The 57,671-nt window shown below is 62.4% G+C and carries 49 protein-coding genes and 1 tRNA gene (2 of these 50 running past the window's edge); 26 read left to right on the top strand and 24 right to left on the bottom strand.

What is annotated here, in order from left to right; all coding sequences use genetic code 11:
- The 4 genes from B7H23_RS01605 to B7H23_RS01620 form a co-directional block, all read right to left on the bottom strand.
- Window positions 1-736, bottom strand: the 5' portion of a protein-coding gene (locus tag B7H23_RS01605; protein ID WP_094075654.1) for an acetyl-CoA C-acetyltransferase. It extends 473 nt beyond the left edge of the window; only the first 736 of its 1,209 coding nucleotides appear in the window; the start codon lies at window positions 734-736; the stop codon falls past the left edge of the window.
- Between the two features lie 104 nt (window positions 737-840).
- Window positions 841-1,482 carry a glutathione S-transferase family protein gene (locus B7H23_RS01610; RefSeq protein WP_094075655.1) on the bottom strand — a complete coding sequence of 214 codons (642 nt, stop codon included), beginning with the start codon at window positions 1,480-1,482 and terminating at the stop codon, window positions 841-843.
- 29 nt (window positions 1,483-1,511) lie between these two features.
- Window positions 1,512-3,305 carry an acyl-CoA dehydrogenase C-terminal domain-containing protein gene (locus B7H23_RS01615; RefSeq protein WP_094076805.1) on the bottom strand — a complete coding sequence of 598 codons (1,794 nt, stop codon included), beginning with the start codon at window positions 3,303-3,305 and terminating at the stop codon, window positions 1,512-1,514.
- Window positions 3,306-3,508: 203 nt separating this feature from the next.
- Entirely contained in the window at window positions 3,509-3,967 is a 459-nt protein-coding gene (locus B7H23_RS01620) for a MerR family transcriptional regulator (protein WP_094075656.1), read from the bottom strand.
- A 445-nt stretch (window positions 3,968-4,412) separates the two neighbouring features.
- Here B7H23_RS01620 and B7H23_RS01625 point away from each other — a divergent pair, with 445 nt between their 5' ends.
- From B7H23_RS01625 to B7H23_RS01650, 6 genes are all read left to right on the top strand, one after another.
- Window positions 4,413-7,994, top strand: coding sequence for a peptidoglycan-binding protein (locus tag B7H23_RS01625; protein ID WP_158215738.1), 3,582 nt, complete (start codon window positions 4,413-4,415; stop codon window positions 7,992-7,994).
- Window positions 7,995-8,053: 59 nt separating this feature from the next.
- The gene (gene arsC, locus B7H23_RS01630; RefSeq protein ID WP_094075658.1) at window positions 8,054-8,464 is read left to right on the top strand and encodes an arsenate reductase (glutaredoxin); all 411 of its coding nucleotides are present in this window, start codon (window positions 8,054-8,056) and stop codon (window positions 8,462-8,464) included.
- A gap of 51 nt (window positions 8,465-8,515) precedes the next feature.
- The gene (gene arsH, locus B7H23_RS01635) at window positions 8,516-9,235 is read left to right on the top strand and encodes an arsenical resistance protein ArsH (RefSeq protein WP_094075659.1); all 720 of its coding nucleotides are present in this window, start codon (window positions 8,516-8,518) and stop codon (window positions 9,233-9,235) included.
- Window positions 9,236-9,332: 97 nt separating this feature from the next.
- Window positions 9,333-10,253 carry a sulfite exporter TauE/SafE family protein gene (locus B7H23_RS01640; protein ID WP_094075660.1) on the top strand — a complete coding sequence of 307 codons (921 nt, stop codon included), beginning with the start codon at window positions 9,333-9,335 and terminating at the stop codon, window positions 10,251-10,253.
- Between the two features lie 3 nt (window positions 10,254-10,256).
- Window positions 10,257-11,045 (top strand): TIGR02186 family protein, encoded by a 789-nt coding sequence (locus B7H23_RS01645; protein ID WP_094075661.1) that lies wholly within the window; start codon window positions 10,257-10,259, stop codon window positions 11,043-11,045.
- A 47-nt stretch (window positions 11,046-11,092) separates the two neighbouring features.
- Window positions 11,093-11,554: a DUF3429 domain-containing protein gene (locus tag B7H23_RS01650; RefSeq protein WP_158215739.1), complete on the top strand. Its 462-nt coding sequence runs from the start codon at window positions 11,093-11,095 to the stop codon at window positions 11,552-11,554.
- Window positions 11,555-11,576: 22 nt separating this feature from the next.
- Here the strand turns inward: B7H23_RS01650 and pdeM are convergent, their stop codons facing one another.
- From pdeM to B7H23_RS01675, 5 genes are all read right to left on the bottom strand, one after another.
- On the bottom strand, window positions 11,577-12,263 hold the full coding sequence (pdeM, locus tag B7H23_RS01655) for a ligase-associated DNA damage response endonuclease PdeM (RefSeq protein WP_094075663.1): 687 nt from the start codon (window positions 12,261-12,263) through the stop codon (window positions 11,577-11,579).
- A 1-nt stretch (window position 12,264) separates the two neighbouring features.
- Entirely contained in the window at window positions 12,265-14,805 is a 2,541-nt protein-coding gene (locus tag B7H23_RS01660) for a ligase-associated DNA damage response DEXH box helicase (RefSeq protein WP_094076806.1), read from the bottom strand.
- A 67-nt stretch (window positions 14,806-14,872) separates the two neighbouring features.
- Window positions 14,873-15,688 carry a bestrophin-like domain gene (locus tag B7H23_RS01665; protein WP_094075664.1) on the bottom strand — a complete coding sequence of 272 codons (816 nt, stop codon included), beginning with the start codon at window positions 15,686-15,688 and terminating at the stop codon, window positions 14,873-14,875.
- Between the two features lie 105 nt (window positions 15,689-15,793).
- Complete coding sequence (locus B7H23_RS01670; protein WP_094075665.1) at window positions 15,794-16,552, bottom strand: sterol desaturase family protein; 759 nt, start codon at window positions 16,550-16,552, stop codon at window positions 15,794-15,796.
- Between the two features lie 124 nt (window positions 16,553-16,676).
- Complete coding sequence (locus B7H23_RS01675; RefSeq protein WP_094075666.1) at window positions 16,677-17,303, bottom strand: YitT family protein; 627 nt, start codon at window positions 17,301-17,303, stop codon at window positions 16,677-16,679.
- Between the two features lie 99 nt (window positions 17,304-17,402).
- Between B7H23_RS01675 and B7H23_RS01680 the strand changes: the two genes are divergently transcribed.
- Genes B7H23_RS01680 through B7H23_RS01690 form a run of 3 tightly spaced genes read left to right on the top strand, consistent with a single transcriptional unit; the run spans window position 17,403 to window position 21,027 of the window.
- The gene (locus B7H23_RS01680; protein ID WP_094075667.1) at window positions 17,403-18,413 is read left to right on the top strand and encodes a ligase-associated DNA damage response exonuclease; all 1,011 of its coding nucleotides are present in this window, start codon (window positions 17,403-17,405) and stop codon (window positions 18,411-18,413) included.
- A complete protein-coding gene (locus tag B7H23_RS01685; protein ID WP_094075668.1) occupies window positions 18,410-19,354 on the top strand; it encodes a hypothetical protein in 945 nt (314 codons plus the stop codon). Before B7H23_RS01680 ends, B7H23_RS01685 begins: the two co-directional genes overlap by 4 nt.
- 17 nt (window positions 19,355-19,371) lie before the next feature.
- Entirely contained in the window at window positions 19,372-21,027 is a 1,656-nt protein-coding gene (locus B7H23_RS01690; protein ID WP_094075669.1) for a cisplatin damage response ATP-dependent DNA ligase, read from the top strand.
- 9 nt (window positions 21,028-21,036) lie between these two features.
- Here B7H23_RS01690 and B7H23_RS01695 read toward each other — a convergent pair whose 3' ends face one another.
- The 3 genes from B7H23_RS01695 to B7H23_RS01705 form a co-directional block, all read right to left on the bottom strand.
- On the bottom strand, window positions 21,037-22,194 hold the full coding sequence (locus tag B7H23_RS01695) for a hypothetical protein (protein ID WP_094075670.1): 1,158 nt from the start codon (window positions 22,192-22,194) through the stop codon (window positions 21,037-21,039).
- A gap of 103 nt (window positions 22,195-22,297) precedes the next feature.
- Complete coding sequence (locus B7H23_RS01700; protein ID WP_094075671.1) at window positions 22,298-23,818, bottom strand: TolC family protein; 1,521 nt, start codon at window positions 23,816-23,818, stop codon at window positions 22,298-22,300.
- A 60-nt stretch (window positions 23,819-23,878) separates the two neighbouring features.
- Entirely contained in the window at window positions 23,879-27,640 is a 3,762-nt protein-coding gene (locus B7H23_RS01705) for an Ig-like domain-containing protein (protein WP_094075672.1), read from the bottom strand.
- Window positions 27,641-27,884: 244 nt separating this feature from the next.
- Here B7H23_RS01705 and B7H23_RS01710 point away from each other — a divergent pair.
- Window positions 27,885-27,960: transfer RNA gene (locus B7H23_RS01710), tRNA-Thr, on the top strand.
- Between the two features lie 62 nt (window positions 27,961-28,022).
- Here B7H23_RS01710 and B7H23_RS01715 read toward each other — a convergent pair.
- From B7H23_RS01715 to hutI, 7 genes are all read right to left on the bottom strand, one after another.
- Window positions 28,023-29,573, bottom strand: a complete 1,551-nt coding sequence (locus tag B7H23_RS01715; protein WP_094075673.1) for a TRAP transporter large permease — start codon at window positions 29,571-29,573, stop codon at window positions 28,023-28,025.
- Window positions 29,570-30,067 carry a TRAP transporter small permease subunit gene (locus tag B7H23_RS01720; RefSeq protein ID WP_094075674.1) on the bottom strand — a complete coding sequence of 166 codons (498 nt, stop codon included), beginning with the start codon at window positions 30,065-30,067 and terminating at the stop codon, window positions 29,570-29,572. The genes B7H23_RS01715 and B7H23_RS01720 overlap by 4 nt, the downstream gene beginning before the upstream one ends.
- A gap of 61 nt (window positions 30,068-30,128) precedes the next feature.
- Window positions 30,129-31,211, bottom strand: a complete 1,083-nt coding sequence (locus B7H23_RS01725; RefSeq protein WP_094075675.1) for a TRAP transporter substrate-binding protein — start codon at window positions 31,209-31,211, stop codon at window positions 30,129-30,131.
- 26 nt (window positions 31,212-31,237) lie between these two features.
- Entirely contained in the window at window positions 31,238-32,911 is a 1,674-nt protein-coding gene (gene hutU / locus B7H23_RS01730; protein ID WP_094075676.1) for a urocanate hydratase, read from the bottom strand.
- Window positions 32,908-33,696: an N-formylglutamate deformylase gene (gene hutG / locus B7H23_RS01735; RefSeq protein ID WP_206608838.1), complete on the bottom strand. Its 789-nt coding sequence runs from the start codon at window positions 33,694-33,696 to the stop codon at window positions 32,908-32,910. Before hutG ends, hutU begins: the two co-directional genes overlap by 4 nt.
- Window positions 33,693-35,210 (bottom strand): histidine ammonia-lyase, encoded by a 1,518-nt coding sequence (hutH, locus tag B7H23_RS01740; RefSeq protein ID WP_094075677.1) that lies wholly within the window; start codon window positions 35,208-35,210, stop codon window positions 33,693-33,695. The genes hutG and hutH overlap by 4 nt, the downstream gene beginning before the upstream one ends.
- The gene (gene hutI / locus B7H23_RS01745; protein WP_094075678.1) at window positions 35,207-36,403 is read right to left on the bottom strand and encodes an imidazolonepropionase; all 1,197 of its coding nucleotides are present in this window, start codon (window positions 36,401-36,403) and stop codon (window positions 35,207-35,209) included. The genes hutH and hutI overlap by 4 nt, the downstream gene beginning before the upstream one ends.
- Window positions 36,404-36,474: 71 nt before the next feature.
- Between hutI and B7H23_RS01750 the strand changes: the two genes are divergently transcribed.
- Window positions 36,475-37,836, top strand: a complete 1,362-nt coding sequence (locus tag B7H23_RS01750; RefSeq protein WP_094075679.1) for a formimidoylglutamate deiminase — start codon at window positions 36,475-36,477, stop codon at window positions 37,834-37,836.
- The gene (locus tag B7H23_RS01755; protein ID WP_094075680.1) at window positions 37,836-38,534 is read left to right on the top strand and encodes a GntR family transcriptional regulator; all 699 of its coding nucleotides are present in this window, start codon (window positions 37,836-37,838) and stop codon (window positions 38,532-38,534) included. The genes B7H23_RS01750 and B7H23_RS01755 overlap by 1 nt, the downstream gene beginning before the upstream one ends.
- Window positions 38,535-38,586: 52 nt before the next feature.
- Here the strand turns inward: B7H23_RS01755 and B7H23_RS01760 are convergent, their stop codons facing one another.
- Window positions 38,587-39,441, bottom strand: a complete 855-nt coding sequence (locus B7H23_RS01760) for a D-amino-acid transaminase (RefSeq protein ID WP_094075681.1) — start codon at window positions 39,439-39,441, stop codon at window positions 38,587-38,589.
- A 288-nt stretch (window positions 39,442-39,729) separates the two neighbouring features.
- On the opposite strand from B7H23_RS01760, the gene B7H23_RS01765 reads away from it, so the two are divergent.
- On the top strand, window positions 39,730-40,470 hold the full coding sequence (locus tag B7H23_RS01765) for a Crp/Fnr family transcriptional regulator (RefSeq protein WP_094075682.1): 741 nt from the start codon (window positions 39,730-39,732) through the stop codon (window positions 40,468-40,470).
- A 10-nt stretch (window positions 40,471-40,480) separates the two neighbouring features.
- Here the strand turns inward: B7H23_RS01765 and hemN are convergent, their stop codons facing one another.
- Together hemN and B7H23_RS01775 are read right to left on the bottom strand one after the other, a co-directional pair.
- A complete protein-coding gene (gene hemN, locus B7H23_RS01770) occupies window positions 40,481-41,839 on the bottom strand; it encodes an oxygen-independent coproporphyrinogen III oxidase (protein WP_094075683.1) in 1,359 nt (452 codons plus the stop codon).
- Window positions 41,836-42,354, bottom strand: coding sequence for a hemerythrin domain-containing protein (locus tag B7H23_RS01775; RefSeq protein WP_158215740.1), 519 nt, complete (start codon window positions 42,352-42,354; stop codon window positions 41,836-41,838). Before B7H23_RS01775 ends, hemN begins: the two co-directional genes overlap by 4 nt.
- A 165-nt stretch (window positions 42,355-42,519) precedes the next feature.
- Between B7H23_RS01775 and ccoN the strand changes: the two genes are divergently transcribed.
- The 4 genes from ccoN to ccoP are packed head-to-tail and all read left to right on the top strand — an operon-like array spanning window position 42,520 to window position 46,051.
- A complete protein-coding gene (gene ccoN, locus B7H23_RS01780; protein WP_094075685.1) occupies window positions 42,520-44,160 on the top strand; it encodes a cytochrome-c oxidase, cbb3-type subunit I in 1,641 nt (546 codons plus the stop codon).
- 14 nt (window positions 44,161-44,174) lie between these two features.
- On the top strand, window positions 44,175-45,005 hold the full coding sequence (ccoO, locus tag B7H23_RS01785; RefSeq protein ID WP_094075686.1) for a cytochrome-c oxidase, cbb3-type subunit II: 831 nt from the start codon (window positions 44,175-44,177) through the stop codon (window positions 45,003-45,005).
- On the top strand, window positions 45,005-45,160 hold the full coding sequence (locus tag B7H23_RS01790) for a cbb3-type cytochrome c oxidase subunit 3 (protein WP_094075687.1): 156 nt from the start codon (window positions 45,005-45,007) through the stop codon (window positions 45,158-45,160). The genes ccoO and B7H23_RS01790 overlap by 1 nt, the downstream gene beginning before the upstream one ends.
- Window positions 45,161-45,163: 3 nt before the next feature.
- Window positions 45,164-46,051, top strand: a complete 888-nt coding sequence (gene ccoP / locus B7H23_RS01795) for a cytochrome-c oxidase, cbb3-type subunit III (RefSeq protein WP_094075688.1) — start codon at window positions 45,164-45,166, stop codon at window positions 46,049-46,051.
- A 121-nt stretch (window positions 46,052-46,172) separates the two neighbouring features.
- Here ccoP and B7H23_RS01800 read toward each other — a convergent pair whose 3' ends face one another.
- Complete coding sequence (locus tag B7H23_RS01800; protein ID WP_094075689.1) at window positions 46,173-47,639, bottom strand: alanine/glycine:cation symporter family protein; 1,467 nt, start codon at window positions 47,637-47,639, stop codon at window positions 46,173-46,175.
- A 296-nt stretch (window positions 47,640-47,935) separates the two neighbouring features.
- Here B7H23_RS01800 and ccoG point away from each other — a divergent pair, with 296 nt between their 5' ends.
- The 9 genes from ccoG to B7H23_RS01845 all read left to right on the top strand — a co-directional run bounded on the left by ccoG (window position 47,936) and on the right by B7H23_RS01845 (window position 57,447).
- Window positions 47,936-49,510 (top strand): cytochrome c oxidase accessory protein CcoG, encoded by a 1,575-nt coding sequence (gene ccoG / locus B7H23_RS01805; RefSeq protein ID WP_094075690.1) that lies wholly within the window; start codon window positions 47,936-47,938, stop codon window positions 49,508-49,510.
- A 1-nt stretch (window position 49,511) separates the two neighbouring features.
- On the top strand, window positions 49,512-50,015 hold the full coding sequence (locus tag B7H23_RS01810; protein WP_094075691.1) for a FixH family protein: 504 nt from the start codon (window positions 49,512-49,514) through the stop codon (window positions 50,013-50,015).
- Complete coding sequence (locus B7H23_RS01815; protein WP_158215741.1) at window positions 50,015-52,330, top strand: heavy metal translocating P-type ATPase; 2,316 nt, start codon at window positions 50,015-50,017, stop codon at window positions 52,328-52,330. The genes B7H23_RS01810 and B7H23_RS01815 overlap by 1 nt, the downstream gene beginning before the upstream one ends.
- Window positions 52,327-52,479 (top strand): cbb3-type cytochrome oxidase assembly protein CcoS, encoded by a 153-nt coding sequence (gene ccoS, locus B7H23_RS01820; protein ID WP_094075693.1) that lies wholly within the window; start codon window positions 52,327-52,329, stop codon window positions 52,477-52,479. The genes B7H23_RS01815 and ccoS overlap by 4 nt, the downstream gene beginning before the upstream one ends.
- A 249-nt stretch (window positions 52,480-52,728) precedes the next feature.
- Entirely contained in the window at window positions 52,729-53,484 is a 756-nt protein-coding gene (locus tag B7H23_RS01825) for an ABC transporter ATP-binding protein (protein WP_094075694.1), read from the top strand.
- Window positions 53,477-54,181, top strand: a complete 705-nt coding sequence (locus B7H23_RS01830) for an ABC transporter ATP-binding protein (protein ID WP_094075695.1) — start codon at window positions 53,477-53,479, stop codon at window positions 54,179-54,181. Before B7H23_RS01825 ends, B7H23_RS01830 begins: the two co-directional genes overlap by 8 nt.
- A 29-nt stretch (window positions 54,182-54,210) precedes the next feature.
- On the top strand, window positions 54,211-55,434 hold the full coding sequence (locus tag B7H23_RS01835; protein WP_094075696.1) for an ABC transporter substrate-binding protein: 1,224 nt from the start codon (window positions 54,211-54,213) through the stop codon (window positions 55,432-55,434).
- Window positions 55,435-55,508: 74 nt separating this feature from the next.
- On the top strand, window positions 55,509-56,393 hold the full coding sequence (locus tag B7H23_RS01840) for a branched-chain amino acid ABC transporter permease (RefSeq protein WP_094075697.1): 885 nt from the start codon (window positions 55,509-55,511) through the stop codon (window positions 56,391-56,393).
- A gap of 4 nt (window positions 56,394-56,397) precedes the next feature.
- Entirely contained in the window at window positions 56,398-57,447 is a 1,050-nt protein-coding gene (locus B7H23_RS01845; RefSeq protein WP_094075698.1) for a branched-chain amino acid ABC transporter permease, read from the top strand.
- Here the strand turns inward: B7H23_RS01845 and B7H23_RS01850 are convergent.
- Window positions 57,444-57,671, bottom strand: the 3' end of a protein-coding gene (locus tag B7H23_RS01850) for a glucokinase (RefSeq protein ID WP_240534941.1). The gene runs 852 nt beyond the window's last position; the window shows 228 of its 1,080 coding nt (coding positions 853-1,080); its start codon lies off the right edge, out of view — the gene reads right to left on this strand; its stop codon occupies window positions 57,444-57,446. The genes B7H23_RS01845 and B7H23_RS01850 overlap by 4 nt on opposite strands.

A 57,671-nucleotide genomic window follows, 5' to 3' on the forward strand; every position in this document is an offset into this window, starting at 1 on the left:
CCTCGATTTCCGGGTGCGCCTGAATGCCGACGGCATCGAAGCCGCCCATTTCGCCCGGCATCACGAAGGACGGGTTGAGGGAGGCAAGCGACTGCATGTCGGTGCTCGGACGCATATGTTCGTCATGGTCGAGAATCGTCAGGCCGTTCTGGTCCTTGACGGCAACAACGGATTTGTCGAAACGGCCATCCTTCCAGGCCGCTTCGGCGCGCTTCTGGCTCTCGACGGCGTAAGCGTCGACATCGTCGCGGGAAAAACCGTACTTCGTGGCGATCAGATCGGCCGATACGCCCTGCGGCATGAAATAGGCCGGCAGGCCGACCGACGGATCGAAGATCCACGCGCCGCCGCTCATGCCCATGCCGACGCGGCTCATGCTTTCCACGCCGCCGGCAACGACGATGTCGTCCGAGCCCGCGGCGATCTTGCCCGCACCGAGATTGACGGCATCAAGGCCAGACGCGCAGAAACGCGAAATCTGGACGCCAGGGGCAGCGAAATCGTAACCCGCTTCGAACGCTGCGGCGCGGGGAATGACACCGCCAGCTTCACCGACCGGATCGACGCAACCGAAAATGATGTCGTCGACCTTGGACGTGTCCAGACCGTTGCGGTCTCGGACCTCTTCGAGCACATGGCTGGCAAGCCGAACGGAGGGCACTTCGTGCAGCGATCCATCCTTCTTGCCGCGTCCGCGCGGGGTTCGCACAGCGTCGTAAATATAGGCGTCAGCCATTCGTTCTCTCCCTGTCTACGCCTCGGCTATACAGGCCTGTCGGCGCGTTCCCTTCGCGACGATCCGGCTCAGGACCGCCGAATTTCGTTTGCCGTCGGCCGCGTTTACGGCTCCAAAGCGCGCGGCATGAGCGCTTCGGGCGGCCGGAACCCATCCAGCTTCTTGATGCGATCGACCCAAGCGACGACGTTCGGATAATCGCCGAGATCGACGCCGATCTCGTCCGGCCAGTTGAAGTAGCCGAAGCAGGCAAGGTCGGCGATGGTCGGCCGGTCGGCGGCCAGCCAGTCGCGACCTTCGAGCCGGTGGTTCAGAATATCCAATGCCGCAACAAACCGGCCATGGAGGAACTGGACCACTTCGGTCTCGCCCGTTTTCTTCAGATGTCGCAGAAAGCGCAGCGGTCCGCCCTGTCCCGAGACCTTCTGGCTATCGAAGAGCAGCCAGCGCATCACTTCGTATTCCTCGGCTTCGGTTTCGTGGCCGAAGGTGCCGAAGTGACGGGATAGATAGGCCAGGATCGCGCCGGACTGCGTCAGGGTGAGATCGCCATCGCCCCGATGGTGGATCAGAACGGGTACCTCACCCATGACGTTGGTGTCTTCGCGCCAATCGGCCTGGCGCGTTTCGCCATCGAAAAACGCGACCTTGAGCGGCTCCCAGTCCGCCTTGTTCAGCGCCAGCATCAGCGCTGCCTTATAGGCGTTCCCGCTCTCGTAAAAGCAGTGGAGTGTGAATTCGCTCATAGGCCGGCTCCCGGCTCTTACTGCCTGGATCAGAACGCTTCGACCGGCACCGCCATCATGGTTTCCGATCCGGTCTGGATGCGGGCGAGACGCGTCGCCGTCTCCGGCATCAGCCGTTCCATATAGAAGCGGGCGAACTGCATCTTGGCTTCGTAGAAGGCCTTATCGCCCTCGCCAGAGTCCAGCTTTTCCTTGGCGGCCTTGGCCATGAGACCCCACATGTAGCCGATAGCGACGAGGCCGAAGAGATGCATGAAGTCAGTCGAGGCCGCACCGGCATCGTTCGGGTTCTTCATGCCGTTCTGCATCAGCCACATGGACGCGGCCTGCATGTCGTTCATGCCCTTCTTGATGTGCTTGGTGAAGAGCGCGAGGTCCTCGTCGCCGCGATTGGCCTCGCAGAACTCACCGACCTCCTCGAAGAAGGCCATAACTGGCTTGCCGTTTTTCATGCCGAGCTTGCGGCCGACCAGATCGAGCGCCTGGATGCCGTTCGCGCCCTCATAGATCATGGCGATGCGCGCATCGCGCACATACTGGCTCATGCCCCATTCTTCGATATAGCCATGGCCGCCGTAAATCTGCTGGGCGTTGGTGGCGTTCTCATAACCTTTGTCCGTGAAGACGCCCTTCAGAACCGGCGTCATCAGCGACAGAATGTCATCGGCGCTTTCGGCCTGCGGCGCGTCGCCCGAACGGTGGTGAAGATCGGCTTTCAGCGCGCTCCACAACATCAGGGCGCGCGCACCCTCGTTGAAGGAACGCATGGTCAGCAGTGCACGGCGCACATCCGGATGCACGATGATCGGATCGGCCTTCTGGTCGGGCGCCTCGGCACCGGTCAGAGCACGGCCCTGCAGGCGTTCCTTGGCGTAGTTCGCCGCGTTCTGATAGGCGATTTCCGAAATGGAAAGCCCCTGCAGGGCGACGCCGAGCCGCGCCTCGTTCATCATCGTGAACATGGCCTTGAGGCCCTTGTTCTCCTCGCCGACCAGCCAGCCAGTCGCCTCGTCGTAATTCATGACGCAGGTCGAGTTGCCGTGAATGCCCATCTTCTCTTCGAGCGAGCCGCAGGCCACGCCATTGCGCTCGCCAAGGCTGCCGTCCTCGCCGATGAAATATTTCGGCACCACGAAGAGCGAGATGCCCTTCACGCCCTCCGGCGCGCCCTCGATCCGGGCGATAACCAGGTGGATGATGTTGTCAGCCAGATCGTGTTCGCCGGCGGAGATGAAGATCTTCTGGCCGCTGATCTTGTAGCTGCCGTCGCCCTGTGGCACCGCCTTGGTGCGCAGCAGACCCAGATCAGTGCCGCAATGCGGCTCGGTCAGGTTCATGGTGCCGGTCCATTCGCCGGACGTCATCTTCGGCAGATAAGTCTGCTTCTGCTCTTCGGTGCCGTGAGCCAGCAGGGCCGCGATCGCACCCTGGGTCAGGCCCGGATACATCAGCAGCGCCATATTGGCCGAGGAGAAATATTCGCCGACAGCGCTATGGAGCGTGTAGGGCAGGTTCTGGCCGCCATATTCTTCCGGCACGGACAGGCCCATCCAGCCGGATTCGCGATATGCGTTAAAGGCACCCTTGAAAGCATCCGGCGTGGTCACGGACGAATCCTCATGGCGCACGCAGCCTTCCTGGTCGCCGATCTGGTTGGTCGGCAGGATCACCTCTTCGGCCATGCGGCCAGCCTCGCCGAGGATCGCTTCGACCATATCGGGGTCGGCATCGGCGAAGCCCGGCAAATTGTTGTATTGGTGGAATTTCAAGACATCGTTGAGAACGAAAAGCGTATCTTTCACAGGGGCCTGATAGACCGGCATCAACATCTCCTCCGAAACGAGACCCGCGGCCCCGTCGGCCGCAATGAGTGTGGCGCTCAATATCGTATTTTGACGTTTCCGTAAACGTCAAAATTTCTGCAGACAGATTTTTTGCTATTGGCAGAAGTGGAGCATCGACAAGCAAAGAAAAGCCCGCCCCTACAAAGAGGAGCGGGCCTTAGCCGGATTGCCGACCGGTCCGGTCAGGAGCGGCTGACCGCCCCATCCAGAGATGTACGGACGGAAGTGAGGGTTTGCTGCAATTCGCCGATCGCGTTATCCAGATCGAGACGCTGCTTTTCGAGCCGCGCCAACTGGCGGGTGCCCTTTTCCAACAGAACCTTCAACTGACGATAATTTGAGCCGTTCGGCTCATAAAGATCCATGATCTGTTTGACCTCACGCAGGGAAAAGCCGACCCGGCGTCCCAGCATGATAAGTTTCAGGCGGGTGATTGCCCGCCGGTCGTAAAGGCGCGTCGTTCCAATGCGACGCGGCGCCACCAAGCCCTTATCTTCGTAGAAACGGAGAGCGCGCAGGGTCACCCCGAGCTGGCTGGCGACCTCCCCAATGCGCATGTACTGGCCGCCATTTTCGTCGGCATCGGCGGTCTCGTTGGCGCTCTGCTGTTCGGTGAACGCCGAGTTCGATAGTGTATTCATGTCCCTAGCTGCGACCTTTGTCTATTCCTGTATCTTGTCAATTGGCTTTCTTCCGCAACGCAGAAGCGCCTTTGAGGCCGGTGCCTTGACCGGACTGCAGTCGTCGCTCTCGATCTGGAGGCTACAAAAGAAAATAGAACCGAACGGCGCCGGGCCGTTTCGCGTGCTCTTACGTAAACGTCCTATAAGGCATTTCTAAGATGATTCAACTCACCTCGAACGCCATTCACCAAGCTTCTGCTGAATGATCTTCCCTCATAAATTGACAGTGGCGTTCGGAACCGCCCGTCAACGGGAAATTAAGACATCTTAACCTCATGTTTACCATAGAAGCTGAATGGTTGCCCTGCGTTGGGCCAACCCCGCTGCGGCAACACGGATTCGGTTTTGTCAATCGGCGATCATCCTCACACTGGTCCGACACCCGCAGGGAGTTGACGCGCCGATGGAGACCAGACGTGACCCATTCGACCCGGTGAACGCCGGTCGCACCCGGCGGAATCCTTCTGCGCTCGGCCATCTCAGCGACAAGCTCTCGGCAATCGAAGATCGGCTCGGCATGCGGGAGGTCCGCCCAGCCAACCCGCCCTTCGGCAGAAGCCGCACCGCAAGCGATCTGGACGAGTTGCGCGAGCAGCTTCGCGACGAACTGCGCAAGACCATCGCGGAGGAATTTCACGGCCTGCGCCAGCGGCTGGGCTCGGTCGTGGACGATGTCCATGCCGGCCGAACCCAGGATGTATCGCAGGAACTGTCGCGCCTGAACGAGGCAGTGGCTGATCTTTCCTCGCTTGGCGAAACGCAAGGGGTGGACACGCTTCGTCAAGAAATGACCGAGATGAAACTTCGGCTCGACGAACTGGCGCGCGAGGAGACCCTTCGCGAGGCGTCCACCCAGTGGAATCATATGGACAAGCGCTGGTCGAATTTCGAACGTCAAATGAACCGGGACGCCGAATCGCGCAGTGCCAATGACAGGGCCCTGTCGCGCCTTCAAAAGCGGATCGAAACCATCGGCGACAGCGTCTCCAACCTTCCGCAGTCCCACTCGATCGGAGCGCTTCAGGACGATATCCGCTCTCTGATCGATACCGTCCACAAACGAGCCGGAAGCGGGCTGTCACAGGACGCAGTCGAAACCATCGATGCGCGCCTCGACGAATTGTCACGTGCGCTGGTGTCCGCGCAATCCAAACCGGCGCAGGTCGATACCGGACCGCTGGAGCGGATCGAGGCGCGCCTCGCTTCGCTGGCCAAGACTGTCACGCCATCGCGGACCATCAGTTCGGAAGCCACTGAAATCACGAAGCGTATGGAAGCGCTGACCGAGCGCGTCGAAACGCTGGCAGGACGATCCGAAGCAGCCGATAGCGCGATCGAACGTATCGCTCATCAGCTCGGTACGCTGACGACGCATTTGGAAAAGGCGCCGCCGCCAATCGATCTGTCACCGATTCTGTCGGCTGTCGAATCTCGGATTGAGGGCGTCGTCGCCTCGATGGAGCGCACCCATCGCGACGCGAGGGACCATTCCGAGGCCATGTTCCGCGAACTCGATGCGAAATTCGAGAATGCTAGCCGCGCCACGTCAAACGGCTTTGCCAATGAAACCACCGAGCGCGCTCTTGGCGAGATCGAGGAGCGGTTGTCACGCATCACCGAACGGATGAATTCGGAGGCCGAGCAGAGCGAAACCGAACGGCAAGCCCTACTACAGACGCTGGACGAACGGTTCAATGCACTGTCCGACCGGATGCATGAATCGATCAGCGATGTCAGTTCGACGGGCCGTGAGAGCTTCGACGCTCTGCAAAGCCGCCTGTCCGCCCTGAGCGAGCAGGTCGAAAGCGGCGGAAGCGGCGGGACCGACACGGCGCATTCGGAAGCCATCACCAATCTGGAGCATCAGATCGCCGAGCTTTCGGCCTATCTCTCCGGAGCGGAAGGCCGCAACAACGCCGTTGCTGAACTGGCGCCGCGGTTGAACGAGATCGAAGAGGGTCTTCAGCGCAGCCAGGACGATATGATGGATGCGGCGCGGCGGGCGGTGGAGAACACGCTGCGCACGATGCAGACCGGAAACCCTGCATCCAGCGAAGCGATGAGCAGCCTTAGCGCCGATCTGCGGACGCTGGAAGAACTCTCCCGGCGCACGGAAAACCGCAATGCGCGGACCTTCGAAGCCATTCACGAGACGATGCTGAAGATCGTCGATCGACTTGCGGTGATCGAGGAAGGCAGTCTCGGTGCAAGCGTCGCCCGTCAAGACGAAGACGCACCATTGGCTGCGTCTGACAACCGGGCCGAGACGCAGTCGGAACGGATCAAATTCGACGGGACAGCGACCCCTGCGCTCAGCGAAACGGCGCTTGGGACCATCGAAGCACTGAAGCCCGATCCGGAAACCGTAAGCGATGGGCCCGACGACGCCGCGTTTCTACGAGAATTCGTCCAGGCGGATGGCGACAGTTTCAATTTGCCAGCGGCCATGGACAGACCGCTTCAGCCGGAACCGGAGCCGGAGCCCGAGCTTCCGGACGAACCCATGGAGCCCGGTTCGGGCGCGCCCGATCTTGACGTCGTGATCGGCAAGATCCACGCCGAGCGCAACGAGGCGGTTGTTGAAGACGATTACCCCAACCACGCCAGAAACGCCAAGGCGGACTTCGTCGCGGCTGCGCGCCGGGCGGCCCAGGCAGCCGCAGCGGATACCGACAGCGACATCGGTGGCGACAACATCAAATCTGGTGGTCGCGGCGGCCTTCTGGGTCGGCTTAGAATGCCGCTCATACTCATTGCGCTGCTGACGATCCTTCTCTTCGGCGGGTGGCAGCTTTTCAACATCTTCTATGCAGCGCCGCCCTCTTCCCCCCCGGTCCAACCCGCCGCAACCGCAGTGGAACCGGCCGTCGACGAAACGATGCCAGCCGATGCTTCCGCCGAAGCGGAAGACGCGCTCCTCAATGAGGCTAATGCGCCGGCCGTTCCCGAAGCGGAAGCACCGGTTGCGGCCGATCAGCCCGCCGGCGAAGTCAATAGCGCCGAACAGCCCCCGACCGAAACCACGCCCGACATGCCGGACGAGGCGGCTCTTACGACACCTGCGGCCAATGACGGGGTGCCGGCATCGAGCGAACGTTCCATCGCCTTCGGCAATGCCGCGCTTCAGGCGACTGTTGCGGAGGGTAATCCCGCGGCTTGGTACGAGGTCGGCGTCCGCTACGCGGAAGGGCGTGGTGTCGAAGCCGATATGGCCAAGGCGGCCGAGTGGTTCGCGGCGAGCGCGGAAGCCGGCTACGTTCCGGCGCAGTACCGAACGGCTCTGTCTTACGAAAAAGCGATGGGCGTCGAACGGGACGCTCAGAGCGCATTGGCCTGGTATACGAAAGCTGCCGATGCCGGAAACGCCAGCGCCATGCACAATCTTGGCGTTCTCTTCGCCCAGGGCGCTGTTGGCGCACCGGATAATCAGCAGGCGCGCAAATGGTTCATGGATGCGGCAGAATACGGCGTTCGCGATAGCCAGTTCAATCTGGGTATTCTGAACGCACGTGGCGTCGGCGCACCGCAGGATCTCGTGCAAAGTTACAAATGGTTCGCGCTGGCCGCCAAAAATGGCGATACCGATGCGGGCGAAAAGCGCGACGAAGTCGCTCAGGCCCTGCGGCCGGAGCAGCTGGAGCGTGCACGCGGCACGGTGGAGCTTTGGAAGCCAAAGGCGCTGGATCCGGCGGTTAACGATCACCTTCCCGACCCTGCCTGGGTCGACGCCAAGACAGACGACACCACGGCCAGCGTCGATATGAAGAAGGCCATTCTGAATATTCAGGGCATTCTGAACAATCAGGGCTACGACGCCGGACGCCCCGACGGCATCATGGGCGGGAAAACCACGGCGGCGATCCGTGCGTTTCAGGCCGACAAGGGCCTGCCGGTCAACGGCCTTGTCGATGAAAACCTCGTCAAGGCTCTGCTGACCGCCAATATGACCGGGCAGGTTGACGCGGCTGCCAAGACGATCAATTAGGCGGCATAAGAGCGGGCCAAAGCATCGAAGCCCGCATCCATAACGATTGGAGCCGCGCCGTGCAGATCGTCATTCATCACAATCCGTCCTGTGGCACGTCACGCAATGTGGTGGCCATGGTGCGCGAGGCCGGCTTCGAGCCGGTTATCGTCGAATATCTGAAGACCGGCTGGTCCAAACCGCAGCTTCAGGCACTCTTCGCGGCGGCCGGAATCAAGCCGCATGAAGCTTTGCGCGTGAAGGGAACCGACGCCGAAGAACGCGGCCTCGACGATGCAGGTGTCGACGACGATACGCTGCTCGACGCGATGGTGGACAATCCGATTCTCGTCAACCGGCCGATCGTCTGCTCGTCGCGCGGCGTACGGCTGTGCCGACCCAGCGAGACAGTGCTTGATCTTCTGCCGTCCGGGGCGCTGGAACGCTTCGTCAAGGAAGATGGCGAAGAAGTCCAACAGACGGGTGGCTGACGGAATGCCACGTCCCATCGACCGATCCGGCGAGCGACAGAGGGGCGTTTCATGCCTGATCTGAGCGATCTGCCCAATATCGATCCTGCGCATTTTCCGGTGATCGATTTCTCGCACTACGCTTCGGCCAATGATGACAGGCACCCGCCCCGCATTCTCATTCTCTACGGCTCGCTGCGCGACCGCTCCTATTCGCGCTTCTCGGCGGAGGAGGCCGAACGGCTGCTTACCGCCATGGGCGCCGATGTGCGCATCTTCGATCCGACAGGTCTGCCGGCGCCGGATTCCGTCGAGCCCGATCACCCGAAGGTTGCCGAACTTCGTGATCTCGCCTTCTGGAGTGAGGGCATGGTGTGGAGTACGCCGGAACGACATGGCGCGATGACGGGTATCATGAAGACCCAGATCGACTGGCTGCCGCTTTCGCTCGGGGGCGTTCGTCCCACACAGGGACGCGCCCTTGCCCTGATGCAGGTCTGCGGGGGCAGCCAAAGCTTTAACGCCGTCAATCAGTTGCGTATTCTCGGCCGATGGATGCGCATGGTGACCATCCCAAACCAGTCTTCTGTCGCGAAGGCGTGGGACGAATTCGACGATAACGGACGGATGAAGCCGTCACCCTATTACAACCGCATCGTCGATGTGATGGAAGAGCTCGTCAAATTCACGCTCATGGTCCGCGGCCGCGACGCCATCCTGACGAACCGCTATTCCGAGCGGGTCGAAAGCGCAGCGGCGCTATCGGCGCGCGTCAATCAACCAAAACTATAAGTCGTGGGCCAGAGCGTTTGACACCGGTCGTCTGGGAGCGCATCAAGATGGCCGGTGGGGCGGGTAAACCGTTGTTTTTCGATCTGGCCGAGGTGGCGTGAGCATCTACCTTCCCATTGCGGAGATTTCCGTCAACATCCTCGTTCTGGTCCTGATGGGCGGCGCGGTCGGTTTTCTGTCGGGTCTTTTCGGGGTGGGCGGCGGCTTCCTGATCACCCCGCTTCTGATCTTCTACAACATTCCGCCGAGCGTCGCCGTGGCCACCGGCGCCAACCAGGTCATCGCTTCCTCCTTTTCCGGAATGCTCGCCCATCTGAAGCGCGGCACAGTGGATGTGAAGCTCGGCCTGTTTCTTCTGGCGGGCGGTGTCATCGGGGCGTTTATCGGCACGCAGGTCTTCCGCATTCTACGAGAGCAGGGTCAGCTCGATCTAGTCGTTTCGCTCCTCTACGTCGTCTTTCTGGGCATTATCGGCGGGCTGATGCTGACCGAAAGCCTGAAGGCGTTGCGCCGCTCTCGCGGTGGCAAGAAGGTGCCGATGCGTCGGGCCGGCGAGCACAATTGGGTTCACGGTCTGCCGCTGAAGATGCGCTTTCGCCAGAGCCGTATCTTCGTGTCGATCATCCCCGTTATCGGGCTGGGCCTCTTCGTCGGGTTCCTGTCCGCCATCATGGGCGTCGGTGGCGGTTTCATCATGGTGCCGGCCATGATCTATCTGCTGAAGGTGCCGACCAATGTCGTCATCGGCACGTCGCTCTTCCAGATCGTTTTTACGTCCGCCTTCACCACGGTCAGCCATGCCGTGACAAACCAGACGGTCGATATCGTGCTTGCTGTGACGCTGATGGCCGGTGGCGTTGCCGGCGCGCAGTATGGCGCGCTCGTCGGGCAGAAGCTGCGTGGCGAACAGTTGCGGGCGCTTCTGGCGCTGCTGGTTCTGCTGGTCGGGCTGCGACTCGGCTTCGATCTCGTGGTCACGCCGGACGATCTCTTCTCCGTCGCTACGGGAGGCGCTTGATCGATGATCCGCCTCGTCGCATTGCTGATCTGGCTGCTTGCGCCCGGCATCGCCCTTGCCCAGTCGAATGTCCCGGACGTCATTGGTCCGCAACCGAAGATCCAGATCGGACTTTCCACCGATACGATCTTCATCACATCAGACTTCACCGGCGCCGTGCTGACCGTCTTCGGAGCGGTGACGAACACTTCGGGCAGCCCGGAGGCCACCGACAGCGCCTATACGATCGCCGTAACGCTGGAAGGGCCGCGCGAGAAGGCGGTTGTCCGCAAGAAAAGCCGCGTCTTCGGCATCTGGGTCAACACACATTCCGAAGAGTTGAAGAATGTCCCGCTCTCCTATTCCATCGCGACGTCCAGTCGGATCGGCGGGCCGGCAGGCAACACTGTTCTCACCGATCTCGGCATCGGCGTGGAGGCCATAGCCGCCGGAACCCTGCAGAAGGAAGCCGAGCTGGCCGATTTCGTCGAAGCGCTGCGCCGACAGCGTATCGAAAGCGGTCTTTATACGCAGAATGACGATGCCGTTCAGTTTCTCTCCGGACCGCTTTTCCGCGCCAGCCTCAGCCTGCCAGCCGAGATCCCCGTGGGCCTTCACGTAGTCGAAGCCTTCATGTTCGCCAATGGCAAGCTGATCGACCAGGTGTCGCTGCCGCTGCGTATCGCCAAGAGCGACTGGGAGCAGACTATCAGCCGGGCGGCGCGGAACAATTCGCTGATCTATGGGCTTCTGGCGGTCATTCTGGCCGTCGTGACCGGATGGCTCGGACGGATCGTCTTCAAACGGGACTGATACGCACTATGTTGCCGCCGGGGGCGAGCCGGCGCGGAGACCGATCCATGGATAAGACCGAACTCGACGAACAGAACGCCGCGACCGCCCATCTGCTGGTGTTCGGCGGCTATCTGCCGTTTCTTGTTCTCACACTCTTCTTCCTGTTCCCCGACATCGCGCCACTGACCCGTTCGGGCAGCCTGATCATGTTGATCGGTTACGGCGCGGTCATCCTGTCCTTTCTCGGCGGCATAAGATGGGGCTTTGCCACGGCGCGAAACGACCAAGCCTCGGCGCGGGAACTTCTGACCTCGGTCGTGCCCTCGCTGATCGCCTGGATGTGCCTGACGCTACCGAGCGCGCCGGCGCTTTTTCTGTTGGCCGTAACTTTCGTCTGGCACTTTTTCTGGGATCGCCGCCACGCGGAACGGCACGATCTGCCGGCATGGTTTTTGCCGCTTCGCCTACGTGTGACCGTCGCCGTCGCGCCGACGCTGTTGATCGCGGCGATCGCGGTTCTGCTCTAGGCAGCCCAAATGTCAGAGATCATCAGTCCGTGACGAGGTGCTGGCCGCGCACACAGAAGACGCGCTCCTCGCCGAGCATGAAGGCGCAGAAGCGCGACCAGTCGAAGAGACCCGCATAGGCCGTGTGGCGAACATTGAGGCTGCCGGCATAGGCGCCGAAGGCCGGCAGGATCATGCGACTGCCATCGGAGGCGAAGCACGGCGCGCGAACCGCCCTGCCCCGCTGCACGATACGCGCGCCCGGATGCAGATGGCCGGCGACCTCGCCTTCCGCGGCACCGGCTAGCGGCTCGTGTCGGAACAGCAGATTGCCGGCTGCCAGCGACGCCATCGACCGGCCGGGCAGCCCTTCCGGCGGGGCCGGATCGTGATTGCCGGCGATCCAGATCCAGTCGCGGCCTTCCATCAGACCGTGAAGCGTCTGCCGGTCATCGGTACTCATGCGGCCCGCGCCGCCATCGTCGTGAAAGCTGTCGCCGAGCGCGACCACCCGGCCCGGCCGCCAGTAATCGATCGCCGCGTCGAGACGCTTCAAAGTCTCTCCCGTATCGTAGGGCGGCAGCATCATGCCGCGCCGGGCGAAGCTCGATCCCTTCTCCAGATGAAGGTCGGCAACAACGAGCGTATCCATTTCCGGCAGCATCATCACGCCGGAACGATCGAGCAGCACGAGATGGCCCGCCAGCCGGTGCGGCGCGACGCCCGTCATCTCAAGTTCGTCCTTCCGAAGGGGCCTGCCCAATGCCGAACGCCTCCATCTCCAGTTCTTCGGCTAGCTCGGAAAGAAGAGGATCCGTGCCACCGGCGACATGCTCGCGGCCGATCTCCATCATGATGGGTACGGCCAGCGGCGATATCCGATCCAGCGGTTTATGCATGATTCGCCCCCTGATGCGGGAGAGCATTTCAGCGACGCGCCGCACATCGAGGAGGCCGGTCGCGGCATCCTGCCGCGTCGCCTTCAGGACGATGTGGTCCGGCTCGTGGGTGCGCAGCACGTCATAGATGAGATCGGTCGAGACCGTGACCTGGCGCCCGCTCTTTTCCTGTCCGGGGTGACGCTTGTCGATCAGCCCGGCGATCAGGGCGCAGTTGCGGAAAGTGCGCTTGAGCATGAAACTCTCGTCGAGCCAGGCTTCCAGATCGTCGCCCAGCATGTCCTCGTCGAACAGCGCGGCGAGATCGAGTTCGCCACTTTCGATCATCGCCGTCAGATCGCCATGCGCCCAGATGCAGAGCGTGTAGTCGGACGCGACGAATCCCAACGGGCGGGCACCGGCGCGCGCCATGCGGCGGGTCAGCAACATGCCGAGCGTCTGGTGCGCCAGACGGCCCTCGAAGGCGTAGGCGACGAGATAATGACGCTTGCCGCGCGGAAATGTCTCGATCAGAAGCCGGTCCGGCGGCGGAATGACACTGCGCTCCTCCTGCAGGCGCAGCCAGTCTGAGACCTGATCGGGCAGGTCCGCCCAGCGCTCGGGATCGGCCAGCATGGCGCGCACCACCTCGGCCAGATAGGTCGTTAGCGGAAACTTGCTGCCGCCATAGGCCGGAATGCGCGGGTCTTCCGATTCGGCGTCGGTCACCAGGCATTCCTGTTCGACGATTGCCTCGAAACGCACCGTCCGCCCGGCGAAGATGAAGGTGTCGCCCGCCGTCAGGCTTTCCAGAAACGCCTCCTCGATCTTTCCGAGCACGAGGCCGCCGCGCACCGGGCCGCGCCGCCGCGCCTTCACCAGGCGGATCGTCATCGGATTGGCTTCGACGATGGTGCCGACATTAATGCGGTATTGCTGGGCGGTACGCGGGTTGGCGACGCGCCACAGCCCTTCCTTCGTGCGTCTGATCTTCGCGTAGCGATCATAGGCGCGGAGCGCATAGCCGCCGGTTGCGACGAAATCGACCGCCTGTTCGAAAAGCTCCCAGTCGAGACGGCTATAGGGGGCGGCGGATGTGATCTCATCATAAAGCGCGGCGGCATCGAACGGGTCGGCGCAGGCCATGCCCAGAATATGCTGGCATAGCACGTCCAGCGAGCCGTCGCTGAGCGCCGGCGTGTCCTGATGGCCGAGATAATTCGCTTCGAGCGCCGCTTCGCATTCCATCACCTCGAAACGGTTGGCCGGCACAAGGATCGCCTCGGACGGCTCGTCCATCCGGTGGTTGGACCGGCCGATCCGCTGGGCCAGACGGCTGGCGCCCTTCGGCGCGCCGACATGGACCACCAGATCGACATCGCCCCAGTCGATCCCGAGATCGAGCGTGGACGTGGCCACAATCGCGCGAAGGCTGCCGGCCTGCATCGCGGCCTCGACGCGGCGGCGCTGGCCGACATCGAGCGAGCCGTGATGCAGCGCGATGGGCAGGCTGTCCTCATTGGTCTTCCAGAGTTCGGCGAAGAGCGATTCCGCCTGGCTGCGGGTGTTGACGAAGAGGATCGTCGTTTTGTGTCGTTTGATCGCCTCCATCACCTCGGGCAGCGCGTATTTGGCTGAGTGGCCGGCCCAGGGCACGCGATCGTCCGATTGCAGGATCTGGATATTCGGCTTGGCCCCGCCGGCCACTTCGATGATCTCGCTCATCGGCGGCGGATCGCTGCCGTCCTGCCCGACAAGCCAGCGGCGCAGGTCGTCCGGCCAGGCGACGGTGGCCGACAGGCCGATGGTTTGCAGGTCCGGGTTGATCTTTCGGAGCCGCGCCAGGCCGAGCGACAGCAGATGGCCGCGCTTGCTCGTCACCAGCGAATGCAGTTCGTCGAGCACGACAAAGCGCAAATCGCCGAAAAAATGAGCGCTGTCAGCGTGGCTGAGGAGCAGCGCCAGTTGCTCCGGCGTCGTCAGCAGAATATCGGGCGGGTTGCTTTTCTGGCGTTTGCGTTTCGAGGCGGGGGTATCGCCGGTGCGGGTCTGGATATCGACCGGAAGGCCGATGCCCTCCACCGGCGTCCTCAGATTGCGTTCGATATCTGTCGCAAGCGCCTTCAGCGGGGAAATGTAGAGCGTGTGAATGCCCTTCGCGTCCGGCGAACCGGGTTTCCGTCTGCCGCGCTCATGCAGATCGACCAGCGAGGGCAGGAAGCCGGCCAGCGTCTTGCCGGCCCCGGTCGGGGCGATCAGCAGAACCGATTTGCCGGCCTGCGCACGGGCGAGCAGATCGAGCTGATGGGTGCGCGGCGACCAGCCCCGACCGGCGAACCAGCGCAGAAAGGGTTCCGGCAGATGCGCCGAAGCGCGCTTCTCTTTCGTCGTGATCGGCTTCTGTTCCACCGACGTGAGATAGGCAACGCATCGGTGCGTGGAAAGCGCTTGCGTCTCAACCTTAACCGATTGCGATGCTGTGCTCTTCCAAACGCAGGATCGAAAGGCGCTGCGCAGCGCCGATCTCACCGTCCAGCAGCTCGTTCATCGTCGGAGCGATCAGCTTGCCCGGCTCGCGAAACGGATTGGCGAAGGCGTAGATGAAAAAGAGGATAACGCCGGAATAGAGGCCGAAGACACCGAGCAGGAAGAGATGGCTCCTTGTGGGCCGGAAGACGTAATAGGGGATCGCCAGAAGGATCACCCCGATGATGGCCGGTCCCCAGAACAGGCTTGAATAATTGTCGCTGGCCGCTGCCTCCCGCTGTTGCCGAAACGACGCGATCTGTTTGGACCGGTCCAGCATGGTTTGCTGCAGGAAGCGCTGCCGCTCGTTCTCCGACTCCAGATTGAGGAGGTTTTCATAGACGTTCTCCCACCGCCGCCAGCCGGCCAGGAGAAGGCCGTCGCCATCGCCGAGACTGCCAAGTTCATCGGTCGCGGCAATCTGTAGATAGTCGGCCAGACCGGCCTGCACCGTCTCGACCTCCGCTCCGCCGAAGCGGCGCATATCGTTGAAGATGTCGGCGATCGCGACCGCCTCATTGGTCAGGATCTGGCGGACGGTTTTGTAGTCGTCCAGTTCCTGGGCGTAAACCAGCGCCAAGATCAGCCCATGCAGGGCGGCGATCCGAAACCCAATGGAAGATGCGGCATCGGCCGTCTTGTCGTCCTGTTCCGGCATGAAGCGCCGCGCCAAGGCGTAGGTAGTAAGGACGAGCGCGACCGCCGCCGCCAAAAAAAGCAAACCGGTCAGCAGAGAAACAAGCAGTCCCATTCTGTCGCGAAGCCTCCTGCCGCTGTTCCGGACCGGACAGTGACAGGCAATGCGGCCTCGTCCAAGCCCCCAATCGGCGCGACCGAGGCTGAGCTGGCTGTGCTGTCAGGCCGTCCGCCCCTGTCCCACGCGATCGGGCACCCGCGACTGGCGGGCGATGGCGTCCACCTCGACGCCCATGCGCCGGGCGATGCGGGCCCGCGCCGACAGGAGCCTAGGATCGTCCGGCCGCAGACCAAGGGTCGTCATGAATTCGGCGCGGCTCCTCTCGCGCAGTTCGTCGGCGCTGATGGCCGTGCCGAAGAGATGATCGACCACCTCACCGCCGGGCGTCACATGGTAGTTTTTCGTGAAATCGCGGAAATGGTGCTGCGCGTGGGAACTTGCCGCCTTCTGCTCGATCCATGAGCGCTTGACCGGCAGATGCGAGACCATGTGGAACCATTCATAGGCAAGGAAGGTGGCGACGCCGCCGACCAGCACCAGCGCCGAGGCATGGACGAAGGGCGACGGCACGCCCAGGAGCGTCATGACGCCCCAAAAGACACAGAGATTGAGCAGCGCCATCGGGATAGCGAACCAGACCGGTACGAACAGAAGCCGTTCGGCGCTCGGAAAATCGTGATGGCCGTAATGCGCTTCGTAGAGGACATCGAACCAGAACTGCGAACGCGGCGGCGGCAGATGGAAGACGAAGCGGTGAATCAGATATTCATTGGTCATCTGTGCCGCGATGCCGAGCGGGATGACGGTCAGCAGCGTCCATGTGAAATGCGTCGCGACGATGCCGGCGCCGATGGCGAACAGCACCAGCATGGCGACAACGCCATGATGCGAGAGCAAAAGCCCGATCCGCTTCTTCATATCGTCTCGCTCCTCCCCTTCGGAGCCAGAGCGGCCGCCCAGCCAGCCGCCACAGGCTACTGGAAAGAATAACCGCGATCCGGACCCATGTCATCACCTTTACGTAAAGGTCAGAGGGGCCGGGTTACTGCGCGACATAGCGGTCGTTGCGGTGATTGATGGCGAGCGCGAGATTCAGCACCACGGCGCCGATGACGGAATAGAGAACCGCAATCGGCGAGGCCACGGTAAAGGCCAGCGCCAGGACCAGAAGATCGACGGCAAGCTGCGTAAAACCGGCACGCCAGCCGAATCTGTCCTGCAGATAGAGCGCCAGAATGCCGGCACCGCCAAGACTTGCCCGATGGCGGAACAGGGCCAGCAGGCCGAACCCGATCAGCAGCCCCGCGACGATGGCGCCTGTTAATGGCTCGATCTCACCGAACTGCAAGAGGCGCGGCTGTAACCATGTCAGCACGGACAGAAGGCCGACAGCAAGGAAGGTCTTGATCGTGAACGCCCATCCCAGCTGCGAGATGGCCAGCGCGTAAAATGGCAGGTTCAGCATGAAATAGACCAGCCCGACATTGAAATCGGTGGCGTAGGAGATGACGAGCGCCAGACCGGCGGTGGAACCGGTCAGGAAGCCGAGATGGGCGAGGATCGCGACGCCGATGGCCGCCATCACGCAACCGGTGAAGATGCCCTGCGCATCCTCCGCCGGCGTATGATTCGTCGCGGTGGCGTGCCAATCGCCGAAACGTCGTGCCATCGAACGGTTCCCTTCCTGCGTCCCGCCGCAGGTTTATGACGCAGCGCACAATCATGCCAGCCGATTGTTCGAACGTTCGGTATTCCCATATTGCATGAGATGCGCGCATCCGACCTGCTCCATACGCGGCCCGAAGGCCTTTACTGCCCGCCCGGCGATTTCTTCATCGACCCCGTGCAGCCAGTGGAGCGCGCGCTCATCACCCATGGCCACGCCGACCATGCCCGGCCCGGCCATACCAAGGTTCTGTCGAGCGACCAGACACTCGACATCATGGCCATTCGCTATGGCGAGGATTTCTGTGTGGAGCGGCAGATCGCGCCGCTAGGAGAGACGCTGGACCTGAACGGTGTCCAGATCACGTTCCGGCCCGCCGGCCACGTTCTCGGCTCCTGCCAGATTGTGGTTGAGAAGGACGGCACACGCATCGTCGCTTCGGGCGATTACAAGCGCCGGCAGGATCCGACTTGCCTGCCGTTCGAGGTCGTGCCCTGCGATGTCTTCATAACCGAGGCGACCTTCGCGCTGCCGGTCTTCCGCCATCCCGATACCACAGAGGAAATCGCCCGGCTGATCGAAAGCGTCCGCCGGTTTCCCGAGCGGGCGCATGTGGTCGGCGCCTATGCGCTCGGCAAGGCGCAGCGCGTCATCAAGATGCTGCGCGATGGCGGCCACGACGCACCGATCTACATTCACGGCGCCATGCAGAAACTCTGCGACTATTACGTCAGCCAGGGGATCGACCTTGGCGAGTTGCGGCCCGCCACAATCGACCGCAAGCAGAAAGACCAGTTCGCCGGTGCGATCATCGTCGGTCCGCCCAGCGCTTTTGCCGACCGCTGGGCACGGCGCTTTCCCGATCCGGTCGCCTGTTTCGCGTCGGGCTGGATGCGCATTCGCCAACGCGCTCGTCAGCGTGGCGTCGAACTGCCGCTCATCCTGTCGGATCACTCCGACTGGGACGAACTGTGCGAGACGATTCACGAGACCGGCTGCTCGGAAGTCTGGGTGACGCATGGTCGCGAGGAAGCGCTAGTCCGCTGGTGCGAACTTCAGGGCATCAAGGCCCGCCCGCTCCATCTGGTCGGTTATGAGGACGAGAACGAATGAGACGATCTATCGCCTATGTCGCTCTGTCGCTAAGCGTCGCAATCATTGCTTCGCCGCTTTCGGCACAATCCCTTCCCGAGCCGACCGTCAATATCGAAGCGCTGGCGCTGCGGATCGAGGCCGCCTGCCTGGAAGCTGCGCAACCCATCGAGGATGCAACCGTCGCGCTCGACGCGACGGGCGATGCCACCCGCGCCTATGCCATGATCGAGGGTGTCCGCGAGAACGGCGTCCGCCAGACGCGCATCTGCCTTTACGACAAGGCGAGCGACACGGTCGTCCTGTCTGCGCCGCTCAAAGCGGCGGCGACCGGTCCCGCCCGGCCCGCAACCGCTGATGCCGAGGCCGACACTGCATCGCCGGATCCAACGGAAGATCTCGTTTTTTCGGGCGAGCCTTTCCCGTTGACGGCGGAGGATCGCGCCGAACTGCTGGCCCTGCCCAACCGGGTGCGGGCGACGCTCGCGGATCTGCAGGCTGGCGGCTGGACGCCGGGCGGTCTCGCCGAAACCGTTCTGAGCGGCCTGCGGGGCGGCTCCACCCGGCTCAGCGCCGTGCGCCCCGGCCGCTACGAATGCAATGTGGTCTGGTACGGCTTTCTGGAGAATACGCGGCAATATATCGGCACCCATCGCTGCCGCGTGGAGCGCGACCGGCTCGGCGATCTCGTGATCCTCAAGCTGACAGGACAGAACCTCAATGCGACGCTTTTGGAGTTCAACGATGGCGATGTGGCGTTTGCCGGGCGCAGCGCGCCTTCGGGCAGCCTGGCGCAGCCCTACGATCCGGATCGGCCGGTCGACCGGTTCAATCCCAATTTCGGCAATGTCGTCGGCCGGGTCGTGACCGATGGGCGGCGCATCTATCTCATCGACATCAACCAGCGCGGCATGACCGAGCCGGACCCGACCTATTTCCAGGTGATCGAGCTGGTGCCGTAAGGGATGGAGAAGCGGGCATGAAACCGTTCGCCGAACTTCTCGACCGGCTCGTCCTAACGCCATCGCGCAATGGCAAGATCCGGCTTCTGGTCGACTATTTCGGCGCGACGCCCGATCCCGACCGCGGCTACGCGCTGGCGGCCATCACGCGCGATCTCGACATTCCAGGCGTCAAACCCGGCATTTTGCGCGCGCTCATCACGGAGCGGATGGATGAGGTTCTGTTCGGCTATTCCTACGACTATGTCGGCGATCTGGCCGAAACGGTCTCTCTGGTCTGGCCGGAGCCGGAAGAGCCGGTGCGCGCCAATCGCGACCCCTCACTTAGCGAGGTCGTGGAAACATTTCTCGAAACAACGCGATCCGATGGGCCGGCGGTTCTGACCGACCTCCTCGACCGGCTGGATTCGTCCGGGCGCTACGCGGCGATCAAGCTCTTTACCGGCGGCATGCGGATCGGCGTCTCGGCCCGGCTCGCCAAACAGGCGCTGGCGCAATTCGGCGACAAGGATGTCACCGAGATCGAGGAGATGTGGCACGGCCTCGAGCTGCCCTATGAAGACCTCTTCGCCTGGCTGGAAGGGCGCGCCGACAAGCCGGAGCATGGCGCGCTGGCGCTGTTCCGCCCCGTCATGCTGGCAACCGCGCTGGAAGAGCCGGATTACGATAAAATCGTACCGGAGACCTACGCGGCGGAGTGGAAGTGGGACGGCATCCGCGTGCAGCTCGTCGCCGAAGGCGAGCGGCGACGGGTCTATTCACGGACGGGCGACGATATCGGCCACAGCTTTCCCGATCTGCTGGAAGCGATGGATTTCGAAGGATCGATCGATGGCGAACTGCTTGTCGGCCATCCCGAAAGCCATGACGATCAGCAGGCTGTCGGCACGTTTTCCGACCTGCAGCAGCGGCTCAACCGCAAGACGGTTTCGGCCAAGCTGATGAAGAGCCATCCGGTGTTCGTGCGGGCCTACGATCTTCTCTCCGAAGGTGAAGAGGATTTGCGCGCCCTGCCCTTTACGGAGCGACGCAGGAAGCTGGAGGCGTTCATCGCCAGGCTCGATCCATCACGGTTCGATATTTCCGACCAGATCGCCTTCGCCGATTGGGGCGAACTGAACGATTTGCGCGAAAACCCGCCTCATCCGATCATCGAGGGGGTGATGATAAAGCGGCACGAAAGCGCCTATGTGCCGGGCCGGCCCAAGGGCGAATGGTTCAAATGGAAGCGCGATCCGTTCACCGTCGACGCAGTGCTGATGTATGCCCAGCGCGGCCATGGCAAACGGTCGAGCTTCTATTCGGACTACACATTCGGCGTCTGGACACTGGATGAGGAGGATCGACAGATTCTGGTGCCGGTCGGCAAGGCTTATTTCGGCTTTACCGACGCCGAGCTGAAGCAGATCGACAAATATGTCCGCGACAATACGGTCGACCGTTTCGGTCCGGTGCGGTCGGTCAAGGCGACACCGGAAAGCGGCCTTGTTCTGGAAATCGCCTTCGAGGGGCTGCAATCGTCGAGCCGGCACAAGAGCGGCGTCGCCATGCGCTTTCCGCGCGTGTCACGCCTGCGTTGGGACAAGCCGAGCGCCGAAGCGGACACGCTCGACAATCTGAAGCGCCTGCTCGATGAAAATCGCGGCAAGGCGTCGCGCGTCAGGCCCGCCTGACAGGGCGGTTTACGTGTCGCCGACCAACAGAACCACACTGAGCAGATCGATCTCACTGCCGCTATCGGGCACGGCGATCCGGATCTGACCCTCGCCATCGGGCGACCCATCGCCCATCGTGCCGGCGAACAGAAGATCGCCCGCTGTCGCCTCCACCTGGTAGCGACGGTTGCCGCAATCACCGAGACCGGCGAAATCGCAGGAAACGAGGAGGGACGCCCCGTTCTCGGCCTTTGAGCTGGCCCGCACCGCCACGGTGAATGGCAGGCCGGAAAGCTCGGAAAGCTGCGTCTCGCTGATCGGAACGATGAGTGCGTCGTCCTCGGAACCACCGCCGGTTACGCGCAGCGCCATCGCCTGGCCCGTTTCGACAATCGAGGTCTCAAGATTGCCCTGTGTTCTGGGCTCCGAACGGTCTCCAGCATCGTAAAGCACGAACTGCGTCCGATCGTCGGTCGCGCCGCCAAGCCGTGCTTCAGGCGTGTAATCCTCGCCCGGTTCGGTCTCCTGCAGGAACTGTTCGAGCACGAATTCGTAATCGGCGTTGGAAATCATCCAGAAACCGACCCCCAGGATACCGAAAACGACGAGAGTCGATATCAACAGAAGCCAGACAAAGGGCTTGCGCCGCGGCCGACCATCGCTTTCCCGATCCCGATTCTTCCGGCGGCTCCCACGCGATCTACGCGTTCCTGCGACCGGCTCGCGCTCTGCGACACCGTCACGAACCGGATCGGGATAGATTTCGGCTTCGCTGCGGGGTTCACTCGCCAGGCTATGCGGATCGTCGAGCGATGGCTCCCGGCGCCCGGTGGCCGGCGACTGTCGCTTATCGGGTTCAACGGTGGCGGTCCATTGCTGCGAGGCGGTCATATCGACATGGCTCTCCGGCAGATCGAATGCCGGCTCGGCGCGCTCTTTGGCTGGCTCCTCGGGCGCCACAGCCGGCCTTTCTTCGGCCGGGAGATAATCCCGTTCTATTTCTGCCATCGCGTCGGCCAGGCGCTGACGACGCGCCTCCCGCATGGCCGGATCGGTTACGCCCTCCTTGTCCAGCGCGCTTTCAAGCGCGTGCTGCGCGGATTGATACACACGTTCCCGGTGGGCCGGATCGGCCGCGTTGCCCTTTGCGAGAGCCGTTCTGATGGCCTTGCCGATCGCGTCCAAGCCAATCCTCCAGTTTCATTCCCAACCAATATTTGCTGGAGGCGCAGGTATAAACAAGATTGAGCGACCCAGATAGGGCTACGCTCCGGACCGTTTGACGGGTTCAGCCATCCAGATCGCCCCGGTTGCGCCAGGCTAGACGAAGGGCGGCTGCGATCTCGGTCAGGCTGGAGTCTAGATCGACATCTTCATCCCACGGATTGAGCCCGAGCGCCGCATAGACATTGGCGAACGCCGTCTGCAGATCGGCATAGGCGACATCGAAGCGGCTGGACGCGACGAGCGTGTTCATCTCTTCGCGAATCAACGTCTGCTGCGATTGGGTCGATGCCGCCATACCCGCTTGCATCTGCCGTAGGATCTGGCGCTGAATATCCAGAAATTCCGCCGTATCGATCGCTTCGCGCCGCAGATGGGCATAGCGGGCCTTGGCGACATAGACCTGGGTAACGATGGCCATCGTCAACGCCTTTTCCTGCGCGGTCAAAAGCTTGCGATCGGCCTTCACCATGTTTCGCCGCGCGGGATAATGGAAGAGTTTCATCGCGTTCCAGCCAACACGGGTGCCCAGCAGCGCCCAGTTGGAATTGTAGAGAAGGTCGTTGCTATCATAGGCGATGCCCGCCGTGAGCGAGGCTGTCGGCAGCGCTTGCAGAAGGGCGGCCCTGGTTTCGGCCTCGTTGATCCGTTCCTTATAGAGGATTTCGCGGAATTCGGAGCGATTGGTCATCGCGATACGCAACAGGGCGTCGATATCCTGAAGCTGCGTGTCGAGATCGACGATGGTGCGTTTGGGTTCGATAATCTTGTATGGCGTACCCGGCTTCAGGCCCATCAGACCGGCGAGTTCGAGTTTCGCGGTCGTGAGCTGACGTTCCAGCTGACCGATCTCGCGACGAATATCGACCAGTTCACGTTCATAGGTCAGTGTCGCGAGCGGCGACGTCTGGCCGCTGGAACGAAGCCGGCGATTGTCGGCCAGTGTTTCTTCGACGCGGCCTTCCAGCCGATTGAACCCGTCGAGCAGTTGGTCGGCGGACAACGCCTTCCAATAGGCGGTGCGAACCTCCTCGACGATCCGGACGATGACACGGCGGCGCAGTTCCTCCGCTATCAGCGCCTTGTCCGCCGCCTGTTTGGCGCGAATGTAGGACAGGCCGAAATCCAGAACGTTGTAGCTGAACTTGAGATCGGCGGAGAGATTGTTCTTTTCGGCGCTCGTCGTCGGCTCGGCCGAGAGGGAATTGCTGAAGATCGAGCGCGAATAGGAGGCGTTCTCATTGCTGCGCGCGTCGTAACCGGCGCTCGCCATCAATTTGGGTAGCATGCCGGTTGTCGCAGACGCCATTTCCTTTTGCGCCAGCGCGATCCGCATGATTTCGACGCGGTGATCGAGATTGTATTTCAGCGCGCGCGCCATGGCCTCGTAAAGACCGATCGGCCCGTCGATCGGCTCCTGATCGATGTCGATCGACGCTAGATTTCGGTCGGCCGCCGCCTCGATCTGCAGGAAGGAAAGCGGTTCCGTTGTTACCGAACAGCCCGACACCACGATGGCCGCGGCAAGTGTCGGTCCGGTGATCCGCAGACCGAACGGACGGTACGCAGTGTTTGTCTTACGCATAACTCATACAACCCCAAATTGCGACTCCGTTCGATACTCCCGGAACAGAGCCTTTTCCCCTTAGCGCTCCAGCGCTTGCAGCAGAGCATCGTGATCGGCGTCCGCCCGGTCGCGGTCAAAGGCCAGTTGGTCCGATAGCGGCCTGTCCGCGAGCGCGGTCTCTCCGATCTGGCCAAGGCTGATATCGCCTGTTGTCTGGTCGACGCGCACCGGCAGGCTGAAAACCCTTCCATCCTGCATTGCGGCCTTGACGACGATGGAATTGGCGCCCTGCTCATGACCGGAAGCGATGGCGATCAGATTGGTGTCCGTTTGCCGGATCCAGGCCGGCAGATTCTGTCCGGTGCCGTCGGTCGCCGACCACTGCGTGACTGGACCGAGCAGTTCGACATAGACCGTATCGCGCCAGACCAACGAACGGACGGTCAGCTTGTCGGCCGGTCCGCCGCCCGTCGCAACGTCCGCTTCGGCACCGCGATAGAGGGCGGCGTCGCCCTCGCTCAAATCTCGCTGCCGTTGGAGAAGGGCTTCCAGGAACGTTTGGTTGCCATCGACGACATCCAGGATGCCGAGCGTCTTGCCGGATGAAAGTTCGAGACCGCCATCGGCATCGGCGCCCGGATCGTCCGGATCTTCGGGGGGCTTTCCGGCTCCATCGCCATCGACTTCAATCAGGATGGTCAGGACGGCGGTGTCCGTTCCGCCCTGCCCGTCATCAATGCGATAAGCAATTGCCAGTTCGCTGCTCGTTCCAGGCGGCAAGTCGCCGGCCTTCGCATTGGGAACGAACTGCCACGAGCCGTCGGCCGCCATCGTAAGTTCGCCATAAGCGAGACTGACGGCTGCCGATCCGCTGGCCGGCATATCGATCGGCGCGAATGGCAGATTTGTGGTCGGATCGATCAGCGGCTTGCCACTTGCGGGATCGACCGGAACGATCTGAGTGACGATCAGCGGGTCCGCGTCGGGAGGACCGTCGCGATCCGGCCCATCGGCGTCGGTGATGACATTGCCGCTTTGAACGACAACCGCGTCACCGGACGAGCTGTTATCGGCGGCGATGGGCGGCACGTTTGAGACATCGTAGACCACCCAGGTGGAGAAGGAAGCGCCATGGCTGTCCGTCACGGTCAGCGGAATGCTGTAGATGCCGGGCCTCAGCGGATCGGTGCCGCTCTGGCTCGCATCCGGCGAGATCGTCCCGGTGATGGTCGTACCGTCGAAGCTGAGCCCGTCCGGCAGCGCCGCTTCGTCGATGGTAAAGGTCAGCGTATCGCCGCGATCCGGATCGCTTGCGAAGGGCGTGAGGTCGAGCGCCGGCGCGGTTTGCCCATCGAGCAGCGATTGAACTGGAATATAGGCTGTCGGATCGCCGGGCGTGCCGCCACTCGGGTCGCGCGGTTCCGGCGGCTGATTCTCGCCGACCACGACGACTGTCACCGTTGCGATGCTCGCCCCGCCTTCGCCATCGCTCAATCGGTAGGTGAAGGACGTTGTCACGCTGTCGCCCTTCGGCAGACTAGTAAAATCGCCATTGGTATCGAAAGAAAACGTGCCGTTCGCCGCGACGGTGAAAAGACCGCCACCGGTACCGGCAAAGCTCGTTCCGATCAGGCTTTCGTTCCCATCGATGGCAGCGAGCGTCAGCGGCGCATCGCCATCGGGATCGGTGTCGACGCCATTGCCGGTATCGCCGGTGATCAGATTGATACTGCCAGCACCCTGATCGGTCACGACGAGCGTATCGTCCGTTGCGATCGGATCGGGATTGCCGATCTTGTAGAGGAAGCTCTGGGCGGCCGTTTCACCTGCTTTGTCCGTCGCCGTGACGGTCACGCTGTAGAGCCCGTCGGTAGGCGCGCCGGCATTGCCGGTCTGCGAGGCATTCGCCGCCAATGTGCCGGAAAGAACTCCGGTCGCCGGATCGATGACGAGCCCCGGCGGCAGCCCGGTCCCCGAAAAGATGAGGCTGTCGCCGCTGTCGATATCCGCGAAGAAAACGGACAGATCGACCGGTGCGACGGTTTCGCTGTCCCAACCGATACGGTCCGCGATGTCTCCATTGGTGGTCGGGCTGTCATTTGCGCCCTGGACGGTCACCTCAACGAGGGTTGCGCTGCTGGCGCCATCCGCATCGGTGATCCGGTAGGTCACCCAGCTTACCGCGCTCTGGCCATCGCTCAGGTGCTGGAAATCGCCATTGCCGTCGAAAGTGAAGCCGCCGTCCGGTTGGATCGTAAACAGCCCGCCGCCGCTACCTGCAATCGTCTGTCCGACATGAGACGCATCGCCGGCAACGGCCGTCACGGAAAGCGGATCGCCATCCGGATCGGCATCGGCGCCACCACCATTGTCCGCCATGACGTTGCCAGCCAGTACGCCGTCATCTTCGCTGATCGTGAAGCGGTCGGCGGTCGCCACGGGTTCGGGATTGGTGACGACGATATCGAACGTATCCGTCGCGGTTGCGCCACCTTGGTCGGTCGCCGTTACCATGACCGTGTAGGTGCCGGGCGGATTGCCGGTTCTGTTGGTCTGCTGGCTGGCATCGATGGGAATGGACGCGTTATTGCTGACGAGTCCGGTCGTCACATCGATGGCCAGCCAGTTGGGCGCGTCGGCGCCGAGCGAATAGGTCAGCGCCCCGTCATCCACATCGGTGAAGACGGCCGCGACAGAGATCGTGCCGATACCGTCGGCGTCCACGGCAAGCTGATCGTCGATCGGCGACACGAGAACCGGCGGGTCGTTCCGCCCCTGCACCTCTATGAACGCCTTGGCGGTGGGTGAATCGGTGGTGTCGTCATCGACCGACACATGAATTTGGCGGGTCGTGGTATCCGGATCGTCGCTCGTGTTCGTGAAACGGACGGCCTCAAGCACGTCCTGATAGATGGATTTGGACGCCGAACCCGTAATGAGCATGTCGGTGGAAGTGGAGGACGGGTCGATCGAAAGAGCCAAAGGCAACACGCCGCTGAAAAGCAGCGCATCGCCATCGGCCGCATTGGTCAGCGTGACCCGAAGACTGGTTATTTCCGCATCGTCGACATCCACGATCGACACCCCGCCGGTCGGATGGCCGACGCTTACGGGGTCGTCGCCCTCAACGAAGACGCCGCGATAATCGATACCGATCACCGTCCGATCGCCGGGGTCGAGATCGACGACGGGCTTGTCTTCCACAGGCACGACATCGATCGCGGTGGTGACGATCGGCGAAAACGCGCCAGTCTTGTCCTGGATCTGCAGGGAGATAAGGCGCTGCGTATCGCTCGGATCTTCGGAATCGGCGCGGAACCGGATATGCTGCAATGCCTCCGCCCACTGCGCATTTGTCGCATCGCCGGACAGGTAGAAGGTGATCGTACCGGCGCCCAGGCTTCGATAGGCGCCGATGCCGAGCGAATTGGGGATCGAAACCTCCAGCTTGTCGGTCGACTCGGCATTGGTAAGCGTAACGATGGCGTGTGCAACGCCGCTATCGGCTGTGATCCGGATATCGGAATCGCTCACTGCGACCGGGTCGCCATTCTCATAATAGGTCGCGACATAAAGGCCCGACGCGTCGGTGCCGCTGCCATCGGCGTCGACGACGATTTCTGGTTGCGATGCCGGCGCACTGAATGCGCCGAGCGCGTTCAGCAGAGCGGTGTCGCCATGCGACCCGGCAGGGCCGGAACCGTCACCCGCATCGTGCAATGCTACCGCTGTTTCCGCCATGGCCGCATCGAGAAGAATGCGCGGCTCCAGCGCCAGCGGCTTCTCCTCCAACCACAAATCTTCGGTCAGGCCACCGATAGGCCGCTTCGTCCAGAACATCGTGCCAGCCACCCCTTCGAGCCACGGTTTCCATGGAGGCAGACTGGCAAACGAACCTTAACAAAACGTATTTTAATTGTATTTTCTGTTTATACTCTCTATGGTTGTATTTCTCCAGTGGCGACGAGGAACACTCGTTGCGATCGGCTCCGATCCCAGGGGAATGCATTTTGCCGCTTGAAACCGACGAAACATCCGTCTATCACGCCGCACATTCGCGCCGTGCGCTGCGCCGGGCCGGATAGCCGCTTTAGCTCAGTTGGTAGAGCATCGCATTCGTAATGCGGAGGTCGCGTGTTCGAGTCACGCAAGCGGCACCATCTCCGCCACTCTGCTGCTACTCCGTTCGATACCCGTTCGCCAGGTCGTTGCGGACGCCCTTTCAGAACATCCTTGCCGGCAACCATGTCGCCAGTGCCGGAAGCGCCCAGATCAGCGCCACGCCGATGGCCTGTAGCAGGATGAAGGGCATCACGCCGCGATAGATGTCGCCCGTCGTCACGCTGGCGGGCGCGACCCCGCGCAGATAGAACAGCGAAAACCCGAAAGGCGGCGTCAGGAACGATGTCTGCAGGTTGATGGCAAGGATGATGCCCAGCCAGATCGGGTCGTGGCCCAGCAGGATGAGCGTTGGCGTGACGAGCGGCAGTACGATCACAGAAATCTCGACGAAGTCCAGAAAGAACCCCATCACGAACACCACGAGCATGGTGACGAGCAATGCCCCCGTTGCGCCGCCCGGCAGGTTCTGCAGCCAGTGAGCCACCCGCTCCTCGCCCCCGAGGCCGATGAAAACGAGCGAGAACATGCCGGCGGCCAGAATCGTCGCGAAGATCATGGCCGTCATCGTCATGGTCGAGGTCAGCGCATCCTGAACCATCCGGGCGCGCATCGCTCCGCGCAGGGCTGCGGCAATGCCCGCAAAGCCGACGGTGGCGAGCAGAATGTAGATCCCGCCGGCGATCAGGGCGATCAGGCCGAGGTCGTTGCGTTGCAAGCGCACCGGAAACATTCCCGCGGCCAGGGCGAGCGCGATAAGCGCGCAGGCGCCCGTGAGGATCAGGTAACGCCATTGGCCGATCCGAACCCCTGCCATCAGAAGTGCACCGATCGCCCCGACGGCAGCCGCTTCGGTGGGCGTCGCGATTCCGGCGAGGATGGATCCCAGAACAGCGAAGATCAGCAGAACGGGCGGCACGATCGCGCTGAGAATTTCCGAGCGGGACGGCCGCTGCAGCTCCTCGGCCGCCGGAGGCATGTCCTGTGGGCGTACAAGGCCACGCAGCAGGATGTAGACGAGATAGAGCGCCACAAGCAGCAGGCCCGGCACCAGCGCCGCGGCGAAGAACTGGCCGACGGACAGCGTCTCGACCGTGAACTTTCCCTGCTCGTACTGCGCCTGCTGATAGGCATTCGACATCACGTCGGCAAGGATGATGAGAAGGGTGGAAGGCGGGATGATCTGTCCGAGCGTTCCTGCCGTGCAGACGATGCCGGACGCCATACGCGTGTCGTAACCGTTGCGCAGCATGGTCGGCAGCGCAATCATGCCCATTGCCACAACGGTCGCGCCGACAATGCCCGTCGAGGCGGCAAGAAGCGCGCCCACCAGCACCACCGAAATGCCGAGACCGCCGCGCAACTGCCCGAACGCGCGGCCCATCGTGTCCAGAAGGTCTTCGGCGATCCGGCTCTTTTCGAGAAGCGCGCCCATAAGGACGAAGAGCGGAATGGCGATGAGGACCTGGTTGGAGATCAGTCCGAAGACGCGCTGGCCGAACGCGCCCAGAAGCGAGATGTCCATCACGCCGAGCGCCCATCCGAGATAGGCGAAGAGAACCGCGACGCCCGCAATGGCAAAGGCGACCGGAAACCCGGAGAGCACCGCGACGATCAGCGCGCCGAACATCATCAGATCGAGATAGGCGCTCATGCCTCGAACTCCTCGGCGACCAGCCGCACGAGGATCGCCAGCGACTGTAGCGTCACCAGAATGCAGAACGCGGGGATGAGCGATTTCAACAGGAAGACCGCCTCGATCCCGCCAACGGAGATCGGGCCTTCAAGAATTTTCCATGAATTGCGGACGGATGGCCATGACCACCAAAACAAGGCGGCCATTGCCGGCAGGAGAAGAAGGAGGTGCCCGGCAATGTCGATCCTTCGGCGCGCCGCCAGCGACAGGTCGGCATAGAACACATCGACCCGGACGTGGCGGTCGACCAGCAGCGTATAGCCCGCCGCCAGCATGAAAAGGGCGCCGTGCAGATAGAGGACGCTTTCCTGCGCGGCGATGGAATTGACGCCGAAGACGTACCGGCCGACGACGATGGCGAACTGCACCAGCACCATCAGCAGCGCCAGCCAGCGCAGCGTCAGGCCCAGCCATCGGTTCATCGCATCGATAAGCTGCGCAAAGCGCCGCATGGCCTATCCTTTTCGGGACGATGGCGCGCGATCGAACATTCCCGACCGCGCGCCATTGGCTTCAGTAGCCGAACACGTCGGCGCGGGCGTTCATCTGCCCATTGTCGGCGTAGGTCATGTAGCCACCCACACTGTCACGATACGCCACGAAGCTCTCGGTGATGCGGCGCACCAGCTCATCCTCGTTCTCGCGCAGTTCGCCGATCACCTCCTTGGCAGCAGCTCCCATGGTGTCGAGCACATCCTGCGGGAACATGCGAACCTGCACGCCGTCCTCCTCGACCAGCTTCTTCAGCGCGATGGCATGTTTGGTGGTGTATTCCGTCCAGACCGCATTGTAGAGGCTTTCGCAGGCAAGCTGCACGACCTGTTTCAGGTCGTCCGGCAAATCCTCGAATGCGGCGGCGTTGACACCGCATTCCTCCGCCGAAGACGGCTCGCCGACGCCGGGCCAGTAATAATTCTTGGCCACTTGCTGATAGCCGAGCGCGCTGTCGGTCCACGGACCGATGAATTCGCCGGCATCCAGTGCGCCGGTCTGCAGCGCCTGGAACATGGCGGGGCCGCTCATCGCCTCCGAGGCCATTCCGATCCGCGCGCACATTTCGGAAGCCAGGCCGGTGGTGCGGAATTTCAGCCCTTTCAGATCTTCCGCCGAATTGATCTCGGTGCGGAACCAGCCACCCCATTGCGGGCCCGAATTTCCGCAGAGGAACGGCTTGATGCCGAACCGGCCATACATCTCGTCGTAGAGGGCCTGACCGCCGCCATGGGCCAACCAGCCGACCTGTTCATCGGCGCGCAGGCCGAAGGGCTGCGATCCGAAGAGCAGAATACCCTTCGACTTCGACCCCCAATAGGCGGGAACAGCGTGATAGAGTTCCGCCGTGCCTTCGCTGACCGCATCGAAGACGCCGTTGCCCGGCACCAACTCGCCGGAGGCAAAGAGCTTCACCTCGATCCGACCGCCGGAGAGCGTGGTGATACGGTCCGCCAGCATCTGGGCGGCGACACCAGGACCCGGCAGATTCTTCGGCCATGCCGTGACCATTTTCCACTGGCGGATATCCTGCGCGATCGCCGGCGTCGCCAGCGGCGCTGCCAGGCCGGCCGCGCCGACCGTGAGAAATTTCCGTCTTTCCATGGTATCGCTCCTTGTTGAATTCGGTTTCAGTTTCCAAGAATGCCCGGCAACCTCAAGCCATGCTCCTCCGCGCAGGCGATCGCCGTTTCGTATCCGGCATCGGCGTGTCGCCAGACGCCCGATGCCGGGTCGTTCCACAGCACCCGTTCCAGACGCCGCGCCGCCTCCGGTGTGCCATCGGCGACGATCACAACCCCGGCATGCTGGCTGAAGCCCATGCCGACGCCGCCACCGTGATGCAGGCTGACCCATGTCGCGCCGGACGCGGTGTTCACCAGCGCGTTCAGAAGAGGCCAGTCGCTAACCGCGTCCGAACCATCCTTCATCGATTCCGTTTCCCGGTTGGGGCTGGCGACCGATCCGCTATCGAGGTGATCGCGGCCGATCACCACCGGCGCCTTCAACTCGCCGCTGGCGACCATTTCGTTGAACTTCAGCCCGGCGCGATGCCGGTCGCCGAGGCCGATCCAGCAGATGCGCGCCGGCAGACCCTGAAAGCTGATGCGCTCGCGCGCCATGTCGAGCCAGGTGTGCAGCTTCTCATTGTCAGGAAACAGCTCCTTCATCGCCTGGTCGGTCTTGTAGATATCCTCCGGGTCGCCCGATAGCGCGCACCAGCGGAACGGGCCGATCCCCTCGCAGAAGAGCGGGCGAATATAGGCGGGCACGAAACCGGGGAAGGCGAAGGCGTTTTCCAGCCCCTCCTCCTTGGCGACCTGGCGGATATTGTTACCGTAATCGAGCGTCGGCACGCCATCGTTCCAGAAGTCGACCATCGCTTTGACGTGCACCTTCATTGAGGCGCGCGCGGCTTTTTCGACGGCTTTCGGATCGCTTTCGCGACGGTCGCGCCATTGCGCCATCGTCCAGCCCTGCGGCAAATAACCGTTCACCGGGTCGTGGGCGCTGGTCTGGTCGGTGACGATATCGGGACGAACACCCCGCCTATGAATTTCCGGGAAGATGTCGGCGGCGTTGCCGAGTAGCGCAACGGATTTGGCCTCTCCCGCTTCGGTCCAGCGCGCGATCATCTCCAGCGCCTCATCGAGGCTTTCAGCCTTTTCGTCGACATACCGGGTGCGTAACCGGAAATCGATGCTGTCGGGATTGCACTCCACCGCGAGGCAGCAGGCCCCAGCCATCACTGCCGCCAAAGGCTGGGCGCCGCCCATGCCGCCAAGGCCGCCCGTCAGGATCCATTTGCCCTTCAGGTCGCCATCATAGTGTTGCCGGCCGGCCTCGGCGAAAGTCTCGTAGGTGCCCTGAACTATGCCTTGGCTGCCGATATAGATCCACGATCCGGCCGTCATCTGGCCGTACATCATCAGACCCTTGCGATCGAGCTCGTTGAAATGGTCCCAGTTGGCCCAATGCGGCACGATGTTGGAATTGGCGATCAGCACGCGGGGCGCATCCGGATGCGTTTTGACGATGGCGACGGGCTTGCCAGACTGCACCACGAGGGTCTCGTCCGCTTCCAGATCCTTCAGCCCCGCCACGATGCGGTCGAAATCGCTCCATGTCCGAGCCGCACGGCCAATTCCCCCATACACGACCAGTTCATGTGGGTTCTCGGCAACATCGGGATGCAGATTGTTCATCAACATGCGCATCGCCGCTTCGGTCAGCCAGCTCTTGGCCGTGATTTCGGAGCCGGTCGGTGGAAAAACATCGCGCTGATTGTGTCGGGGGTCGATCATTCCGGTCTCCAGCAGATCAAACTATCGAGTATTGTTCTGAGATGGGCGCGCAGCCGGTCCGCCGGCCGGGGCAAATAGGTCCAGGGTGCGCTTTCGAGCATGTAGGTCGATTGCGCCAACTCCATCTGGATCGCATGAACCCGGTCGGCGGGACGACCGTAATGGCGGGTCGTCCAGCCGCCCTTGAAGCGGCCATTGACGATCGAGCTGTAGCCCTCGGCCTTTTGGCATATTCCGGCGACAGCCTTTTGGATGCCGGCCGCACACGTCGTTCCGCCATCGGTTCCAATGTTGAAGTCCGGCAGTTTTCCGTCGAACAGGAAGGGAATGCGCGAACGGATCGAGTGGCAGTCATAGAGGATTGCGAAACCGTGGCGCGCGTTCACCCGCTCCAGTTCCGCTGCCAGCGCGGCGTGATAGGACGCATGATAAGCCAACCGGCGGCGCTCGACTTCCACCTCGTTCGGTGCGCGGCCATCACGATAGATGGGTTCACCGTCGAAATCGGTGAGCGGACAAAGCCCGGTCGTGTTCTGGCCGGGATAGAGGCTCGCGCCGGACGGATCGCGGTTAACGTCGATCACGTAGCGGTGGACCGTCGTGCGTACGGTGGTCACGCCATCGACGAGGCCATCGTAGAGCTCGTGAATATGCCAGTCCGTATCGGCCAGCTTCCGGCCGGTTTCGTTCAGCGCGTCCGCCACATCGGCGGGCAGATCGGTGCCTGTATGCGGCAGGCCCAGCACGAGCGGGCTGTCACCACGGGACAGTTCGACAATGCTCATAGCGCCAGTTCCAGCCCGGCGGCCTGCGACAGCGCATCGTCGCGAACAAGGCGCGCGGCGGCCTCGATATCGGGCGCCAGGTACCGGTCGTCGGTCAGCGATGGAACATGGCTCCGCAGGGCCTCGATCACCCCCCGCAAGGCCGATGAGGTGAGAAGCGGCGCACGCGCCTCGATACCCTGGCTGGCGCAAAGCGCCTCGACGCCAAGAATAACCGACAAATTGGCGTTCATCCGAGCCAGGCGGCGCGCACCATGGGCCGCCATGCTGACATGATCCTCCTGGTTGGCCGAGGTGGGCGTGCTGTCGGTCGAGCAGGGATTGGCCAGATGCTTGTTCTCGCTCATAAGAGCCGCGGTTGTCACCTCGGCGATCATGAAGCCGGAATTCAGCCCTGGTTGCGGCGTCAGAAATGGCGGCAGATCGAAACTCAGTGCCGGATCGACCATCAGCGCCACCCGACGCTGCGCGATTGCGCCGATCTCCGCCAAAGCCAGCGCGATCTGATCGGCAGCGAAGGCCACCGGCTCGGCGTGGAAATTGCCGCCGGAGAAAATCCCGGCCTCGGTCACCAGCGGATTGTCCGTAACCGCGTTCGCCTCGATCTCCAGCGTGCGGCCGGCAAAACGCAGGAGGTCCAGCGCTGCGCCCACCACCTGCGGCTGGCAGCGGATGCAGTAAGGATCCTGAACGCGGGTGTCGCCTTCCCGATGGCTTTCCCGGATCGCGCTGCCCGCCATCAGTTCAGCCATCGCGCCGGCCACGTCGATCTGGCCCGGTTGACCGCGCAGACGGTGGATTTCCGGCCGCAATGGCTGGGTCGATCCCATGATCGCGTCGGTCGAAAGACAGGACGTCACCACCGAGGCCCGCAGCATCCGCCCGCCATCGAAAAGCGCCGCCAGCGCGCAGGCCGTCGAAAATTGCGTGCCATTGATGAGCGCCAGCCCTTCTTTCGGACCGAGCACGACTGGCGAAAGCCCGCAACGCGCCAGCGCAGCCTCGCCTGGCATGCGCTCACCGTCGACTATCGCCTCGCCCTGTCCGATCATCACGGCGGCCAGGTGGGCCAGCGGCGCCAGATCGCCCGATGCGCCCACCGAACCCTGCGACGGGATGACCGGCGTCACGCCCTTGGCCAGAAGACCTTCGATCAGCGCGCAAATTTCCCAGCGAACGCCCGATGCACCACGACCGAGCGACAGAAGTTTGAGTACCATCATCAGCCGGGTCGTATCGGCTTCGAGTGGCTCGCCTACGCCGCAGCAATGGCTGAGGATCAGGTTGCACTGCAATGTTTCGGTATCCTCCGGCGCGATGCGCACCGAGGAAAGCTTGCCGAAACCGGTATTGACGCCATAGACCGGCGCGTCGCCCTGCGCGGCGTCGCGCACCCGTTCCGCTGCAATATCGACCGCATTTCGCGCCGCCGGATCGAGCGTGGCGCTATTTCCGCGCCAGGCCTGTTCGAGCATGACGAGCGTGGTTTCGCCCGGAACGAGAACAAGGCTCATATGCTGCCTCCGAAGATAGGGCGGTGAAGCGGATTGATGCCGATGCCGTATGACAGTTCGGCCGGATCGGTGACGTCCCAAACGGCGAGATCGGCGCGCTTGCCGATGGCGATCTCGCCGCAATCGTCCAATCCCAATGCGCGCGCGGCGTTCTTCGTCGTACCCGCGAGCGCCTCGGCGGGCGTCAGGCCGAACAGCGTGCAGGCCATGTTCATTGCCAGCAATACCGAGCCCATGGGAGACGAGCCGGGATTCCAATCGGTTGCGACCGCGATCGGCACGCCGTGATTGCGAAACGCAGCGACGGGCGGTTTCTGCGCCTCATGCAGCGTATAGAACGCGCCTGGCAGCAGGACCGCGACACTGCCGGCTTGCGCCAGCGCTTGCGCATCGGCTCCCGTCGCATATTCCACATGATCCGCGGATAGCGCGCCATACTGCGCTGCGAGCGCCGCACCGCCCAGGTTCGAAAGCTGTTCGGCATGAAGCTTGACGGGCAGACCCAGCGCCCTGGCGCGGTCGAAGACACGGGCGATCTGCGCCGGGTCGAACGCGATCCCTTCACAGAAGCCATCCACCGCATCGACGAGACCTTCGGCATGAGCGGCGTCGAGCGCGGGCAAGCAAATCTCGTCGATATAGATGTCCGGATCCATGCCCTTTGGCGCGGCATGGGCACCGAGAAACGAGGTCACGACTCGAACCGGACGCTGCACCGCGATCTGACGTGCGACCCGCAGCATCTTCAGTTCGGTCTCGGTATCGAGCCCATAGCCCGACTTCACCTCGATGACGGCAACGCCTTGTGCAATAAGTGCATCTGCGCGGTTGAGCGCGCTCGCCAGCAACTCCGCTTCCGACGCCTCCCGCGTCGCAGCGACCGTCGAGACGATGCCGCCGCCGGCACGGGCGATCTCTTCGTAGCTCGCCCCCTCCAGCCGCATTTCGAATTCGCGGGCACGATTGCCGCCATGGACAATATGGGTGTGACAGTCGATCAGGGCCGGAGTGACCAGACGCCCGTCCATTGCCGAACGTTCCGCCGTTGCGAAGGTCTGCGGCAGGTCGGCCTCTCTGCCCACCCAGCTGATACGCATGTCTTCGATGACGATGGCCGCATCATGCACGAGGCCATAGCCTTCGCCCGCCATCGTTGCAGCCGTGACCTGCGTGATCAGTCGAGTTCCGGGCATCGCCACCTCTTGATTGTCGGCACTTCCACTCATAATAAGTAGCTACTTATTATGTCAACATAGGCTGTGCGATGCAAACCCTCCACGCAAGACAGGCCCTGATGCCCGATGGATGGGCCAGTGACGTTGCTATCGAAATCAAAGAAGGGCGGATCGTCTCGGTAGAGCCAGGCGCCGCCCCACGCGGCATGGCCGTCGATCTTCTGCTACCCGCCCCGGTCAACCTTCACAGCCACGCTTTTCAACGGGCTATGGCGGGGCTGACGGAAACGCGCGGCCCCGATCCGCGCGATACGTTCTGGACGTGGCGGCATTTGATGTATCGCTTCCTGGACCGGTTGACGCCCGATCATGTCGAAGCCATCGCCGCGCTGGTCTTTATGGAAATGCTGGAGGCCGGTTATGCCAGCGTTGCCGAGTTCCACTATCTGCATCACGATGTTGGCGGCGCGGCCTATGCCGATCCGGCCGAGATGGCCGCAAGGATCGTATCGGCGGCGCAAGCGACCGGCATCGGCCTTACGCTGCTTCCCGTGCTCTACACTTTTGGTGGCTGCGACCGGCGGCCCCTGCAGGGCGGCCAGCAGCGCTTCGGCAACGACGTGGAAGAGTTCGTGGCGCTGCACGAGGCCAGCGCGGCGCATCTTTGTCGCGGTCCGGCGGATTTTGCCATTGGCGTGGCGCCGCATTCGCTCCGGGCGGTCGATCCGACGAGCCTGACCGACATCCTTTCCCTGGGCGACGGGCCACTGCACATGCACCTTGCCGAGCAGGTAGCGGAGGTCGAGGAAATCGAAGCGCATCTCGGCAGGCGCCCCGTCGAATGGCTGCTCGATCAACACGATGTGGACGAGCGCTGGTGTCTGATCCACTGCACGCAAATGACGCAGGCGGAAACGGCTGCGCTGGCGAAAACCGGGGCCGTCGCGGGGCTCTGTCCGATTACCGAGTCCAATCTCGGCGATGGCATCTTCAACGGCACCGCCTTCGCCGAAGCCAGCGGCCGCTTCGGTATCGGCTCCGATTCAAATGTCCATATCGCGCTGTTCGAAGAGCTGTGCACGCTGGACTACTCGCAGCGTCTGCGCGACCGCAGCCGCGCCGCCATGGCGGTGCCTGGCCGCTCTGCCGGGCGCGTGCTTTTCGAAAGCGCCTCGAAAGGAGGCTCTCAGGCCGCGGGACGCGATTGCGGGCGGATCGCGCCGGGCGAATGGGCCGATCTGATCGGCCTCAAAACGTCGAATGAATGGGTATGCGACCGGACCGGCGATGCCGCGCTCGACAGCCTGATCTTCGGCGGGCGGGGCCGCGACTGCATTCGCCACGTCTGGAGCGCCGGCCGCCATGTGGTAAAGGACGGGCATCACCATTCTAAAGACACAATCGTCCGCCGTTTCCGCACAGTCATGGCGGAACTTGGACAGGATATCTGATGCAGGCCGGTCGCCTCAGTTGGAAAGACGTGCGCGAAGCGATCCACGAATGGATCCTGTCGGGGCGTTACGGGCCTGGCGACAAATTGCCTCGCGATGCCGATATCGCGGTCGAACTGGCCTGCGCCCGGTCAACGGTCCAACGCGCCATGCAGGACCTGTCGGACAGCGGCATCGTAGAGCGCCGGCGCAAGGGCGGCACACGAGTCCGCCAAGACCCGGTCGTCCGTGCGACGCTGGACATTCCCATCACCCGACGCGAAATCGAGGATCGCGGCGGCCTCTATGACTACCGGCTCATCGAACGGTCGTTCGGCAAGCCGCCGCGCGCTGTCCGGATCGCAATGAACCTTTCTGATGCGCCAGACATGCTACGCATCGAGGCGCTGCATCTGTGCGACGGCCGCCCTTACATTTTCGAAGACAGATGGGTTTGCACCACCACCGCTCCGAACATTCTCAAGGTCGATCTCAGCCGGGACAGCGCCAATGAATGGCTCGTCCGGAACGCGCCCTATACCCGCTTCGAGGTGAAGTTCTTCGCGCTGAACGCCGACCAGCGCACCGCCGAACTGATGGCGACCACGCCGCGAAGCGCTCTTCTGGCTATCGAGCGCACCACCTGGCTCGACGACAGGCCGATCACCCATGTCACAGCCATCGCAGCGCCGGGATACCGCCTTCTGAGTCGTAGTTGAACTGCGCTTCTTTCATGCGCTTCCCGGCTCGCATCGGACCAAAGCGATGCGCTCAGATCGCCGCGGCGCGGCTCTTCTCGATATAGATTTCGCGCAACCGCCGGGCCACCGGGCCGGGCTCTCCATCGCCGATGGCCATGCCGTCCATCTCGATCACCGGGCTGACGAAACTGCTGGCCGAGGTCGAGAACGCTTCGCGCGCGCCCCGGACTTCATCGAGAGTGAACGGCCGCTCCTCCACCTTGATCTGAAGCTCCCGGGCGCATTGGAGCACCGCCTGCCGGGTGATGCCCGACAGGATCTCCGGGGAAAGGTGACGCGTGACGATCGTGCCATCAGCGGTCACGATATAGGCGTTGTTGGACGATCCTTCCGTGACATGGCCGTCGCGAACAAGCCAGACATCGTCTGCGCCCCCGGCATGCGCGCGGCTTTTCGCCCAGGATGCGTAGAGAAGCTGCGTCGTCTTGATATCGCTGCGCCGCCAGCGGAGATCGTCGACCGACCGGACTTTCTGCCCACGCTCGGCGAGCGGGCTGTCGATCAGCGATTTCTCTTGCGTGAACAGGACGAGGTTCGGCCGCGTATCGGCCTCGGGGAAAAGAAAGTCACGATCCGCCGCGCCGCGCGTGACCTGCAGATAGATCATCCCTTCCACCAGATCGTTTTCGGAAAGGAGCCGTCGGTGGATGTCGAGCAGTTCATCGTCCGAGACCGGCGCGGCCATATCCAGTTCGCCGAGCGAGCGGGACAGCCGCGCCATGTGTCCGGGAAAGTCGATCAGCTTGCCGTCCAGGACGGACGTCACTTCGTAAACGGCATCGGCAAACAGAAAACCCCGGTCGAAGACCGAAATTGTCGCTTCGTTTTCGGGAACATAGTCACCATTCACATAGACCGTTCGCATGAAGCACCTTTTGTGATCGATTCGGATTCGAAAATGCTGCTCGCCCTGGCTGGAAGCCGGACCACAAAGGTCGGCATGCCCCCTATCCGATCCATGACGAATGGCACGCTTTGTAGATGATCCGCTCCAATTATCAACGCTGCAGAGTATGGCCTTTCGAACCGAATCGATTGAACGGAAAGAGCCGGGCGAAACCGGGGCGTCCGCATCTGTCACTCCGCCAAAACCCGGCCTACCTTAGGCCAAGAAGTCCTTGGCGGATCGCGGATGCTGGTTTAGGTGCTAATTATGAGCAGCAAACGACTCGATGTTCACAATTCGACCATCCCGCAGGTCTGCGTGGCATGCGAAGCCCGGCACCGTGGTGTCTGTGGAACGCTCAACCCGTCGCAACTGGTGAAACTCTCCAAGACGACGAGCAAGCATATTTTCGCGGCCGACGAGGAGCTCATCCCGGCCGGAGGCGAGATTCGGCATTACTCCAATATTCTTTCGGGCGTCGTCAAACTGACGCGTCTCATGGCCGATGGCCGCCAACAGATCGTCGGGCTGCAATTCGCGCCGGATTTTCTGGGTCGCCCGTTCCGCAGTTCGAGCGATATTTCCGCCGAAGCGGCGACAGAAGTGCAGGTCTGTTCCTTTCCAAGAGCGACACTCGAGGAACTGGTGCGCGAGTCGCCGGAACTGGAACACATGCTTCATCAGCAGGCGCTGAAGGAGCTGGACGAAGCGCGCGAGTGGATCCTCACGCTCGGCCGCAAGACTGCTGCGGAAAAGGTGGCGAGCTTCCTTTACCTCATTGCCAGCCATATCGACCCGGAACGTTCGATCGACGTCGGACCGATCCAGTTCGAACTGCCGTTGAAACGAGCCGATATCGCCGATTTTCTCGGCCTGACCATCGAAACGGTCAGTCGGCAGATCACCAAGCTGCGCAAGAGCGGGATCATCGAACTTGAAGGCACACGCATCGTCACCGTGCCGTCGATGACCGTGCTCCAGCGCGCATCGGCGGCCGACATTATCTAGGCATGTTCGTTCACACGGCCTGCGAATAGCGAGCGGTCTCGCTTGGCGTGCGATAGGCATCCATCCAAGACGCGACGATCCGGGCGAAGGGCCGCGCATCCGGCGGAACTGTCACGATCGTGTCATCCATGGCGGCAAGCGCGAAATCGTCGTCCGCCACCTGGCCCTTCATCAGTTCCGCCAGCGACCAGGCCGGCTCGCCGAACCGGTCGGCCAGCGCCGAAAAATCAAGCCGGAAATCACAAAGCAGCCGTTCGATGGCATAGGCCCGCATCCGGTCGTCGGCGGACAGCGCATAGCCCTTGCAGGCAGTCGTTTCGCCATTCTCCACCGCCGCGCGGTAATTGTTGGTTGGCACGATATTCTGGATGTACCCACCCGGATATTTCGAAATGGCGGAAGCGCCGAAGCCGACAAGGACTGGAGCCGTATCGGCGGTATAGCCCTGGAAGTTGCGTTGCAAATGCCCATCACGCGCCGCGACAGCCAAACTGTCGCCCGGCAGCGCGAAATGGTCGAAGCCGATAGTCTCATAGCCCGCTTCGACCAGAAGGCGCGCGGCGATATCGGCCTGCTTCAGACGCTCATAACGCCCCGGCAGATCGCTATCGGCGATCATGCGCTGATGGGTTTTCGCCCATGGCACATGCGCATAGCCGAACAGCGCCACGCGCTCCGGCTGCAATTCGATCACCTGTTCGATCGTCCGCACCAGCCGTGCACTCGTCTGCCGAGGCAGGCCGTAAAGCGCGTCGATGTTGAGCGTGCAATTCATGCGATGGCGTAGCGCATCGGCCACCGACGCCGTGGATTCGAAGCTTTGCGGCCGGTTGATCGCGGCCTGAACATCGGCGTCGAAGTCCTGCACCCCGATGGATGCGCGGGTGAGCCCAAGAGCCTCAAGCCCGTCCAGAGTGTCCTCGGCCACATCGGACGGATCGATTTCCACGGCGATTTCCGCGTCCATCCGAACGTCGAAGACCGAACGGATGACATAGCCGATCCGCGCCATGTCATCGCTCTTCAGCAGGCTCGGCGACCCGCCGCCCAGATGAAGGGCCGTCAGCGTGGGGCGGGCTCCAGCCTTCTCGCCGAAGACCTCGATCTCCCGGACCAGCGTGTCGACATAGGCGCGCACGGGCTCATAGCGCTTGGTCTGCTTGGTGTGGCAGCCGCAGAACCAGCATAGGCGGTCGCAATACGGAATGTGCAGATAGACCGAGACCGCCGCGCTGTCGCGGCAGGCCGCCATCAGGTCGCCGACAAGCGCCGCGCCGGCCGTGGCGTCGAAATGCGGCGCGGTCGGGTAGCTGGTATAGCGTGGGGTGGTTTCGCCATGGACGGCGAGTAGTGCGTCGAGATCCCTCATGAGGCGGCTCGCATTTCCTGTCGTAGAATAGGGATCAAATGGTCCCGTTCGAAGGCAAGGTGACGGCGAAGCCCCTCGAAGAATCCGCGCAGCATATAGCCCAGGGCCTCGGCGTCGAGACGTCCGCGGCCGGCAACGTGGTCGCGCAGCGCCTCTGCCAGTTCATCGGCATAGGATTCGTCGGCCACATGCTCCAGTCCAAGTCGCGCCAGGGTTTCCTCATGGTCGGGCGAGACCCGCCGCCACAGTGGAAAGACATGCCGTTCCTCGAACCGGTGTGCATCGGCAATGGCGGCCGGCAGGGCGCGGGCGATGTGCAGATAGGTCTGCCGGTTCGGCTCGCCGGCCAGTTCATCGGCCACCAGTTCCAGATTGTCGCACAGCAGCTCCAGAAGACGATGCTGCTGCAGCATCCCCTCGATCACCAGCTCCAGACTGGCGATCGCCTGGGTCGGCAAACGTGTCAGCGATGGCGACGCGCCTCGCGGCGGGTTGCCCTCAATCGGCTCGTTCACGGCCCAACTCCCTCGCATTCTCTTTCATGCAGTTTTCCTTAACCGCGCTCACATCTCCTTGATTCAGATCAAGGCTTGTATGCGCTGCGTGCCTTACCGATCCCGCTGACGGGGAAGGTCTGTTCCTGACCCGGATGGGGATAAGTTAAAGAAGGAGTGCGCAGCATGCGCAATCAGGTGGAAGCCATTCTTGTCGGCGTGGGGGCAGTGCTTGCACTTGTGCTTGCCGGCCTAGCGGCCGATGAGGGAATGCGGGTGCATGCATGGGTGCTATTCGGCGTTCTCGCCATAGCGACCTGGTTCCTGCTTCGACGTGTGGATTTCTCGAAAGCGAAAGCCATTCCGCTGAAAGCCGATGTCGCAACGACCGAGCCGTTCTACAACGATACGGTCGTCCGATACGGCGTCATCGCAACATCGATGTGGGGCATTGTCGGCTTTCTGGTCGGCATCGTCATCGCACTCCAGCTCGCCTTTCCCGATCTGAATATCGAGCCCTGGTTCAACTTCGGCCGCATGCGTCCCCTGCATACATCGGCCGTGATCTTCGCCTTTGGCGGCAGCGCCCTCATCACAACCAGCTTCTATATCGTTCAAAGGACGACGCGAGCGTCGCTCTTCGGCGGTTCGCTCGCCTGGTTCGTGTTCTGGGGCTATCAGCTCTTCATCGTTCTTGCGGCAACCGGCTATCTGCTCGGCATCACGCAGAGCAAGGAATATGCCGAGCCGGAATGGTATGTCGATCTGTGGCTGACCATTGTCTGGGTCGCCTATCTCGTCGTGTTCGTGGGCACGCTGGTAAAGCGCAAGGAGCCGCACATCTACGTGGCGAACTGGTTCTTCCTGTCGTTCATCGTGACCGTCGCCATGCTGCATGTCGTGAACGGCCTGACCATGCCGGTCAGCCTGCTGGGCGCCAAGAGCTACAGCGCCTTCTCGGGCGTTCAGGATGCACTGACCCAGTGGTGGTACGGGCATAATGCCGTCGGCTTCTTCCTGACAGCCGGCTTCCTCGGCATGATGTACTACTTCATTCCGAAGCAGGCCAATCGGCCGGTTTATTCCTACCGCCTGTCGATCATCCACTTCTGGAGCCTGATCTTCCTCTACATCTGGGCGGGTCCGCACCATCTGCACTTCACCGCGCTGCCCGACTGGGCGCAGACGCTCGGCATGGTGTTCTCGATCATGCTCTGGATGCCCAGCTGGGGCGGCATGATCAACGGTCTGATGACGCTGGCGGGCGCATGGGACAAGCTGCGCACCGATCCGATCCTGCGTATGCTCGCCATGAGCGTTGCCTTCTACGGCATGTCGACCTTCGAAGGCCCGATGCTCTCCATCAAGAGCGTGAACGGCCTGTCGCACTACACCGACTGGACCATCGGTCACGTTCATTCCGGCGCTCTGGGCTGGAACGGCATGATCACCTTCGGCGCGCTCTACTATCTGACGCCGAAACTATGGGGCCGCAGCCGCCTCTACTCGCTGCGTCTGGTCAACTGGCACTTCTGGCTAGCCACGCTCGGCATCGTCATCTACGCCGCCGTCATGTGGGTGTCCGGCATCATGCAGGGCCTGATGTGGCGCGAAGTCGGGCCGGACGGGTTCCTCGCCTACTCCTTCGTGGAAACGGTGCAGGCGATGCATCCCTACTATGTGGCCCGCGCTTTCGCCGGTGTGCTGTTCCTCGCCGGGGGTCTGATCATGGCCTTCAACCTTTACCAGACCATTCGTGGCCGTCTTCGCGACGAAGCGCCCATGGGTCAAAGCGTCGTCGAAGGCGCTGCGACACCGGCAGAATGACGGGGATTTGACCAATGACTGACAAGCATCCGAAAAAAGAAAACAAGGCGCTCGAGGGCGCCTTGCCAGAGGCGAAGGCCGATCCCGTCGCCCGTGGCCTGCTGGCCAATCACGGCAAGATCGAACGCAATGCCTCTCTTCTCCTGGCTCTGAGCCTTGGAGTGGTCACCATTGGCGGCATCGTCGAAATCGCGCCGCTGTTCTGGCTGGAAAACACGATCGAGGAGGTGGAAGGCGTTCGTCCCTATTCGCCTCTCGAACTGGCCGGACGCAACATCTACATCCGCGAAGGCTGCTACGTCTGCCACAGTCAGATGATCCGCCCCTTCCGCGACGAGGTGGAGCGCTACGGCCATTACAGCCTGGCGGCCGAAAGCATCTACGACCATCCGTTCCAGTGGGGATCGAAGCGCACCGGGCCTGATCTGGCCCGGGTGGGCGGCCGCTATTCCAATGAGTGGCACGTGCAGCACATGATCGAGCCGCGCGATGTCGTGCCGGAAAGCATCATGCCGTCCTATTCGTTCCTGGCCAATGCGGACCTGGTCGTGGAAGACCCTGCCGCACATCTGGTGGCCAACCGCCGCGTTGGCGTGCCCTATGATGAAGCGATGGTCGAGAACGCCATGGCCGATCTGACGGCGCAGGCCGATCCCGATGCGGACTGGTCCGGCCTTCTGGAACGTTATCCCAAGGCGGTCACGGGCGATTTCGACGGCGATCCGACAAGGCTGACGGAGATGGACGCGCTGATCGCCTATCTGCAGATGCTCGGCACGCTCGTCGACTTCTCCACCGAGACCCCGCAGCAGGCGGCAGCGGTGGAAGAAGAGGAGGCCGGCTGATGGAGTTCTCCTACGACGCCATGCGCCAATTCGCCGATAGCTGGGGGCTGCTCGGCATGATGGCCTTCTTCTTCACCGTAATCGTTATGGTTCTTTGGCCCGGTGCCCGCTCGAAAGCCGAGGACGCAGCGCAGATACCCTTCAAAGAGGACTAACCGATGAGCACCGAGAACAGGGACCCGCACGACCGCGAAGTCGACGACGTCACCGGTACGGAAACGACCGGTCACGAATGGGACGGGATCAAGGAGCTGAACACGCCCATGCCGCGCTGGTGGCTATGGACCTTCTATGCCACGATCGCCTTCAGCCTCGTCTATACCATTCTCTATCCGGCATGGCCGCTGGTGAACACCGCCACGACGGGCCTTCTGAACTGGTCGTCGCGTGGCGATCTTTCGGTGGCCATGGCCGCGCAGACCGAAGCCAATGCCGACCGCTTCAACGCGATCGAAACCAAGTCGATCGAAGAGATCGCCAATGACGATCAGCTCCGTCCCTTCGCCATTGCCGGCGGACGCGCCGCATTCAAGGTTAACTGCGTACAGTGCCACGGCGCCGGCGCGGAAGGCGGCGCGGGCTATCCGAACCTGAACGACGATGTTTGGCTCTGGGGCGGCACGCTGGAAGCGATCCAGACGACGCTCAATCACGGCATCCGTTATGAACAGGACGACGATACGCGCATTTCCGAAATGCCGGCCTATGGCGACGGCATCCTCGAAAATGACGAGATCCGCGATGTCGCATGGTATGTGCGCAAACTGTCCGGCCAGGAGTTCGACGCCGAAGCCGCCGAGCGCGGCGAAGTGACCTATGTCGACAATTGTGCGGCCTGCCACGCCGATAATGGCGAAGGCATGGACGATCTCGGAGCACCGGCCCTGAACGACGCGCTCTGGCTCTATGGCGGCAGCCATGAAGAGATCGTCTCGCAGGTCCGGCAGCCGAAACACGGCGTCATGCCGGGCTGGCTGGATCGGTTGGGCGACACCACCGTCAAGCAGCTGACCGTCTACGTCCACTCCCTGGGCGGCGGCGAATAAAAGAAACGCGATTGTTTCTTCGACCCCTTTTCAGGATCGGGAGGAAGAACGGCGGGGGCCACTGGCCCCCGCCGTTTCTGTTTGGGTTACGAAGGTCCGGAGGACCTGTGCGGGTGACGTTTCATTCGCCCGGTTTGACCACTGTATCGGCCACCGCCGCATTTTCGGACTTGCCGTGTCGGGTCCAGATCGTGCCGTCGATGCGGCCCTGCAGTTCGGGATAATCGTCATTGTCGAACAGCGGCTCGATGCCCTTCGCACGCTGGGCAAAGTAGTCCTTCGTCAGCTTCACCACCGTGCCGGAGAGCGCCAGGATCGCGATCAGATTGACCGTCGCCATCAGACCCATCGACGCGTCGGCGAAGTTGAAGACGGTTGAAACCGCCTGTACCGAGCCCCATACGACCATGCCGATCACGGCGAGCCGCATGACAAGAAGACCGCCACGGCTGGCCAGGCCCAGATAGGTCAGCGCATTCTCGGCATAGGAGTAGTTGCCGATGATCGAGGTGAACGCGAAGAAGAAGATCGCGATGGCCACGAAATAGGTGCCGGTCTCACCGATATGGTCGGCAAGCGCCATCTGCGTCAATTCGGTGCCAGTCGTGCCGCCCGGCTCGTAGACGCCCGACAGAAGGATCATGAAGGCCGTCGCCGTACAGATCAGAAGCGTATCGATGAAAACGCCGAGCCCCTGAACCAGCCCCTGCGAAGAAGGGTGGTGCGGAACGGGCGTTGCGACCGCCGCGATGTTCGGCGCCGAGCCCATGCCCGCCTCGTTGGAAAACAGGCCGCGCTTGACGCCATTCAGCATGGCGGCCATCACACCGCCCGCAACACCCCCGGTTGCCTCCTCGAAGCCGAATGCATTGCCGATGATCTGCATGAACACCGCCGGCACTTCGGCGATATTGACGATGATGACGAACAGGGCGACGGCCAGATAGGCGATCGCCATGAACGGCACCACGATTTCGGCCACGCGGGCGATGGAGCGGATGCCGCCGAAGATCACGATGCCGGCAAGGGCCGCGACCGCAAGACCGACCCAGAGCTTGGGAATGCCGAGACCGGCTTCCATGGCATCGGCGATCGAATTGGCCTGAACCGCCTGGAAGATCAGCCCGAAGGACAGGATCAGCGCCACCGAGAAGATGACGGCCGCCCAGTTCTGCCGCAGACCGCGGGAGATATAGAAAGCAGGGCCGCCGCGATAATCGCCGTCCTCGTTACGGATCTTGTAGAGCTGCGCCAGTGTGGATTCCGCATAGGCCGTCGCCATGCCGACCAGGGCGACCATCCACATCCAGAAGATGGCGCCCGGTCCGCCGAGCGTCAACGCGACCGCGACGCCTGCAAGATTACCGGTGCCGACCCGGCTCGCGAGACTGACCGTCAACGCCTGAAGCGGCGTAATACCGGAACTGTCGGTTTGGCCCGACGCGAAGATCACCCGGAAGAATTCGGGAAAATGGCGGAGCTGGAGAAAGCCGAGACGCAGTGTGAAGAAGAGCCCCACTGCCAACAGGCCGTATATCAGAACATAGCCCCAGAAGATGTTGTTCAGAAAATCGATGATTGCAGTCATGAATGCTGTCCCCTCACCTGAAATGGCAGAGCGTGTGGTCGCCCAGCCGGTACGTCGCAAGACAATCCGGCTCGTCTTCTCCCGTTCTTGGGATAGGTTTGGCCAGACGACGACCATAAATCGAAAGGGCGAATGCGCAAGCCGCGACGCAGCCACAAGTCCCTGACTTTACATGCAATTTTAGGCATATTTAATAATCGACGCAGTTCGGAGTTGATATCGATCAAGGCGGCCGACGATAAGTGTAGGCATGGGATGAGAAAATTGCCGACTCATGCCGATTGCCAGGAGTGAAGATGTCGAGTGTTTCCGAACCGACCCGTCCGCCTCAGGAGGTTGGCCGTCATGATGTCGAGCCCGTCAATGCAGACCCGTCGGACAAGCCGCTCTATGAAGGGCGCAAGAAAATTTTCCCGAAACGGGCCAATGGGCGTTTCCGGCAGTTGAAATGGATCATCATGGCGGTGACGCTCGGCATCTATTATCTGACGCCGTGGCTGCGCTGGGATCGCGGCGAATACGCCCCCGATCAGGCCGTGCTCATCGACATGGCGAATCGCCGCTTTTACTTCTTCATGGTGGAAATCTGGCCACAGGAATTCTTCTTCGTCGCCGGCCTGCTCGTCATGGCGGGGATCGGGCTGTTTCTCGTGACATCGATCGCAGGGCGCGCCTGGTGCGGCTATACCTGTCCGCAGACCGTCTGGACCGATCTCTTCCTGGTGATCGAGCGTTTCATCGAAGGCGATCGCAATGCGCGCATCCGCCTGGAAGACGCGCCCTGGACGTTCGGCAAGATCGCCAAGCGGGTTTCCAAACACGCCATTTGGATCGTCATCGCGGTTGCGACGGGCGGTGCGTGGATCTTCTATTTCGCCGATGCGCCGACGCTTGCGGACCAGTTCATCCACGGCGAGGCGCCGACCGTCGCCTATATGACCGTCGCCGTTCTGACCGCGACGACCTACGTTTTCGGCGGGCTGATGCGCGAACAGGTCTGCATCTATATGTGCCCCTGGCCTCGTATTCAGGCTGCGATGCTCGACGAGGAAAGCCTGACCGTCACCTATAATGACTGGCGGGGCGAGCCGCGCGGTCGCGGCAAGAAGAGGAAAGCGGCCGCTGGCGTTAAAACCGGCGATTGCGTGGATTGCAACGCGTGCGTCGTCGTCTGCCCCATGGGTATCGATATTCGCGACGGACAGCAGATGGCCTGCATCACCTGTGCGCTCTGCATCGATGCATGCGACGATGTGATGGACAAGCTCGGCCGTGACCGTGGCCTTATCTCCTACGCCACCCTCGCCGATTACAACACCAACATGGCCATGGCGACCGAGCCGGGCACGGGTCGGATCGATCCGGACCGGGTGCATACGGATGATGGCCATGTGAAGGAGGGCTTCAGAAACTTCCGCTGGGCGCACCTGCTACGGCCGCGCACCTTTATTTATACGGGACTGTGGGCGGCGATCGGCATTGCCATGCTGTTCGCCCTCGGTCTGCGCGACCGGCTGGAGGTGAATGTCCTCCACGACCGCAACCCGGTCTTCACGCGCCTGTCCGATGGTTCGGTTCAGAACGGCTATACGATCAAGATCTTGAACATGAAGCCGGAACCGCGCACCATACGCCTTGGCATTGAAGGGCTCGAAGGCGGAACCATTTCGGTGAACGAGATCAATGACGAGCCGGCGCGCAGTGTTGCTGTGCCGGTCGACCCGGACAAGCTGCGGCAGTTGAAGGTCTACGTGACCGTTCCGCGCGACCAGCTACCCGACGAAACGGCGCGTTTCACTTTCAGCGTCGATGACCAGACCGACCAGGAGCACGACGAATATCGTGCCCGGTTCGAAGTACCGGAGGATTAAAATGGCCCAGTCCGTTTTCCGTGGCGGCCCCTTTACGGGGCGGCACATGCTGATGGTGATGATCGCCTTTTTCGGCGTCGTCATTTCCGTCAATCTGACACTTGCCTTTCTTGCATCGAAAAGCTGGACCGGCCTGGTGGTCAAAAATTCCTACGTCGCCAGCCAGAATTTCGAGAAGGAGCGGGCCCTGCAGGCCGCGCAGATCGCACGCGGCTGGAAGATCGGCGCCAATGTCGATGACGGCTTTCTCACCGTTACGCTCAAGGATGGTGACGGCAAGGCGGTCGAACGCGCCACGGTCACGGCGGCTCTTACCGGCGTGATGTATGACCGCGACGACCAGATTGTCGAACTACCGCCGCTCTCATCGGGCGGCTATGGCCGCCAGGTCAAGCTCCATGCCGGTGAATGGGTGGCCAAGCTGGCCGTCGACGCGGAAGGAACCGAACCCTGGCAGGGTTCGATCCGCTTCTCCGTTCCGCAAGGCGAGGTGGGGACCGACTGATGAGTTGTTGCGCGCCTGCACTGGACGCTCGTAGCGGATCGCAGGATCTGCTGGCCGACGCTGCGCGCGCGCAACGCCTGACCGAATGGCTCCATGCCGTGCGGCAGGACAATGAGGGCATTGGGCGTCTCGTCCTGTCGGTACCGGAGATGCATTGCGGCGCCTGCATCGCGGCGCTGGAGGGCGGGCTTTCCAGTCTCGAAGGCATTCATACGGTTCGCGCCAATCTGACGCTGCGCCGCCTTATTGTGACCTTTGACAACGATGAGCCGGACATACTCGACACCATCGAGCGCGCGGTTCAGCGCCTCGGCTATGACGCCTCTCCCGTCGATCTCGGCGATCTGGATGCCGAACGCGACCGCCAGGAGGCGCGCAAGCTTCTCATCGCGCTTGCCGTCGCCGGTTTCGCCACCGCCAACATCATGCTGCTCAGCGTCTCGGTCTGGAGTGGAGCCGCGGATTCGACGCAGCATCTGTTCCATTTCATATCGCTGCTGATCGCCGTGCCGGCCGTCGCATTTTCTGGCCGTCCTTTCTTCATGTCGGCGCTTACGGCCGTTCGGGCCGGGCGCGTGAACATGGACGTGCCGATTGCGCTGGCGCTGATCCTCTCGCTCGGCATGAGCATCGCGCGAACCATCGTCGGCGAAGGGCATATCTATTTCGATGCCGCCGTGATGCTGACCTTCTTTCTGCTGATCGGCCGCTATCTCGACCAGCGTATGCGCGAACGGGCTCGCAGCGCCGTCATTTCGCTGACCCGTATGGCGCCGAAAGGCGCGCGGCTGGTTAGCGAGAACGGCCAGGCCGAGTGGGTGCCTGCCGATGAATTGCGGCCCGGCCATATCGTGCGACTGACGACCGGCGAAAGGCTCGCCGTCGATGCGGTGGTTCTGTCGGGCGAAGGCACGGTCGACCGCTCACTCGTGACCGGCGAAGCGGAACCGGTGGCCGCAGCGCCCGGCACCCGGCTGGAAGCCGGTGTTCTGGCCCTGTCCACACCGTTCGATCTGCGCGTCGAGAAAGCCGCCAATGAGAGCTTCCTCTCCGAGATCGCCACCATGATGGAAGCCGCCGAGCAGGGACGCGGTGAAACCGCCTCGCTCACCGACCGGCTGGCCGGCCTCTATGCCCCTGTCGTTCACGCTCTGGCGGCGCTGACCTTCGTTGGCTGGATGCTTTGGTCGACCGATATCTGGATGTCGCTCGATACGGCCGTCGCGGTTCTCATCGTCACCTGCCCCTGCGCGCTTGGCCTGGCGGTGCCGGTCGTGCACGTCATCGCGGCAGCGCGGCTGTTCGAATCCGGCATTCTGATGCGCAATGGCGACGCGCTGGAACGCCTCGCCGAAGCCGATCATGTCGTGTTCGACAAGACCGGCACACTGACCACGGGCCGTCCACGCGTTGTCGAATGCGCGCTTGCGACCACGCGGGAACGCTATGCAGCATCGGAACTGGCACAACATTCATCGCACCCGGCGGCGCTGGCCGTCGCCGATTATCTGCCCGACCCCGCGACACCATCGGCCGAGGCCATTCGCGAAGAACCGGCAGCGGGCATCGAAGCGCGGTTCGACGGACGCCTTGCCCGGCTCGGCCGCGCCGACTGGGTTGCGGAGATCGCAGACCGACCTGCTGACGCAGCAGCGCTGAGAAGCGGGCTGGCCTTCGCTTTCGAAGGAGACCCGCTGCGGCCGATCGAACTTGCGGAAAGCCTGCGTCCTCAAGCAGTCAGGACGGTCGAAGCCATTGGCGACCGCGGCCTGCCGGTCGAACTGTTGTCCGGCGACGGCCCCCGCGCGGTCTCCGCCATCGCCGAACGTCTGGGCATTGCCGACAGGCGCGCCGAGTGCCGGCCGGCCGACAAGCTGGCGCGGCTCGATGCACTGCGTGAAAATGGCGCTCATGTGCTGATGGTGGGTGACGGGCTGAACGATGCGCCCAGTCTTGCCGGCGCGCATGTCTCCTTCGCGCCGGGTTCGGCCTGCGATGTCGGACGTCTTGCCGCCGATTTTGTCTTTACCCGGCAAGATCTTGGCGCCGTGGACAACGCACTGACGCTCGCTCATCAGGCGCGGCGGCTGGTTCGTCAGAACCTGACGCTGGCTATCTGCTACAATGTGCTTGCCGTGCCGCTCGCGATGGCCGGCCTCGTCACACCCCTTATCGCCGCGCTTCTGATGAGCGGATCGTCGATCCTCGTCGTCGGCAACGCACTGCGTCTGTCATCCGGCGAGCGCGGGTCTGCTTCCCACCAGGGGTTGAACGACGCGGCGAACCCCACCGCGCAGCAGGGCTTCGCCGGATGAACGTCATTCTGCTCCTTCTGCCAATCGCACTGATGCTGGGCTTCGCCGGCCTGGTCGCTTTTGTGTGGTCGCTCCGCAGTGGGCAGTTCGACGATCTCGACGGTGCGGCCTGGCGGGTGCTGGACGACGACACGCAGGACCGCGAATAGGCTGGCGGCCCGGATCGAGACCCCGTGTGCGAAGCGGACGGTCGCGAAGGCGCTCGCGCGTTCCTAGGCCAGGCAGGCCAAACGTAAAGAAAATTTTTCCAACTTTTTCACTTGCCACGGTCGCGCTTTAACGCTCCCATACGGGTCGGTAGGATGCCGTGATCGAACCGACGATTGCGGGCATGGGTATCGGAACGGTTGGGAGGCCGATCCGATCATTTAGCAGGATCTGGGAGGAGCCGGCCGCGAATGACGGGTTATGTTATCGAGACCCGAAATCTCACGAAGTCCTTCAAGGGCTTTACTGCAGTAGACGATGTGTCGCTGCAGGTGGCGGAGGGAACCATCCACGCTCTGATCGGGCCGAATGGCGCCGGAAAGAGCACCATGTTCAACCTGATCACCAAATTTCTGCAGCCCAGCAGCGGAACCATTCTGCTGAATGGCGAGAACATAACGAAGCGCAAGCCTGCCGAGATCGCCCGCATGGGGGCGGTGCGGAGTTTCCAGATCTCGTCGGTCTTTCCGCATTTGACGCTGTTGGAGAATATTCGTGTCGCGTTGCAGCGGAAGATGCACAATTCCTATCATTTCTGGAAATCGGAAAAGGGGCTCGACGTTCTGAACGACGAAGCCCGCTCCATCCTTGCGACGGTCGGGCTAGACGACGCCGAGCGCAATCTGGCGACCGAACTGCCCTACGGGCGCAAGCGGCTTCTCGAACTGGCGACAACGCTGGCGCTGGAGCCGCAAGTCATGCTGCTGGACGAGCCGATGGCCGGCATGGGCACGGGCGACGTTCAGCGCGTCGCCGACATTATCCGTCGTGTCGCGGAAGGGCGGACCGTTCTCATGGTGGAGCACAATCTCAGCGTTGTGGCGGACCTGTCCGACACGATCACCGTCCTGCAACGCGGCGCCGTTCTTGCTGAAGGCACGTATGACGAGGTGAGCCGGAACCCCGAAGTGATCTCCGCCTATATGGGGGCCGCCCATCATGACTGAGTCGCTTCTAAGCGTCGAAGGCCTGGAAGCCTGGTATGACGAAAGCCACATCCTGCATGGCATGAACTTCACCGTCGGCAAGGGTGAGATCGTCACGCTTCTTGGCCGCAACGGCGCCGGCAAGACCACGACGATGCGATCGATCATGGGTCTCGTGCGCAAACGGACCGGATCGGTCCGGTTCGGCGCGGTGGAGACGATCGGCCTGTCTGCCAACCAGATCGCCCGGGCCGGGATCGCCTTCTGCCCGGAGGAGCGCGGCATCTTCTCCTCGCTCACGGTCAAGGAGAACCTGATGCTTCCGCCCGTGGTCGCCGAGGGCGGCATGAGCGTGGAACGCGTTTACGAGCTCTTTCCCATTCTGAAGGCGCGCGGGGCCAGCCAGGGCACCAAGCTTTCCGGCGGCGAACAGCAGATGCTGGCCATAGCGCGAATCCTGCGGACAGGCGCGCATCTGCTTCTTCTCGACGAACCGACGGAAGGGCTTGCCCCGGTCATCGTCGAACAGATCGGCCAGATCATCGAGAAGCTGAAGGAGGAAGGCTTCACAATTCTTCTGGTCGAACAGAACTTCCGCTTCGCCGAAGCCGTCGGTGACCGCCACCACATCGTGGAGCACGGACAGGTCATCGACAGTTTCGAGCGGCATGAGGTGGAAGCCAACAGAGAAAAGATAACAGGCTATCTCGGCGTTTGAACCGGGACGAAACCCTTGGGAGGATTACCATGAAACTCTTCAAAACCATGCTTCTGGCCGGCGCGGCGACTGCTCTTGCTGCCCCTGCCCTCGCGCAGGACGGCGGCGGTGTTTCCGACGACGCCGTCAAGATCGGCATGCTGCTCGACATGTCCGGCCCTTATTCCGCGCTGGACGGTCAGGGCTCGGTCGTCGCCGTGCAGATGGCGATCGACGAAATGGGCGGCGAAATCGACGGCAAGACGATCGAACTGATGACCGCCGATCACCAGAACAAGGCCGATATCGGCTCCAACCTGGCGCGGCAGTGGTCGGACCAGAACAATATCGATCTCATTCTCGGCGGCGCCAATTCCGGCGTCGGCATCGCGCTGCAGGAAGTCACCAGCGAAAAGAACATCGCCTATATCAACAACGGTGCGGCAACGGCGGCGCTCACCAATGAGAACTGCGCGCCGGAAACCGGCCTTCACTGGACCTACGACACCGACGCGCTGGCCAACGGCACAGCCGTCGCCATGGTGAAGGAAGGCAATGATAGCTGGTACTTCATCACCGCTGACTACGCCTTCGGCCACAAGCTGGAGGAGAACGCCATGGAGGCCGTCAAGGCGAATGGCGGCACGGTGACCGGCAATGTGCGCGCGCCCTTCCCGACGCAGGATTTCTCCTCCTTCCTTCTCCAGGCGCAGGGTTCCGGCGCCAAGGTGATCGGCCTTGCCAATGCCGGCACCGATACGCAGAACTCGGTCAAGCAGGCGCAGGAATTCGGCATCGTGCAGGGCGGCCAGAAAGTGGCTTCGCTTCTCCTCTTCCTCACCGATGTTGAAGCGCTCGGTCTCGACGCCGCGCAGGGCCTTACCCTCACCACCGGTTTCTACTGGGATCAGGACGACAAGGCCCGCGAGTGGAGCGCCAAGTTCGAAGAGAAGCATGGCGCCAAGCCGACAATGGTGCAGGCGGGCATGTATTCTTCCGCTTTGAACTATCTCAAGGCGGTCAAGGAAACCGGCACGGACGAAGCGAAGGCCGTCGTAGCCAAGCTGAAGGAAATGCCGATCGAGGATGCGTTCTCGCGCAATGGCCGGGTGCGTGAAGACGGGCTGATGGTCCACGACATGTTCCTCGCGCAGGTCAAGACGCCCGACGAGAGCGAAGGAAAGTGGGACTATTACAACATCGTCCGCACCATTCCGGGCGACGACGCCTTCCGCTCGCTGGAAGACGGCAGCTGCGCAGCCGTCAAGGGCTGAACTCCGACAAGCGGTCGAGCGGCCAATAGCCGCTCGACCGGCATCGTGCGTCCCGGCGTAGACAAGGACTCAGAATGGCGTTCTTCGACATCCCGCTACCGGTCTTCATGGGTCAGCTTCTTATCGGGCTGATCAATGGCGCGTTCTACGCCGTCCTCAGTCTTGGGCTGGCGTTGATCTTCGGCCTTCTGAACATCGTCAATTTCGCCCACGGCGCGCTCTATATGGTCGGCGCGTTCGTCGCCTTCCTTCTGCTGGACATTGCTGGGATCGGCTACTGGCCGGCCTTGTTGCTAGCGCCTGTCATTGTCGGCCTGTTCGGTATCGTAATCGAACGGCTTCTGCTGCGCCCGCTTGCAGAACTCGACCATCTCTATGGCCTGCTGCTGACCTTCGGCCTGGCGCTGCTGCTGGAGGGCGCGTTCCGCCATTTCTACGGCGTATCGGGTGAGCGCTACGCCATCCCCGACGCCCTGCAAGGGGTTTTCAATCTCGGTTTCATGTTCCTGCCCGTCTACCGGGCCTGGGTCATCGTCGCGTCCCTGATCGTCTGCATCGCCACCTGGCTTCTCATCGAGAAGACGCGGCTCGGCGCGACCATGCGCGCGGCGGTGGAGAATGCCGATCTGGTACGCGCCTTCGGCGTCAACGTACCGCTTCTCGTCACGGTCACATACGGCTTCGGCGTCGCACTCGCCGCCTTTGCCGGCGTTCTCGCCGCGCCGATCTATTCGGTCAATCCGCTCATGGGATCCAACATCATCATCGTGGTGTTCGCCATCGTCGTGATCGGCGGGCTGGGCTCGATCAAGGGCGCGATCGTGTCCGGCTTTCTGCTGGGCGTCTGCGAAGGCCTCACCCGGGTCTTCTGGCCGGAGGCCTCCAACATCGTCATCTTCGTGGTCATGGCCATCGTCCTGATCGTCCGGCCCGCAGGCCTCTTCGGAAAGGCGGCATAAGATCATGAGCCAGAGCAATCCGCATTCAGCCGGCGAACTGTCGCATCTCGCGGACGAAGAGAGCGAGCACCGCACCCCGCTGCTGGCCGATCTGCGCCTATGGGCGGTGATCGGGATCGCCTTTCTTCTGATTGCGCCGCACTTCATCTATCCGGTCATGATCGCCAAGGTGCTGTGCTTTGCGCTCTTTGCCGCCGCCTTCAATCTCCTGCTCGGTTTCGCCGGCCTCCTGTCCTTCGGCCACGCCGCATTTTTCGGCTTTTCGGCCTATGTCACCGGCTATTGCCTGCAAACGCTCGGCTTCACGGCCGAGCTGGGCATTTTGGCCGGCACGGCCACGGGCGCTTTGCTCGGCCTTCTCATTGGCGCGCTCGCCATTCGCCGCCAAGGCATCTATTTCGCCATGATCACGCTGGCGCTGTCGCAGATGGTCTATTTCGTCTGCCTGCAAGCGCCATTTACCGGTGGCGAAGACGGGTTGCAGGGCGTGCCGCGCCGGCCGCTCTTCGGCGTCGTCGACATGACGAGCAACATCAATGTCTATTATCTGGTGCTGGCCATTTTCTGTTTCGGCATCTTCATCATCTATCGCACGGTCCATTCGCCCTTCGGCCAGGTTCTGAAATCGATCCGCGAGAACGAGGACCGGGCAATCTCGCTCGGCTACGATGCTGACCGCTACAAGCTGCTCGCCTTCGTGCTGTCGGCGGCGCTGGCGGGTCTGGCCGGCTCCACCAAGGTCATGATCTTCCAGCTTGCTTCGCTGACCGACGTGCAATGGCAGATGAGCGGCGAAGTGGTTCTCATGGCGGTGCTGGGCGGGATCGGCACCATGCTCGGACCGATACTCGGCGCGACCATCATCATCACGCTGCAGAACGAGCTGGCGCAGATCGGCTCGCTCACCACCATTGTCCAGGGCGCGGTCTTCGTGGTCTGCGTGCTGTTGTTCCGCCGGGGCATCGTCGGCGAATTGTCGCATCGCTGGAACCGCTGGCGCGGCCGTTCGGACGAGACGACCGGTGAGGAACCTCGAACAGCTTCCAAAGGTTAAAGGCCGTCGCGCATCCAGCACCGTTCCGAACGCGAAACGGCATAGTGCTGCGGCTCCGCAGCATACGCCGCCAATCCGGCGATTGCTGGAGATGCGTGGGCCACGACATGAATCGGGATCAACGACAACCAGGCCGAATGGGGCGCTTTGTCATCGAATGATCGGGCGAAATCCGACCCCTGCAGGAACGGCAGAATGGCCGGGGCGATGCCGCCGGTGATGTA

This window comes from Notoacmeibacter marinus, assembly GCF_002238045.1.
Lineage (GTDB): Bacteria > Pseudomonadota > Alphaproteobacteria > Rhizobiales > Rhizobiaceae > Notoacmeibacter > Notoacmeibacter marinus.

Excerpts from the sequence above, each read along its gene's own strand:
- B7H23_RS01610 (WP_094075655.1), bottom strand. The coding sequence starts at position 1,482 with ATGAGCGAATTCACACTCCACTGCTTTTACGAGAGCGGGAACGCCTAT.
- B7H23_RS01615 (WP_094076805.1), bottom strand. The coding sequence starts at position 3,305 with ATGCCGGTCTATCAGGCCCCTGTGAAAGATACGCTTTTCGTTCTCAAC.
- B7H23_RS01620 (WP_094075656.1), bottom strand. The coding sequence starts at position 3,967 with ATGAATACACTATCGAACTCGGCGTTCACCGAACAGCAGAGCGCCAAC.
- B7H23_RS01625 (WP_158215738.1), top strand. The coding sequence starts at position 4,413 with ATGGAGACCAGACGTGACCCATTCGACCCGGTGAACGCCGGTCGCACC.
- arsH (WP_094075659.1), top strand. The coding sequence starts at position 8,516 with ATGCCTGATCTGAGCGATCTGCCCAATATCGATCCTGCGCATTTTCCG.
- B7H23_RS01645 (WP_094075661.1), top strand. The coding sequence starts at position 10,257 with ATGATCCGCCTCGTCGCATTGCTGATCTGGCTGCTTGCGCCCGGCATC.
- B7H23_RS01650 (WP_158215739.1), top strand. The coding sequence starts at position 11,093 with ATGGATAAGACCGAACTCGACGAACAGAACGCCGCGACCGCCCATCTG.
- pdeM (WP_094075663.1), bottom strand. The coding sequence starts at position 12,263 with ATGACGGGCGTCGCGCCGCACCGGCTGGCGGGCCATCTCGTGCTGCTC.
- B7H23_RS01665 (WP_094075664.1), bottom strand. The coding sequence starts at position 15,688 with ATGGGACTGCTTGTTTCTCTGCTGACCGGTTTGCTTTTTTTGGCGGCG.
- B7H23_RS01670 (WP_094075665.1), bottom strand. The coding sequence starts at position 16,552 with ATGAAGAAGCGGATCGGGCTTTTGCTCTCGCATCATGGCGTTGTCGCC.
- B7H23_RS01675 (WP_094075666.1), bottom strand. The coding sequence starts at position 17,303 with ATGGCACGACGTTTCGGCGATTGGCACGCCACCGCGACGAATCATACG.
- B7H23_RS01680 (WP_094075667.1), top strand. The coding sequence starts at position 17,403 with ATGCGCGCATCCGACCTGCTCCATACGCGGCCCGAAGGCCTTTACTGC.
- B7H23_RS01685 (WP_094075668.1), top strand. The coding sequence starts at position 18,410 with ATGAGACGATCTATCGCCTATGTCGCTCTGTCGCTAAGCGTCGCAATC.
- B7H23_RS01690 (WP_094075669.1), top strand. The coding sequence starts at position 19,372 with ATGAAACCGTTCGCCGAACTTCTCGACCGGCTCGTCCTAACGCCATCG.
- B7H23_RS01700 (WP_094075671.1), bottom strand. The coding sequence starts at position 23,818 with ATGCGTAAGACAAACACTGCGTACCGTCCGTTCGGTCTGCGGATCACC.
- B7H23_RS01705 (WP_094075672.1), bottom strand. The coding sequence starts at position 27,640 with ATGTTCTGGACGAAGCGGCCTATCGGTGGCCTGACCGAAGATTTGTGG.
- B7H23_RS01715 (WP_094075673.1), bottom strand. The coding sequence starts at position 29,573 with ATGAGCGCCTATCTCGATCTGATGATGTTCGGCGCGCTGATCGTCGCG.
- B7H23_RS01720 (WP_094075674.1), bottom strand. The coding sequence starts at position 30,067 with ATGCGGCGCTTTGCGCAGCTTATCGATGCGATGAACCGATGGCTGGGC.
- B7H23_RS01725 (WP_094075675.1), bottom strand. The coding sequence starts at position 31,211 with ATGGAAAGACGGAAATTTCTCACGGTCGGCGCGGCCGGCCTGGCAGCG.
- hutU (WP_094075676.1), bottom strand. The coding sequence starts at position 32,911 with ATGATCGACCCCCGACACAATCAGCGCGATGTTTTTCCACCGACCGGC.
- hutG (WP_206608838.1), bottom strand. The coding sequence starts at position 33,696 with ATGAGCATTGTCGAACTGTCCCGTGGTGACAGCCCGCTCGTGCTGGGC.
- hutH (WP_094075677.1), bottom strand. The coding sequence starts at position 35,210 with ATGAGCCTTGTTCTCGTTCCGGGCGAAACCACGCTCGTCATGCTCGAA.
- hutI (WP_094075678.1), bottom strand. The coding sequence starts at position 36,403 with ATGCCCGGAACTCGACTGATCACGCAGGTCACGGCTGCAACGATGGCG.
- B7H23_RS01750 (WP_094075679.1), top strand. The coding sequence starts at position 36,475 with ATGCAAACCCTCCACGCAAGACAGGCCCTGATGCCCGATGGATGGGCC.
- B7H23_RS01755 (WP_094075680.1), top strand. The coding sequence starts at position 37,836 with ATGCAGGCCGGTCGCCTCAGTTGGAAAGACGTGCGCGAAGCGATCCAC.
- B7H23_RS01760 (WP_094075681.1), bottom strand. The coding sequence starts at position 39,441 with ATGCGAACGGTCTATGTGAATGGTGACTATGTTCCCGAAAACGAAGCG.
- B7H23_RS01765 (WP_094075682.1), top strand. The coding sequence starts at position 39,730 with ATGAGCAGCAAACGACTCGATGTTCACAATTCGACCATCCCGCAGGTC.
- hemN (WP_094075683.1), bottom strand. The coding sequence starts at position 41,839 with ATGAGGGATCTCGACGCACTACTCGCCGTCCATGGCGAAACCACCCCA.
- ccoN (WP_094075685.1), top strand. The coding sequence starts at position 42,520 with ATGCGCAATCAGGTGGAAGCCATTCTTGTCGGCGTGGGGGCAGTGCTT.
- ccoO (WP_094075686.1), top strand. The coding sequence starts at position 44,175 with ATGACTGACAAGCATCCGAAAAAAGAAAACAAGGCGCTCGAGGGCGCC.
- B7H23_RS01790 (WP_094075687.1), top strand. The coding sequence starts at position 45,005 with ATGGAGTTCTCCTACGACGCCATGCGCCAATTCGCCGATAGCTGGGGG.
- ccoP (WP_094075688.1), top strand. The coding sequence starts at position 45,164 with ATGAGCACCGAGAACAGGGACCCGCACGACCGCGAAGTCGACGACGTC.
- B7H23_RS01800 (WP_094075689.1), bottom strand. The coding sequence starts at position 47,639 with ATGACTGCAATCATCGATTTTCTGAACAACATCTTCTGGGGCTATGTT.
- ccoG (WP_094075690.1), top strand. The coding sequence starts at position 47,936 with ATGTCGAGTGTTTCCGAACCGACCCGTCCGCCTCAGGAGGTTGGCCGT.
- B7H23_RS01810 (WP_094075691.1), top strand. The coding sequence starts at position 49,512 with ATGGCCCAGTCCGTTTTCCGTGGCGGCCCCTTTACGGGGCGGCACATG.
- B7H23_RS01815 (WP_158215741.1), top strand. The coding sequence starts at position 50,015 with ATGAGTTGTTGCGCGCCTGCACTGGACGCTCGTAGCGGATCGCAGGAT.
- ccoS (WP_094075693.1), top strand. The coding sequence starts at position 52,327 with ATGAACGTCATTCTGCTCCTTCTGCCAATCGCACTGATGCTGGGCTTC.
- B7H23_RS01825 (WP_094075694.1), top strand. The coding sequence starts at position 52,729 with ATGACGGGTTATGTTATCGAGACCCGAAATCTCACGAAGTCCTTCAAG.
- B7H23_RS01830 (WP_094075695.1), top strand. The coding sequence starts at position 53,477 with ATGACTGAGTCGCTTCTAAGCGTCGAAGGCCTGGAAGCCTGGTATGAC.
- B7H23_RS01835 (WP_094075696.1), top strand. The coding sequence starts at position 54,211 with ATGAAACTCTTCAAAACCATGCTTCTGGCCGGCGCGGCGACTGCTCTT.
- B7H23_RS01840 (WP_094075697.1), top strand. The coding sequence starts at position 55,509 with ATGGCGTTCTTCGACATCCCGCTACCGGTCTTCATGGGTCAGCTTCTT.
- B7H23_RS01845 (WP_094075698.1), top strand. The coding sequence starts at position 56,398 with ATGAGCCAGAGCAATCCGCATTCAGCCGGCGAACTGTCGCATCTCGCG.